The sequence below is a fragment of the Klebsiella sp. RC2 genome (assembly GCF_014192815.1).
Taxonomy (GTDB): domain Bacteria; phylum Pseudomonadota; class Gammaproteobacteria; order Enterobacterales; family Enterobacteriaceae; genus Klebsiella; species Klebsiella variicola.
Map to the genome: position 1 here is coordinate 1 of NZ_JACHYL010000001.1, position 57671 is coordinate 57671.

General features: G+C 58.2%; 56 protein-coding genes and 1 pseudogene (1 of these 57 running past the window's edge). 27 read left to right on the forward strand and 30 right to left on the reverse strand.

The features are described from left to right. Positions 1-882 (forward strand): AraC family transcriptional regulator (locus FHW76_RS00005; RefSeq protein WP_260182173.1); only part of this gene is annotated, 882 nt, incomplete at its 5' end. Positions 883-1296: 414 nt separating this feature from the next. Here the strand turns inward: FHW76_RS00005 and FHW76_RS00010 are convergent. The 6 genes from FHW76_RS00010 to FHW76_RS00035 form a co-directional block, all read right to left on the reverse strand. Then, complete coding sequence (locus FHW76_RS00010; RefSeq protein ID WP_117143168.1) at positions 1297-3696, reverse strand: adenosine deaminase; 2400 nt, start codon at positions 3694-3696, stop codon at positions 1297-1299. A gap of 32 nt (positions 3697-3728) precedes the next feature. Continuing rightward, positions 3729-6581 (reverse strand): archaeal ATPase, encoded by a 2853-nt coding sequence (locus FHW76_RS00015; protein ID WP_117143167.1) that lies wholly within the window; start codon positions 6579-6581, stop codon positions 3729-3731. A gap of 1001 nt (positions 6582-7582) precedes the next feature. After that, complete coding sequence (locus FHW76_RS00020; RefSeq protein WP_023340290.1) at positions 7583-8572, reverse strand: isopenicillin N synthase family oxygenase; 990 nt, start codon at positions 8570-8572, stop codon at positions 7583-7585. 20 nt (positions 8573-8592) lie between these two features. Beyond that, complete coding sequence (locus tag FHW76_RS00025; RefSeq protein ID WP_183476073.1) at positions 8593-10011, reverse strand: amidohydrolase family protein; 1419 nt, start codon at positions 10009-10011, stop codon at positions 8593-8595. An 11-nt stretch (positions 10012-10022) separates the two neighbouring features. Further along, positions 10023-11012, reverse strand: a complete 990-nt coding sequence (locus tag FHW76_RS00030; RefSeq protein ID WP_022065085.1) for an ABC transporter substrate-binding protein — start codon at positions 11010-11012, stop codon at positions 10023-10025. A gap of 296 nt (positions 11013-11308) precedes the next feature. After that, positions 11309-12208, reverse strand: a complete 900-nt coding sequence (locus tag FHW76_RS00035; protein WP_004202952.1) for a LysR family transcriptional regulator — start codon at positions 12206-12208, stop codon at positions 11309-11311. A 206-nt stretch (positions 12209-12414) separates the two neighbouring features. Here FHW76_RS00035 and FHW76_RS00040 point away from each other — a divergent pair, with 206 nt between their 5' ends. From FHW76_RS00040 to FHW76_RS00090, 11 genes are all read left to right on the forward strand, one after another. After that, entirely contained in the window at positions 12415-13383 is a 969-nt protein-coding gene (locus tag FHW76_RS00040) for a PDR/VanB family oxidoreductase (RefSeq protein WP_080923448.1), read from the forward strand. 11 nt (positions 13384-13394) lie between these two features. After that, positions 13395-14678, forward strand: coding sequence for an amidohydrolase family protein (locus tag FHW76_RS00045; protein ID WP_183476076.1), 1284 nt, complete (start codon positions 13395-13397; stop codon positions 14676-14678). Then, entirely contained in the window at positions 14668-15147 is a 480-nt protein-coding gene (locus tag FHW76_RS00050) for a RidA family protein (RefSeq protein WP_183476079.1), read from the forward strand. The genes FHW76_RS00045 and FHW76_RS00050 overlap by 11 nt, the downstream gene beginning before the upstream one ends. Then, complete coding sequence (locus FHW76_RS00055) at positions 15144-16025, forward strand: creatininase family protein (RefSeq protein WP_183476082.1); 882 nt, start codon at positions 15144-15146, stop codon at positions 16023-16025. Before FHW76_RS00050 ends, FHW76_RS00055 begins: the two co-directional genes overlap by 4 nt. Next, positions 16025-17008 carry an ABC transporter substrate-binding protein gene (locus FHW76_RS00060; RefSeq protein WP_016161232.1) on the forward strand — a complete coding sequence of 328 codons (984 nt, stop codon included), beginning with the start codon at positions 16025-16027 and terminating at the stop codon, positions 17006-17008. The genes FHW76_RS00055 and FHW76_RS00060 overlap by 1 nt, the downstream gene beginning before the upstream one ends. Continuing rightward, entirely contained in the window at positions 17005-17835 is an 831-nt protein-coding gene (locus tag FHW76_RS00065) for an ABC transporter ATP-binding protein (protein WP_004175785.1), read from the forward strand. The genes FHW76_RS00060 and FHW76_RS00065 overlap by 4 nt, the downstream gene beginning before the upstream one ends. A gap of 1 nt (position 17836) precedes the next feature. Then, complete coding sequence (locus FHW76_RS00070; RefSeq protein ID WP_049162721.1) at positions 17837-18652, forward strand: ABC transporter permease; 816 nt, start codon at positions 17837-17839, stop codon at positions 18650-18652. 26 nt (positions 18653-18678) lie between these two features. Next, positions 18679-20100, forward strand: coding sequence for an FAD-binding oxidoreductase (locus FHW76_RS00075; RefSeq protein ID WP_183476084.1), 1422 nt, complete (start codon positions 18679-18681; stop codon positions 20098-20100). Between the two features lie 384 nt (positions 20101-20484). Continuing rightward, positions 20485-20961 (forward strand): hypothetical protein, encoded by a 477-nt coding sequence (locus FHW76_RS00080; protein WP_008804564.1) that lies wholly within the window; start codon positions 20485-20487, stop codon positions 20959-20961. 1 nt (position 20962) lies between these two features. After that, positions 20963-21391: a hypothetical protein gene (locus tag FHW76_RS00085; protein ID WP_044650152.1), complete on the forward strand. Its 429-nt coding sequence runs from the start codon at positions 20963-20965 to the stop codon at positions 21389-21391. A gap of 33 nt (positions 21392-21424) precedes the next feature. Beyond that, on the forward strand, positions 21425-21727 hold the full coding sequence (locus FHW76_RS00090) for a hypothetical protein (protein WP_051975541.1): 303 nt from the start codon (positions 21425-21427) through the stop codon (positions 21725-21727). A gap of 90 nt (positions 21728-21817) precedes the next feature. Here the strand turns inward: FHW76_RS00090 and chrA are convergent, their stop codons facing one another. From chrA to FHW76_RS00110, 4 genes are all read right to left on the reverse strand, one after another. Further along, positions 21818-23185 carry a chromate efflux transporter gene (gene chrA, locus FHW76_RS00095; RefSeq protein ID WP_183476087.1) on the reverse strand — a complete coding sequence of 456 codons (1368 nt, stop codon included), beginning with the start codon at positions 23183-23185 and terminating at the stop codon, positions 21818-21820. Further along, positions 23154-24113 (reverse strand): chromate resistance protein ChrB domain-containing protein, encoded by a 960-nt coding sequence (locus tag FHW76_RS00100; RefSeq protein WP_183476298.1) that lies wholly within the window; start codon positions 24111-24113, stop codon positions 23154-23156. The genes chrA and FHW76_RS00100 overlap by 32 nt, the downstream gene beginning before the upstream one ends. A gap of 128 nt (positions 24114-24241) precedes the next feature. Further along, complete coding sequence (locus FHW76_RS00105) at positions 24242-25435, reverse strand: MFS transporter (protein ID WP_260182175.1); 1194 nt, start codon at positions 25433-25435, stop codon at positions 24242-24244. 186 nt (positions 25436-25621) lie between these two features. After that, positions 25622-25870, reverse strand: a complete 249-nt coding sequence (locus FHW76_RS00110) for a tautomerase family protein (RefSeq protein WP_004175772.1) — start codon at positions 25868-25870, stop codon at positions 25622-25624. Positions 25871-25930: 60 nt separating this feature from the next. Between FHW76_RS00110 and FHW76_RS00115 the strand changes: the two genes are divergently transcribed. Further along, entirely contained in the window at positions 25931-26392 is a 462-nt protein-coding gene (locus FHW76_RS00115) for a helix-turn-helix domain-containing protein (protein ID WP_009307678.1), read from the forward strand. Positions 26393-26569: 177 nt separating this feature from the next. Next, positions 26570-27787, forward strand: a complete 1218-nt coding sequence (locus FHW76_RS00120; RefSeq protein ID WP_183476090.1) for an MFS transporter — start codon at positions 26570-26572, stop codon at positions 27785-27787. 82 nt (positions 27788-27869) lie between these two features. On the opposite strand, the gene FHW76_RS00125 is transcribed toward FHW76_RS00120, so the two are convergent. Continuing rightward, positions 27870-28778, reverse strand: coding sequence for a DUF535 family protein (locus FHW76_RS00125; RefSeq protein WP_012967984.1), 909 nt, complete (start codon positions 28776-28778; stop codon positions 27870-27872). 290 nt (positions 28779-29068) lie between these two features. Here FHW76_RS00125 and FHW76_RS00130 point away from each other — a divergent pair, with 290 nt between their 5' ends. After that, positions 29069-29209: a hypothetical protein gene (locus FHW76_RS00130; protein WP_002908189.1), complete on the forward strand. Its 141-nt coding sequence runs from the start codon at positions 29069-29071 to the stop codon at positions 29207-29209. Between the two features lie 47 nt (positions 29210-29256). On the opposite strand, the gene FHW76_RS00135 is transcribed toward FHW76_RS00130, so the two are convergent. Beyond that, complete coding sequence (locus tag FHW76_RS00135; protein ID WP_012967981.1) at positions 29257-30147, reverse strand: LysR family transcriptional regulator; 891 nt, start codon at positions 30145-30147, stop codon at positions 29257-29259. Positions 30148-30287: 140 nt separating this feature from the next. On the opposite strand from FHW76_RS00135, the gene FHW76_RS00140 reads away from it, so the two are divergent. From FHW76_RS00140 to FHW76_RS00165, 6 genes are read left to right on the forward strand one after another with little or no spacing between them, the layout of a single operon-like run. Then, positions 30288-30995, forward strand: coding sequence for a CoA transferase subunit A (locus FHW76_RS00140; protein ID WP_022064991.1), 708 nt, complete (start codon positions 30288-30290; stop codon positions 30993-30995). A 1-nt stretch (position 30996) separates the two neighbouring features. After that, positions 30997-31653 (forward strand): CoA transferase subunit B, encoded by a 657-nt coding sequence (locus FHW76_RS00145; RefSeq protein ID WP_012541466.1) that lies wholly within the window; start codon positions 30997-30999, stop codon positions 31651-31653. Between the two features lie 9 nt (positions 31654-31662). Continuing rightward, entirely contained in the window at positions 31663-32844 is a 1182-nt protein-coding gene (locus FHW76_RS00150) for an acetyl-CoA C-acetyltransferase (RefSeq protein ID WP_012541465.1), read from the forward strand. An 11-nt stretch (positions 32845-32855) separates the two neighbouring features. Continuing rightward, on the forward strand, positions 32856-33779 hold the full coding sequence (locus FHW76_RS00155) for a 3-hydroxyacyl-CoA dehydrogenase family protein (protein WP_183476092.1): 924 nt from the start codon (positions 32856-32858) through the stop codon (positions 33777-33779). 44 nt (positions 33780-33823) lie between these two features. After that, positions 33824-35218, forward strand: a complete 1395-nt coding sequence (locus FHW76_RS00160; RefSeq protein ID WP_008804551.1) for a GntP family permease — start codon at positions 33824-33826, stop codon at positions 35216-35218. A gap of 23 nt (positions 35219-35241) precedes the next feature. Further along, complete coding sequence (locus tag FHW76_RS00165) at positions 35242-36012, forward strand: 3-hydroxybutyrate dehydrogenase (protein ID WP_008804550.1); 771 nt, start codon at positions 35242-35244, stop codon at positions 36010-36012. 19 nt (positions 36013-36031) lie between these two features. On the opposite strand, the gene FHW76_RS00170 is transcribed toward FHW76_RS00165, so the two are convergent. Next, the gene (locus tag FHW76_RS00170; protein ID WP_048330379.1) at positions 36032-36904 is read right to left on the reverse strand and encodes a LysR family transcriptional regulator; all 873 of its coding nucleotides are present in this window, start codon (positions 36902-36904) and stop codon (positions 36032-36034) included. Positions 36905-37010: 106 nt separating this feature from the next. Between FHW76_RS00170 and budA the strand changes: the two genes are divergently transcribed. The 3 genes from budA to FHW76_RS00185 are packed head-to-tail and all read left to right on the forward strand — an operon-like array spanning position 37011 to position 40273. After that, positions 37011-37790: an acetolactate decarboxylase gene (budA, locus tag FHW76_RS00175; RefSeq protein ID WP_008804548.1), complete on the forward strand. Its 780-nt coding sequence runs from the start codon at positions 37011-37013 to the stop codon at positions 37788-37790. A 9-nt stretch (positions 37791-37799) separates the two neighbouring features. Beyond that, complete coding sequence (gene alsS / locus FHW76_RS00180) at positions 37800-39479, forward strand: acetolactate synthase AlsS (RefSeq protein WP_183476095.1); 1680 nt, start codon at positions 37800-37802, stop codon at positions 39477-39479. Positions 39480-39502: 23 nt separating this feature from the next. Next, positions 39503-40273, forward strand: a complete 771-nt coding sequence (locus FHW76_RS00185) for a (S)-acetoin forming diacetyl reductase (RefSeq protein WP_008804546.1) — start codon at positions 39503-39505, stop codon at positions 40271-40273. Between the two features lie 96 nt (positions 40274-40369). Here the strand turns inward: FHW76_RS00185 and sfnG are convergent, their stop codons facing one another. The 5 genes and pseudogenes from sfnG to FHW76_RS00210 form a co-directional block, all read right to left on the reverse strand. Further along, positions 40370-41497, reverse strand: a complete 1128-nt coding sequence (sfnG, locus tag FHW76_RS00190) for a dimethylsulfone monooxygenase SfnG (protein ID WP_039103746.1) — start codon at positions 41495-41497, stop codon at positions 40370-40372. An 847-nt stretch (positions 41498-42344) separates the two neighbouring features. Continuing rightward, the gene (locus FHW76_RS00195; protein WP_048964313.1) at positions 42345-43382 is read right to left on the reverse strand and encodes a S66 peptidase family protein; all 1038 of its coding nucleotides are present in this window, start codon (positions 43380-43382) and stop codon (positions 42345-42347) included. Between the two features lie 178 nt (positions 43383-43560). Next, positions 43561-43923, reverse strand: a complete 363-nt coding sequence (locus tag FHW76_RS00200; protein ID WP_016161249.1) for a TonB family protein — start codon at positions 43921-43923, stop codon at positions 43561-43563. A gap of 228 nt (positions 43924-44151) precedes the next feature. Further along, positions 44152-44622: pseudogene (locus FHW76_RS00205) on the reverse strand (dihydrodipicolinate synthase family protein); the annotation flags it as partial. Between the two features lie 32 nt (positions 44623-44654). Beyond that, on the reverse strand, positions 44655-45350 hold the full coding sequence (locus FHW76_RS00210) for a B3/4 domain-containing protein (RefSeq protein ID WP_012967971.1): 696 nt from the start codon (positions 45348-45350) through the stop codon (positions 44655-44657). 43 nt (positions 45351-45393) lie between these two features. On the opposite strand from FHW76_RS00210, the gene FHW76_RS00215 reads away from it, so the two are divergent. From FHW76_RS00215 to FHW76_RS00225, 3 genes are all read left to right on the forward strand, one after another. Further along, positions 45394-45996 carry an XRE family transcriptional regulator gene (locus tag FHW76_RS00215; RefSeq protein WP_012967970.1) on the forward strand — a complete coding sequence of 201 codons (603 nt, stop codon included), beginning with the start codon at positions 45394-45396 and terminating at the stop codon, positions 45994-45996. Between the two features lie 62 nt (positions 45997-46058). Then, entirely contained in the window at positions 46059-46520 is a 462-nt protein-coding gene (locus FHW76_RS00220) for a GNAT family N-acetyltransferase (RefSeq protein WP_183476098.1), read from the forward strand. Positions 46521-46545: 25 nt separating this feature from the next. Continuing rightward, positions 46546-47064, forward strand: a complete 519-nt coding sequence (locus tag FHW76_RS00225) for a GNAT family N-acetyltransferase (RefSeq protein ID WP_016161252.1) — start codon at positions 46546-46548, stop codon at positions 47062-47064. Positions 47065-47329: 265 nt separating this feature from the next. On the opposite strand, the gene ccmI is transcribed toward FHW76_RS00225, so the two are convergent. From ccmI to FHW76_RS00285, 12 genes are all read right to left on the reverse strand, one after another. Then, positions 47330-48172 (reverse strand): c-type cytochrome biogenesis protein CcmI, encoded by an 843-nt coding sequence (gene ccmI, locus FHW76_RS00230; protein ID WP_183476113.1) that lies wholly within the window; start codon positions 48170-48172, stop codon positions 47330-47332. Then, positions 48169-48615, reverse strand: coding sequence for a cytochrome c-type biogenesis protein (locus tag FHW76_RS00235; RefSeq protein WP_014599186.1), 447 nt, complete (start codon positions 48613-48615; stop codon positions 48169-48171). Before FHW76_RS00235 ends, ccmI begins: the two co-directional genes overlap by 4 nt. Before the next feature lie 11 nt (positions 48616-48626). Further along, a complete protein-coding gene (locus tag FHW76_RS00240; RefSeq protein ID WP_008804532.1) occupies positions 48627-49181 on the reverse strand; it encodes a DsbE family thiol:disulfide interchange protein in 555 nt (184 codons plus the stop codon). Further along, positions 49178-51130, reverse strand: a complete 1953-nt coding sequence (locus FHW76_RS00245; protein WP_183476115.1) for a heme lyase CcmF/NrfE family subunit — start codon at positions 51128-51130, stop codon at positions 49178-49180. The genes FHW76_RS00240 and FHW76_RS00245 overlap by 4 nt, the downstream gene beginning before the upstream one ends. Further along, entirely contained in the window at positions 51127-51585 is a 459-nt protein-coding gene (gene ccmE / locus FHW76_RS00250) for a cytochrome c maturation protein CcmE (RefSeq protein ID WP_117130671.1), read from the reverse strand. Before ccmE ends, FHW76_RS00245 begins: the two co-directional genes overlap by 4 nt. Next, on the reverse strand, positions 51569-51799 hold the full coding sequence (gene ccmD / locus FHW76_RS00255) for a heme exporter protein CcmD (protein ID WP_002908220.1): 231 nt from the start codon (positions 51797-51799) through the stop codon (positions 51569-51571). The genes ccmE and ccmD overlap by 17 nt, the downstream gene beginning before the upstream one ends. Then, positions 51796-52533, reverse strand: coding sequence for a heme ABC transporter permease (locus FHW76_RS00260; RefSeq protein WP_008804529.1), 738 nt, complete (start codon positions 52531-52533; stop codon positions 51796-51798). The genes ccmD and FHW76_RS00260 overlap by 4 nt, the downstream gene beginning before the upstream one ends. A 49-nt stretch (positions 52534-52582) precedes the next feature. Beyond that, positions 52583-53242: a heme exporter protein CcmB gene (gene ccmB, locus FHW76_RS00265; protein WP_012967964.1), complete on the reverse strand. Its 660-nt coding sequence runs from the start codon at positions 53240-53242 to the stop codon at positions 52583-52585. Then, the gene (gene ccmA / locus FHW76_RS00270; RefSeq protein WP_048963677.1) at positions 53239-53862 is read right to left on the reverse strand and encodes a cytochrome c biogenesis heme-transporting ATPase CcmA; all 624 of its coding nucleotides are present in this window, start codon (positions 53860-53862) and stop codon (positions 53239-53241) included. The genes ccmB and ccmA overlap by 4 nt, the downstream gene beginning before the upstream one ends. An 83-nt stretch (positions 53863-53945) precedes the next feature. Beyond that, positions 53946-55286 carry a cytochrome c gene (locus FHW76_RS00275; protein WP_183476117.1) on the reverse strand — a complete coding sequence of 447 codons (1341 nt, stop codon included), beginning with the start codon at positions 55284-55286 and terminating at the stop codon, positions 53946-53948. Positions 55287-55296: 10 nt separating this feature from the next. Further along, entirely contained in the window at positions 55297-57081 is a 1785-nt protein-coding gene (locus FHW76_RS00280; RefSeq protein ID WP_002908285.1) for a GMC family oxidoreductase, read from the reverse strand. Between the two features lie 2 nt (positions 57082-57083). After that, positions 57084-57671: the 3' portion of a gluconate 2-dehydrogenase subunit 3 family protein gene (locus tag FHW76_RS00285; RefSeq protein ID WP_072277546.1), read on the reverse strand. 168 nt of this gene lie beyond the right edge of the window; 588 of the gene's 756 nt are visible here — the last part of the coding sequence; its start codon lies beyond the right edge, outside the window — the gene reads right to left on this strand; its stop codon occupies positions 57084-57086.

Genomic DNA, 57671 nt, shown 5'->3' on the forward strand with positions numbered 1-57671 from the left:
CTTTATTCACGCCTTTTACCGCATGCCCCGTGGGGGATAAGCTTTGTAAGAAGTGCTTCAATTCGCTTTGGATTCATGGTTTCTGGACATGGAATTCTTATAGTGGAAGGCGTTGAAAACCCCATTGAACTGCGGCAAGGAGATGGGTTCCTGGTGAAGCCTGAGACCCTTTTTTCTCTGGTAGATAACCCTTCTACTCCAACACAATGGTGCGAAGATATCTTTGCTGAATGTTCAGGTAATAGTCTCAGTTTTGGAGGTGATGGCGAAGTGGCCAATATTCTCTGTGGCTATTTCTCCTTCGATACTACGGGAGCAGAACCGTTGCTTTCACTGCTGCCCTCAGTCGTGGTCATCCCCTCTGACGCTGCCCGTTCACCACTTTTGGAAGCGACGTTAAAACTACTGGCTATCGAAAGTACCGAACAGCACATGGGGTCGCGTATAGTCGTGAGCCGGCTTGCAGACGTATTTTTTGTACAGGCTATCAGAGCACATTATTTACGCGAGCAAACACATAAAAGCTGGATAGCCGCCCTTGCCGATCCCCGTCTTAGCCGTGTGGTGAAACAAATACACAGAGATATCGGGAGACCATGGAGCCTCAAACTGCTCGCTGCGGAAGCAGGGATGTCGCGCTCCGCGTTTGCAGTTCATTTTAAGGACATAACAGGAATCACTCCCGGGGATTATCTCACTCACTGGAGAATGTACCGTGCTCGTTGTTTACTGAGACATCCACAATTGACCCTGGCTAAGATTGCAGAGATGGTGGGCTACGATTCAGGAATTACTCTGGGCCGCGCATTCAAGCGTTTCACAGGAGTGACAGCGGGGGAATATCGTAAACGGTCCGGGCAGGGACCTGACAGTCAGCTTTGAGCTGTGAGTTCAATGCAGCGAGCGGCAATGCAGTCCGATTGGCTTGTTTTGTTATGTGCCGAACTCATTGTGCGCTCTGAGTATCCGGTGTGCCCGTCTAATTGTTCGTTAGCTATTGTAACTCATTAAGATATATAGAATTGATAAATAGCCTAATTTAGGGGCCTTGGCGGCGTGGCACCGTTGGCCCAAGGCCATTTGCGGGTGATATCAATAGCTTCTTTGATACAGATTGCAATGAAAGGCCACATGCATAGACGACAAAACTCTCTCCCAGACTAACAAGCAAAATGATCTTCGGAAGTTAAATGTCGACCGAGAAACATATTTCCCAGCTCCGCGACAATATCTTATAGAGGGGTACCAATGAGCCCTGCGGATCTTGAACAATTACAGAATCTCGATGTATACATGCTAGCTGACATCATGAAAGCGATAAATCCGCCCATTCTCGTTCACCTCTGCCACCTTTCTCAAAGCCTCCGCTGGCGACAAACCAAACTTTCGGGTTAACACAACGAACAAATGATAGAACTCGGATTTCAAATCCGCTGCAAAGATCCCCGGATCATCAGATCCCAAACAAATAGACATAGGGACGTCACCTTCAACCGCCTCACCCGGCAAGCCTATCCAGCGAAAGATATGATGTTCGCTGACATCTCGATACTGACTAATGCGAGTATTGCTGGTCGGAGGGCATTCTATCGCAATGTTTCGGTCTGCTATTTTTGCCATTACAGCTTGTTGTAATGCAATAACTGCTTCATCCGGCAAATATTCTAGGGCAACTTCAACATATTCAGCACGCTGCTTTTGCGCATTGTCAGATGTAAGCCATTGCTTATACAACTTCAGCGGCCTTTTCATACCTGCCGTTTTAGCCAACTCTCTGGCGCGCTCGTACTCTTCCAACCATAGGGATCTGGGTTTTAATGGCCCATCCAGTTCACCCAGTAGGCCTTCCGATTCAGCCAACATCCCCCGCAACTCAAACACCTGATCAAGGGTGGTAATCGAGATTTCTTCTTCCAGCGAAAATACCTCATGGGCCAAATGAACCGCTTCAATCGCTGCATCACTAGCGTAACGCAGCAGTTCCGGATGACTTCGAAGTTCCCGCCAGATAAATATCAAATCGAGCAGTCGCGTTTCTTTGGTCATGGACAAAGACAATGGCAAAGAGCGTTTCCAGATGCCAGGTGTGATGCCAATCGCCGTGCAGTGACCAAGACGGTCGCCATTCCGCAACGGCAAAAACCTCAAAGCATCATCAATTGATCGAATACCACTGATCAGATGCGGAAAGTCCTCGCCAACATGATAGGTAAAATGAGCAACACCCGATTTAGCCAGCACTCTGAACAAAGGTCCAAACAACTCTGGTGGAGCATGCATCTCATTAGCAGCAGCATCCACTCCTCGAATCCAGCGTGTTAAGCGCGGCTCATGCTTCAGCATATCCATCAAGATAGAGGCCTGATTCTTCAGGTCCTTGAATAGTAATGCATAAGGATAAACCTCTCCCTTTTTGGGCTTTCTTTTGATAAAGTGCGGCACTAGCGCCAGCTCTGCACACTTGCCATTAGTTTCAACCCGTTCGAGATTATCGAGTACTTGCGACACAGTCAGCGGCTTATCATGCACCCATTCAAGAGGCATATGAGCACTCAGGTATTCCCAATACCCTCTTAACACACTGAAGATCAATTTTTGCATTTTGCTGGGGTCGCTCTTCGGAGCAAAACGTCCTTCCAGATAACGCACCTGAGAATACACACCGGCACCATGCGCATGTTTGAAACGAGACAAATAAGATTTCTCGGTTTCTTCTCTCAGCTCTGTCATGGTGTATTTCTGGAACTGATCAAAACCGAAAAAATCGTCTCGCTGAACCAGTAAGGTCAGGTACTGATTTTGAATCAGAAGGTAAATCCAAAGCAGTCGTTCCAATCCTTCGGGCGCACCATACCGCCATTTTTCCAACAACGCGGTTAGCCAGCAAAATTCAGACTCCTGACTGTATTTGTCGTCAGTTGGCCAAACCGTCGCAAACCCATACTCCTGGTCATAATGCAGAATTGTGCTATCCGCTAACTGCTGCGGATTCTGCATTGATGCTATCCACTCTGGTAACTCAACGCCCTGAGCGACCCGACAAAGAATTTCGCGAATATTGCTAGCGATTTGCAAACGATCCTTGAAGATTTCAGGCGTCAGAGAGGGGTCAATCTGGGCGCAGAGTTGTTTCATCTCTTGAGATGCCCAGCCCTTATCAAAATCTCTGATGCTAACTTCTGGGTGCTTGAGTGCATCCAGCCAACACTCTTCCGCACTGGTACTGCCATTCAGATGTTGGTGAGTTTCGTGTAGGCGTTCACGGGTAATGTAGTCCTCAACCGTCGGGTGATATGGGTATAAAGGCCAGCGAAAACTATATTCCTGGCTGGCAGGCCCAGAGTTAAAGACCTGATGACACGCCATAATTGGCAGGCACGACACTCGGCTCATCAGCGTTTGCCATTCCGAGAACAAAGCAAGATCGGTTCTAGGGCCGTCTTTCTCGTTTTTAACAAATTTTTCAGCGATTAGGCGCAAGGCCGCTACTGGACCAAGTTTCATATTTCGCTGTTTGAGTCGCTGTTCCAGGGATGACCAAGCCGACTTGGCTACATGATCAGGCAAACTACGCATTTGTTCGTATTGAGTAAGGAACACGGATGACTCCACCCTATCATCAAGTGATACCTCATTTAACGAGACGGTGCTCAGCCGATCCAACAGCAATGCCGAGTTAAGAAGAAACCTTTCCATACCCAATCCTTATACGAAGGCCATTATTATTTTTATACGTTGTCATTTATTGAAGGCAACTTAGTTTTCCTGGCTGGTGTAGCTTTATCGTATGATGCTCCAACGATTGTGGAAGAATTCAGCGATGTTATAGTGTTTTGAGACGCCAGCTGTTTAATGTTTCTTTTTCGATTATCATTTTCAGATAAATAATCCCATTCTTCTTTGGAAAGTAATTTATCGCCAACAATCTCACCAATCAGTTTAAGGAAACTTACTTCCTTGCTCAGTGCTTTGGCTGAACAATTAACCCCCCCTACAGGAAAAATGAACGGATGTAGAATTGGACAACTGATTAATAAGAAAAACAATGGATGGGTATCTTTCCATTTTTTCTTATCCACTTTCAATTTTCCATTCATTACATTTATCTTTTTCTCAAACTCATCAACTGAAGTGACTGGATTTAGTCTTAACCCTTCACCGATATATTTCCCATTACTAACTGAATGATAAAAACTCTCTTCAACCAATACCGCATGAAGAAAAGCCAAAACATTAAAACGCATAATTTTCGCAGCATTTGATTGACTGGCCATTAGTCCATGCTCTGCATCTTTATAGAGCCTAGTTTTATGCTGATCAGCCACATTATTAAGGTTGAAATACAACCGAGTCCATACTTTACCAATCAAAAGTGCCGACGGACGAATTTCATTCTCAATTTCATTTACTTTATTAAGCCATTGCTCAACTTTTGTAATGGCATCAGAAAATTCCGATATGCCATCCTGCTGATTGTCATCCTGTTGTCTGTCATCAGTTGCGTCATCATCCATGGGATCTAGGTCAACATCCAAAACAGCAGCATCTTTATCCGCCCTTTTACTTGAGCCTTTCATTTCTGCACGAGCAGCAGCCTCGCTCCATGGGGGAACAATACATGTTGTCTGAGCTACAACTTTATTAAAAGCATTAGTAATGGCAGGTCTTTCACGACGACATGCAGAGATATCTGCAATGGCACCAATCAGATTAAAAACACTACTGAAATCCATAAGGTTATTTGAAGCTACCGTACTCAAGGAAGCCGCCATTGCGGCTTTTGCCAAACCATACTCAGTATCAATGTTAAATTTTTTGTAACCCTCGGGCATCTTTTGGCGTGATTTACGATTTAACTGCACCATGCCAAGAAAAACGCCAACCTTTTCATCATTAGGGTTGTTTGCAACCACCGCACAACATCGATTAGCCCAATGTGAGGCGCTTTCAATTCTACCAACAGACATATAAGCTACATATTCACTAACAATCTGGTCGAATTTTTCTCTATCATTTTCAGCCTGTGCTAACTCGGTCACAAATTGATTGAATATGCTGATGGAACCACAACCAACTAAAAGCATCTGTAAAAATTTAGACAGACTACCCTGACAGTTTTCACTTACCTGAGAGGCTAAGTAAATAGAGCAATTTCTTAATGCTTCACTTTCAGACTGAGGCCGCAAATAAAATCCGGTGTTAAAATCACGATCCTGCTTTACATAGGTAAATATATCCTTACAGAGCGAATCCATACCAAATCGATGTTGTTCATAATTTAACCCAGCTCGATAAATGCTGCTTAGCATCGAACCATATAAGGCATTTCTAAGTAAATTCGGAACTGATAACTCATCAGATCTTTCATTGCTGCCTTGTTTACCATCATGTTTTACCGATGTAGCATGATATTTTTTGGTGTAGAAATCCTGAAGCACCTGCATCAACAACCGCACTGGCTGCTTCAGCAATTCATTCACATACATGTCTGCATCAGAGCCCTCTCTCAAATTAAGGCCTTCCCTAACAGCATCGCCAATCGCTTGCCGGACATCTATGGCAGCAATATCCTGCATGTCAAGCTTAGTTTTAACCTTGATATTCTCTTTACCGCCTTTTCCCTTTTCGCCGACCAGTTGCAACATAGTTTTCAGTTGAATACGCTTTTGTACCGGAAAAATTTTTAATAAATATTGCTGTTCAAGGTGTTCAACCATATAGCCCCGCTCGGCTAAGCGGGCGCTCTCTTTTTCCTGATCGAGCAAAGTTTTGCTGTAATTTTCGTATTGCTTACCGCGAATCAATTGCGAATATAGCCGCAAGTCACCTGTCGCCACCACCAACAATTTCTGGCTATTAAAGAATTTACGAATAGATTCAAGTACATCCCACCCCGCTTCAAACTGAGTATCAATATCATCAAACGAGATCAAAATGGCTTTGCAGCCGAGAATTTCACATGCACGTTCAACCAGCTTCTCAAAGATTTCTGACAAATCCTGGCCACCAATGGAGTAATCAAGCTGGGCATCCAGCTTCAAAGCATCACTGAAATATTCCGGCTTATATTCCTTGTCTGTGAGCAGATGTAAACCACGCTGGAGCTGCGCAAGGTGATTCTGCCATTGTTCTTTTTGTTTTTTATGGTCATTCGACGACCAGCATCCTTTTAGCTTGTCGGACACCATTTTATTCAGACGGGCAGTCACAGTGACCAAAATGGGTTCATGACGCGGCAACTTGGTAGGGTCGATGGTCGGCAAACACTTGATGCTGACATTGACATCACCTTTGTCACTGTTCAGAGATTTGACCACGCTATTGATAAAAGTGGTTTTACCCGCACCGCGAGTACCATCCACAAAAAATACATTACGACCGGACTCATCAATAAACCGTGTTAGCCCAGCAGACTTATCGGAGTCAGGAGAGGTAACCGAGTTCCGAATACTCTCGACCAACTGATCACGCAGAGATTTCTGAATGAGATCATCTTCTTTGGTACTGCCCGGAAGATTGGGCGCAAACAAGTTGATGATGATTTTTCCCTCGGTCGTTTCAGTCTGTACGCTGTCTGTCATGTTCGTATCGATCCATTTTTTGATTTTTTGCCAGCCTGAGCATTAGACTGGTGCTTTAAATTTACACTGCGTTGATTTATGCAATGCTCATTGACCTTAGCTTCAATCAGTTCGTTGGGACGCGCTTCGCCACGATCCATCTTACAAAACCACCTGCAGCGAAGGTAAAACTGACCACCGCATTCATTACCCCCAACCACGCGACTGAACGGTTCATTTTGTCGGGCAGACATTACTGTACGGAGTGTGGGACCGAGGGTAAAGCATGACATGCTCATATTGTGTCGGCACACCTCCACTAGTTCTAACTGATAATATACTAGCGTTAACTTATTGATAAATATTAACTAAAATCAATTAATACTCCTGTTACTAACAGCGTGCTGGTAAATTATTACTTTTTTCTAGCCATTTGTTTTTAGGTTGTTCTACCCTAAGTACCTAAATTGTCTGGACTTACCTTCTTCAGCAACAAATGAGTGTTGCCTGTTTATTTGCTCAACGCGAACCTGTTTTATGGCGAAAATAAACAACTATTAGTATTTATCCACATGAACAACCAATGTCTGCTCCTGGCACAGAGCAGACGTTAAAACCTACAGCATCGGGAAGCTTCAGAATGCCGCGTCAGCGGCATGGAGGTGCCAGATGAGGTTACATGTGTCTGTGGAGTCACATGGCGCCGAAAGCCCGGTGTAGCCGGTTACCGAGCTATAAATTCGGTCCCCCTGCCCTGGTTAGCCTTAACCCACTAACAGCAATAAAGAAGTTAAGGTAATCCCTTTAACCCCGGTGAGCTGGCTTTACGGCGTTTACGACGTAAAGGACGTGATTTTCAGGGCCTTAACCAAGGTAGCTTGCTGCTGACGCTTAGGGGGATGTTCTTCAGATATTTCAGTGACACCAGGCAACTTAACACGGTAGCTGAAAAGCTCAGCGCCGGATATCCTGCCGCCCGGCCAGCGAAAGCCGGCGGCAGGTATACCATTCAAGAGCGCATCTTACCCTTTGGCGAAATTCGCCTGGATCCGCTGCTGCAGATAATCCTCGGCGCTGATGGGCGGGTACTTTCTCTGCGGCCCGAGGATCTCGACATCTTTATTGGCCTGGCAGAAAAACGCCAGGCTGTAGCGCGGCCCCTGATATTCGTGGGGCAGCGGATTTTTCACCCGGTGGAAGTTAGACGGCAGCTGGTCGTCGCTCCAGCGCATCAGCATATCGCCGATATTGCAGGTGATCACCTCCTCCCGCGGTTCAATGCTGGTCCACTGCTGGCTTTCGCGGTCTTTACCGGGACAAACCTGCAGGCCACCCTGGCCGGGGCGCTGGAACAGCAGCGTCAGACAGTCAAAATCGGTGTGCGCGCCGGCCCGCCACATCCCCTGCTGCGACTGCTCGGTCGCATAGTAATGCAGCATGCGCAAGGTGCTCTGGTAGGTGTCTCGCTGCGGATCGTGCGCGGTGGTGAAAAACGATTCCGGAAAACCGAGCTTCAAAGCAAAGCAGGAGAGGATCTTCATCCCCAGCTGCCAGCACTGCGATTCAAACCCGAGCATCGTCTGCTTGAATGCTGGCAACTCCCGATCGCTGGGCCAGCGCCCGGCCATCAGCGGCCGGGTGATCTGATACGACTCTTTTTGATCCGGCGTGCGGGTCGATGGCCGAACCTGCGCTTTGCTTTCCCAGCCGGCGTTGCCGGCCAGCGGATACTGGCGCTTCACCTCGTCGGGCAGGTCGAAAAACGCCTCGGTCATGCTGAACGCCTGGCGGATATCCGCCAGCGGAATACCGTGGTGGCTGACCTGGAAGAAGCCGATCTCCACCGCCGCCTCCCACAGTTGTTCGGCAATGTCATTTTTTCTTTCGGCAAAGTTCGACAGGTCGATACAGCGCACTTCGCGGGCGAAGGTCTCTTCGCCCTGGGCGCCCATCAGCGCCTCTTTTTCCAGTTCCTGTAAGGCGTAGCGTTGATTCTGAGTGGTTGCGTTCATCGTCATTATCCTGTTATCAGTTAAACAGCGGCGCGCTGCTGGAGGGTACGGACGGCCGCCAGCGCGTCGTGGCGCATCGCGTCAAGGTCGAGACCGGGAATGGCGTCGTCTTCCGCGATGGGGCGGCCATTGAGCAGCAGCGCCTTCAGCGCGGCGCGCCCACCGCAGGCCACCGGCCCAATGGCCATATCATGCAGGCCGAAGTAGCGCGGATCGTCCAGCCGGTAAATGGCGAGGTCCGCCTGCATGCCGATCTGCAGGGTGCCGGTCTGCGCTAAGCCAAGGATCTGCGCGCCGCCGGCGCTGCCCCAGCGCACCACATCCTCCACCGTGGCCGCATCGGCTCCCCCCTCGAAGGTGCCCCCGGCGTAGCGCGGCTGCGCCAGCATCCCCTTGCGCGCGCGTTGCAGCAGCCATGCGGCATGGGCTTCGCTTTGCATATCCGCCGCTTCATTCGAGGCAGCGCCGTCCACCCCCAGCGAGACCGGGACCCCGGCCTGCTCCAGCGCCAGCAGATCGGCGATGCCGCTGCCCAGCCGGCCGTTGCTTTGCGGGCAGTGGGCGATGCCGGTTCCGGTGCGGCCCAGCAGGGCAATCTCCTCCGGCAGCAGCTTCACCAGATGGGCAAACCACACGTCATTTCCCAGCCAGTCGTGTTCCGCGCAGAACTGAACCGGCGTCATGGCGAATTTCTGCCGCGCGGCGTCGAGATAATCGACGGTTTCCGATAAATGGCTGTGCAACCGGATCCCCAGCTGGCGGGCCAGCTTCGCCATCTCCCGCAGCTGGGCGCCCGGCGCGGAGTGCAAGACGGTAGTGGGCGCCATCACCACCCGGCGCAGAGAATCGGGCCGGGGGTCGTGATAGCGGCTGACCAGCCGTTCGATATCCGCCATATAGCCGTCGAAGGTTTCCGGACGCAGCGCCACAGGCAGATCCTGTTCCACCGCCCGACCCTGGGTCGCCCCACCCCGGCACAGAACGATGCGCATCCCCAGCGCTTCCCCTTCGCTGAAGACAATCTCCGAGGTATCGAAAGGCATATCCGGCCAGTACAGGTAGTTGTGATCCGCCACGCTGGCGCAGCCCGAGCGCAGAAGCTCCACCAGGCCGATGCGCACCGCCAGACGAAAGGTATGTTCATCGAAAGCCGCGCGAAAGCGGTACGGCGTGGCGCTCAGCCAGGCCGTCAGGCTCTGGTTCAGCCCCTGCGGCTCGCCCTTCAGCAGCGACTGAAAAAGATGGTGGTGCGTGTTCACCCATGCCGGATAGATCACACAGTCGCGGGCATCGATCTGTCGCTCTTCCGGCAGCGGCGTCAGGCTGCCGATGGCGGCAATCTTGCCGTCGCGGATGCGAATATCCGGCCCGGCCAGCCGCGCCGCCTCTCCGGGCAGACCGCTGAGGATGGCATGGGCATTTTTAATCATTAATGACATGGCGTCGCTCCTCAGGGTTTAACCTGCATGGCCTGAACAAATTCGGTGGTGTAGGCCTGTTTCCAGTCGGTGGCCGCCGCCAGCAGACCGGTACTGACCATAAAGTCGCGGGTCTTCTGCCAGCGCGCGTCGGTCATCGTCCCCCAGCCCTGGCTGGCGGCATCCCCGCCGTCGATCAGGTGATGCTCACGGATCTGGGTCACGCCCCAGGCGAGCAGATCGTCGGTCATTTTCGGATTGTCCTGCTTAATCAGCGCATTTCCCGGCGCCGGATCCTTGAGATAGCTCACCCAACCCTCCATTGAGGCGCGGACGAACTTCGCCATCGCCGCTTTCCGCTCGGCGATGGTGTCCGGGCGGGCGATAAGGATGCCGCCATACGGGGGATAGCCGTGCTCGGAAAAGAGGAAGAAGTTCGCCTTCACCCCGGCCTTCTGCACCTGGAACACCTCGGAGCTGACATAGGCCTGCTGGGCGACAGCGTCATCGACGACAAAGGGTTGAATATTGAAGGTATAGGGGCGAACCTGAGCGTCGCTCAGCTGGTATTGCGCCTTCAGCCACGGCCACCACGTCGCCTGACCGGAGCTGGAGACCAGAAGCGTTTTGTCTTTCAGCCCCTGCAGGGAGGTGACATCGGCGTGGGTCAGCAGCCCCTGGGGATCGTACTGAAAGGGCGCGGCAATGGCCTTTGCCTGGAAGCCGCGCTGAATGCCTTCCAGCAGTTGCAGATCGTAGCCGATGATCACATCGGCCCGCTTCGACAACAGCAACTGCATGCCGTTGACCTGGGGTCCGCCGGAGCGGATCTCGACGTCGAGACCATATTTTTTGTACAGCCCAGTGGCCTGGGCCTGATAATAACCCCCCTGCTCAGCCTGAGCGTACCAGGAGGTCAGCAGAACGATTTTCTCCTCGGCCTGAACGGCCAGCGAGACACCGCCGAGAGCCATCAGGCCCAGCCAGCGAAAGCCCCGGGGAAGGCGTGCACGACTTTTCATTATCCCTCTCCTCTTCATGCCGGGAGAGGGGCGAGCAAACCACGGCTCAGCCTCCCATCCCGGTCAACATTGAACCGCGACATGGTGACTGAGCAATGTCCCGTATGGATAACCCGTACTGACCGCTTCTACTCACACTCAGCTATACAAAAACAATGCCAGATTTGATTGTCCCGCGAGCAGCCGCGATAAATCGCCTGCGCCGCCGCCCACGGGCATGCAACCTTTGATTCATGCACACCAAAAACGCACCATTATGGTGCACTAATGAATGATTTTAGTGCCTGCCCGGTCGCTCACAGCTGACTGAAGAGCATCTCCAGCTGGTTCAACATCATCGAGGCGGCGAGGGAAAGCTGGCGGGCGGGCGAGACGCACAGCGCCAGCGTGAAAGGCTTAAGCTGCGGATCGGTTAGCGGTACAAACGCCAGCTGGCCTGACTCGATCTCATCGAGAATATCCAGCCGGCACAGGATGCCGATGCCCATCTGCTCTTTGATCAGGGTGCGGATCATGTGAATGTTATTCGACACCGCCACCTCCTTCACCTCGTTGCCGCTGATATTCACCAGCGCCTCCACCGGCTCGCTGATCATCAACGGGGCGGACGGCAGGATAAACGGGTAGTCGATGCACTGACTAAAGCGCACCGCGCTGCGGCTGGCCAGCGGATGGCCGGTCGGCACCACGATACCCATATTCATCTCGGCAAACGCCCGCACCTGCAGTTCGCGGGAGGTCTGGGGATTGAGCATGATGCCGAAATCCGCCTCGCCAGAGATCAGCGCCTGCTGAATGTGGATATTGTTGATGGTGGTCAATGTAAAAGAGATGTTGGGATAATGTTTATGCACCTCTTTGAGCATCGTCGAAAAAAAATGCCGGTTAATGGCATCGATGGTAGCGATACGCACATGCCCCCGCCGCAACCCGCGCAGGTCATCCAGCTGTTCGCAGACCCGGGTAAAGTCCTTTTTCCAGTTATTGGCCGCGTGCAGAAGCAGCTCCCCGGCGGCGGTCAGCCGCAGCCCGGTGGGGTGGCGCTCAAAGAGCGGCATCGCCAGCTCCTGTTCCACGCGCAAAATCTGACGGTCGATGGAAGACGCCGACACATGCAGCGCCTCTGACGCTTTACGAAACGATCCCTGACGGGCCACTTCGGTGAAATAGAGCAGAAATCGGGAGAAGGCAAACATGGTTTGGGTGCTCTCTTTTTTGCAACGGGTTGTGCGAATCAAAGCTCTGGACGCAACAGTTTTATCACAATACCGTAGCATTCATAGCGGAGAAACGATCGTTTCAGCCATTTTTTGCACGCCGGACAGTTTACCGCGAAGGGGAGTTATCTCTTCGCCGACCCTGGCCGCCCTGCAGACAGCGGAATGAGGGAGAGTAAACGGTAATGCACAGCCACGATCTTATTTCGGTCTCGGTCGGGGAAATACGCCCCAATGGAGAGGGAAATCTATCATTAATATTGCAGGCGGCGGCCGGGGAAATATTACCGGCCTACTCCGCCGGGGCGCATATCGATATTATTATTCCCGGCGTTGGCCCCCGGCAGTATTCCCTGTGCGGCACGCCTGACCGCAGTAATACTTATGAAATTTGCGTCAGACTGACGGACGCGTCCACCGGCGGCTCACGCTATTTGCATCAGCAGCTCAAACCCGGCGATCGGCTTGCCATTTCGCCTCCGCGTAACCATTTTCCCCTGCCGGAGGCCGGGCGCTACCTGCTGTTTGCCGGCGGTATCGGCATCACGCCGTTGCTGGCGATGGCTGAAGCGATTGCCGCCAGAAAGGGAGCGCTGGAGCTGCATTATTATGTCGCCAGCTCGCGCCAGACGGCCTTCTCCCCGCGCCTGACCCAGCTGGCTGCGGGCGGCACGGTGGCGATCCACTGTAGCGAGGAAGGCGCGTCGTTTCGCCAGCGGATCCCCGCCTGCTTAACCACGCCCGATCCTGATACCGCAGTGGTAGCCTGCGGCCCGGAGGGTTTTATTCAGCGACTGCAGTCGGTCATGGAGGAATATCGCTGGTCGCCGTCGCAATTCGTCTTCGAGCGTTTTACTCCCGCGGCGGAAAATAATACTGCGGCGAAAAATGCGTTTTATATTGAGCTGGCCTCCAGCGGGCAGCGCCTGCAGGTCGCCGCGGATCAAACCATTGCTCAGGTATTACAGCACGCCGGCGTGGAAGTGATGCTCTCCTGCGAACAGGGAATGTGCGGGTCGTGTATTACCGGGGTCCTCAACGGGATCCCCGAACACCGGGACAGCGTGCTGACGGCGGAAGAGAAAGCGGGCAACGACCAGATCACGCTCTGCTGTTCGCGGGCGAAATCGCCGGTTCTGGTTTTGGATCTGTGAGGAGACTGACGATGACGTTCCCCTCCTCTTCCGCGCCGCTCGCCGGTATCAGCCGCGCCCGACTCCCGGCCTGGGCGCTGCCCGACGGCTGGCCGACGCGGGCCAACGGTGAACCGCTGCTGGCGGACCTGGCCTTTCGCGATGGACGGATCGCCGCCGTGACGCCGTCCGTCGAGCCGGCTCCCGGCCTGTGGGACCTGGCGGGGGCGTTGACGCTCCCCGGCCTGGTAGAACCCCATGCCCATCTGGACAAAACCTTTACCATTGAACGCTGCCGTCCGGCGCAGGCCGGGCTGCTGGCGGCGATCCACGCCATGCACGAGGATCGCCAGCACTGGACCAGGGCGGATATTCAACGTCGGGCGTCCGCCGCGCTGGCCCGGGCGGCAGCAAATGGTGTGACCCATTTGCGTAGCCATATCGACTGGTTTACCGCCGACGCACCGGACGCCTGGCAGGAGATCGCCCGCCTCGATACCGTCGGCATCACCCTGGAGCGGGTGGCGCTGGTCCCGCTGACCCTGTTTCGCGATCCGGCGGACGCCGGGGCCATTGCCCGAACGGTCGCCACCAGCGGGGAGGGCTGCCTGCTGGGCGGCTTCATCCACTCCTCCAACTGGGACGCCGCCGCCATGGCAAACCTGCTGGATAGCGCGGCCCGCTGGGATCTGGATCTGGATTTGCATATTGATGAGGAGCTCAGCGAAGTGTCTCAGGGGCTCACCTGGCTGGCGGACCATCTCTCCCGCCACCCTTTTCCCGGGCATATCTGCTGCAGCCACGGCTGCGCGCTGGCCGCCGGCAGCGACGAACAGGCGGCGCCGATCCTGCGCCAGCTGGCGGCGCACGGCGTCACCCTTATCGCTCTGCCGATGACCAACCTGCTGCTGCAGGATGCGACATTCGGTCGCACGCCGCGCCAGCGGGGGATCACCCTGCTGCACGAGGCGCAGGCCGCCGGCGTGGCCACCCTGCTCGGCTGCGACAACGTGCAGGACGCTTTTTGTCCGGCGGGAAGCTACGACCCGCTGGACACCCTGGCCTGCGGCCTGTTCAGCGCTCAGCTCAGCGACCTGTTCGACCGGCAGTCGCGGCTGATCTGCGATCGCGCGGCGCTAACCGGTTCGCCGGCAGACGCGGCGCCCTTTGCCATCGGCGCGGCGGCCAGCGTGGTGATTTTCCCGGGTAGCGACCGTTTTACCTGGCCTTTAAACAGCGCCGCCCGTCTGGTGGTTAACCACGGCAGGTTAACCCACCGGCGCGTGTGGCAAGAGGAGATGGCACATGAGTCTTGAAGCAGGCGCGGGGGCGCCGCTGGCGCGGTATGCCGCCTGGCGCAGAGCCGGCGATTTTATCTTTCTCTCCGGCATTATTCCGGTCAATCCCCTGACCGGCACCATCGTCAACGGCTTTCAGGATGTGCCTGAGCCGGTGCGGGAGCTGCTGGGGGCGACCGGCGAATTTTCAACCGATGCGAAACAGGGCCCGATCCTCGCCCAGAGCTGGTACGTCCTGGAAAGCATCCGCCACACCGTGGCGTCCGCAGGAGGGCAGATGAGCGACGTTATCAAGCTGGTGCAGTACTTTCGCAACCTTGACCATTTTCCCTATTACAGCCGGGTCAGAAAGCTGTTTTATCCCGACCAGCCGCCCGTTTCCACCGTGGTCCAGGTCAGCGAAATGCTGCCCGACGCCACGGTATTGATTGAAGTTGAAGCGACCGTCTGGTTTCCCCAGCCAATTCACTCCGAGGCACCGCGATGATTAACGGTTACATTCCTGCAGCGCGCTTTCTCCCTTTCCTGAGCTGGACGGACGTGGCCGCCCTGCCGGATAAAAGCAATACGGTTATCGTCCTCCCCACCGGGGCGATCGAACAGCACGGCCCGCATCTGCCCTGCTCGGTGGACAGCGTGATATCTTCCGGCGTGGCGGGCCATGCCCTCGCCCGGCTGCCGGCGGCGATCCCGGCCTACGCCATCCCGCCGATCGTCTACGGTAAGTCCGAGGAGCATCTGCATTTTCCCGGCACCCTGACCCTCAGCGGCGATACGCTGCTGCATACCCTGCTGGAGATCGCCGAATCCCTCTATCGGGCCGGTTTTCGCAAGCTGCTGATGATCAACGGCCACGGCGGCCAGCCGCAGATCCTGCAAATCGCCTGCCGGGAAATGCGCCTGCGCCACGGGGATTTCATCGCCATCCCGCACGATGTGTTCAACGTGCCCAACTGCGAAAAACAGTTTCTCAGTCCGCATGAACAGCGGATGGCGATGCACGCCGGACATAGCGAAACGGCGCTGATGCTGGCGCTGGCCCCGGAGTACGTTCATATGGAGCGGGCGGTCGCCAACTTCCCGCCGGAATTCCCCTGCCCGACCCTGTCGAAAGGCCGCCCGGCGGCGGCGTGGGCGTCGTATGACTTTGGCCCCAGCGGGGTGATTGGCGACCCGACCCCGGCGACGCGGGAGCAAGGCGAAGGGCTTCTCTACTCCCTCGCCGCCAGCTGGGCGCAAGCGATCATCGAGATCCACCGCATGGCCTGGGTCGAACGTCACGAACCGACCTGGGGCAAACAGCACTGGCACGGCTTTGTGCAGTCCCTACCCCCCTCTTTCGCTGCTGAATCCAAGGAGCCATGATGAATACCAGACCGACGCTCGTTTTTACCCTGCTGACCGTGGCCGCCCTCGCGACCTCAGCCTCCTGCTTCGCGGCGGAGAAGTTTACGTTTCTCACCAACTGGTATGCCCAGGCCGAGCACGGCGGGTTTTACCAGGCCCAGGCCACCGGGCTGTATCAGCACGCCGGTCTCGATGTCGAGATTAAAATGGGCGGCCCGCAGATCAACGTCATGCAGTTGATGGCTGCCGGTCAGGCCGATTGTACCCTTGGCGACAACGGTCAGGCGCTGGAGACCTGGCAGGCCGGGGTGCATGCGGTGACCGTCGCTACCGTGTTCCAGCACTCGCCGACGGTGTTTATCACTCATAACAAAGTGGAGAACCCGGCGGAGCTTAAAGACAAAACCTTCCTGCTCGCTACCGAGGCCTATACCTCTTTCTGGCCGTGGGCGAAGAGCGAGCTGGGTCTGGCTGGCAGCAAAGTGCGCCCCTATACCTTTAACGTTCAGCCGTTCCTCGCCGATAAAAACCTGGTGCAGCAGGGCTACGTGACCTCCGAGCCGTTCTCCGTCGCCAAAGGCGGGCAGCCGTTCTATGTCTATCCGCTCAGCGACTGGGGATATCCGCCCTACGGCAACTCGATTATCTGTATGGCCGACACCATCCGCAAACGTCCGGCGGCGGTGGCAGCCTTCGTCAAAGCCTCCATGGAGGGCTGGAAAAGCTACCTGCAGGATCCCACCCCCGGCAACAGTCTGATCGCTAAAGCAAATCCGCAAATGAGCGCCGAGCAGATCGCCTTTGGTATTGCCCAGATGAAGCAGTACCAGCTGGTGACCGGCGGCGATGCCAAGACCGGCGGCATCGGCATCATCACCGAGCCGCGGCTGAAGAAAACCTGGGACATGCTGGTGAAAAACAAGCTGATCGACGCCAGCAAGGTGCCGTTTGAGCAGACTTACACCCTGGAGATGGTCAAAGACGCCGGAGTGATGCCATGAATACCGCCCCGAAACTGACCGTGATGAGCGACACCCGCTTTACGCCCGCCTCTGCCACCCCGGCCATCGAGGTGCTGTCGGCGGAGAAGATCTACAGCAACGGTACCCGGGCGCTGCTGCCCGTTAACCTGACCATCAATCAGGGGGAGTTTATTACCCTGCTCGGCCCGTCCGGCTGCGGGAAGAGTACGCTGCTGAAGATGGTCGCCGGCCTGGTGGAGCCCAGCGACGGCAAGCTGATGCTGTGGCGGCGCGATAGCCGGGAGAAAGCCCAGCATCCGCTCTCGTTCGTCTTCCAGGAAGCCACCCTGATGCCGTGGAGCAGCGTTCGCAATAACGTCAGGCTGCCGCTGGATCTGGCCGGCGTGCCGCGCGCGGAAGGTAATACCCGGGTGAGTGAAGTCCTTGAACTGGTGGGGCTGGGCAAATTCGCCGACGTCCTGCCGCGCGAACTCTCCGGCGGCATGCAAATGCGCGTCTCCATCGCCCGCGGCCTGGTCACCCGGCCAAAGCTGCTGCTGATGGATGAGCCCTTCGGCGCGCTCGATGAAATTACGCGTAACAAACTCGACAGCGACCTGTTGCGTCTCTGGCAGGAGCAGAACCTGACGGTGGTGTTCGTCACCCACTCGATCCACGAAGCGGTGTTTCTCTCACAGCGGGTGATCATGATGGCGGCCCGTCCCGGACGGGTGGTCGAAGATATCGCCATCCGGGAGCCGTTCCCGCGCAGCGAGGCGTTCCGCGTCAGTCCGGCCTTTTCCCTGTATGCCCGTCAGCTGCAGGACAGTCTGTTGCAGGCCAGCCAGTCCGGTATGGAGTCATAATATGAAAAACACAACCTCAACGCCGTGGGTCCAGCATCCGCGTTTTCTCAAAATTCTCTATCCGACCCTCGTCGCGGTGGCGGTGGTGCTCCTGTGGCAGGGCGCGGTGAGCTATTTTCGCATCCCGGCCTTTCTGGTGCCGTCGCCGCTGGTGATGCTGGAAAGCCTGTGGACGCATCTCACGCCGCTGCTGCTGGCGCTGCTGTTCACCCTCAAGATCACCCTGATCTCGTTTCTGCTGTCGATTCTCATTGGCGCCGCGGTGGCGTTTATCCTGGTGCAGAACCGCTTTGTGGAAACCGCCCTGTTTCCCTACATCGTGTTTTTGCAGGTGACGCCGATTGTCGCCATCGCCCCACTGATCATCATCTGGGTGAAGGATGCCACGCTCTCGCTGGTGGTATGCGCCACCCTGATGGCGGTGTTTCCCATCATCTCCAATACCACTCAGGGACTGCGCAGCGTCTCCCCCGGCCTGCTGAGCTATTTTCGCCTCAATCACGCCAGCCGCTGGCAAACGCTGGTGCGGCTGCGTATCCCCTCGGCGCTGCCCTATTTCTTCGGCGCGCTGCGTATTTCCAGTGGGCTGTCGCTGATTGGCGCGGTGGTGGCGGAGTTTGTCGCCGGGACCGGCGGGACCAATACCGGTCTGGCCTATCAGATCCTGCAGGCTGGCTACCAGCTGGATATCCCGCTGATGTTTGCCGCGCTGCTGCTGATCTCTCTCGCCGGGATCGCGCTGTTTGGCGTGATGTCCTGGGTTTCGCGCCGGGCGCTCAGCGCCTGGCATGAAAGCGAAGCCGTGCAATCTCATTAATATTTTGCTGACGAACAGGAAGAAAAATGATGACTGATGAGCAGCGTCAACACGCGGTCGCGGCGATCCAGCAGGCACTCCCGACGCTGGAGTGGACCTTACAGCCGGCGAAGATCAAACGGCTTTCCCGCGATTTTCACTGGTTCAGTCCGGTACTCACTGAGCAACTGGCGGGGAAACAGGCGGACGCGGTGGTTCGCCCACGCGACGAAGAGGAGCTGCGCCAGCTGGTCGCCGCCTGCGCGCAGCACCAGCTGCCGCTGACGCTGCGCGGCAGCGCCACCGGCAACTATGGCCAACTGGTCCCCCTCGAAGGCGGGCTGCTGGTCGATATGACCGGACTCAACCAGATCGTCGCCCTCGGCAACGGCACGGTGCGCGCCCAGGCCGGCATTCGTCTGGCAGACATCGAAACCGCCGCCCGCCCAACGGGATGGGAGCTGCGCTGCATGCCGTCGACCTACCGACTGGCGAGCCTGGGCGGCCTCTACGGCGGCGGGTTCGGCGGCATAGGCTCCATCAACTATGGGCCGCTGGCGGCGCCCGGCAATGTGCTCAGCGTCAAAGTGATGACCGTCGAGCCGGTCCCCCGCGTGCTGACCGTCCCGGCTCCCGAAGCGCTGCTGCTGCATCACGCCTACGGCACCAACGGCATCATTCTGGAGGTTGAGCTGGCGCTGGCGCCCGTGCACCAGTGGATTGAACGCCTGGACGTGTTTGACGATTTCGCCGATGCGCTGAACTATGCCAACGCCTGCGTCCGTTCGCCGGGGCTGGTAAAACGTCAGGTCGCGCTGCTGGCCACGCCGATCGCCGACTACTTTAGCCACCTCAAGGATCGTTACCGCACCGGGCAGCATGCGGTTATCAGCCTGATCGCCGAGGAGAGCGAAGGACTCTGCGCCAGCCTGTTAAAGCGCCATCGCGGGAGCAACGCCATCCGTCAGGCCAGCGACGAGGCCCGGACGCAAAACGCCTCGTTAATGGAATACTGCTGGAACCACACCACCCTGCATGCGCTCAAGGTGGACAATACGCTGACTTATCTGCAGACGGCGTTTGATCCGCTGCGCTATCCGCAGCAAATTTTACAGATGGAGCAGCACTTCGCCGGGGAGGTGATTTCCCATATTGAATTCCTGCGCGATATCGAAGGCAACCTCACCGCCAGCGGTCTGCAGCTGGTGCGCTATACCACGCCCGCGCGGCTCAACACCATCATGCAGATATTTCGCGACAACGACGTCAAGATTAACAACCCCCACGTGCTGCAGGTTGAGGACGGCAAACAGGGCGTGATTCGCCCCGACGTCGTGGCGGTGAAACAGTCTCTCGACCCGGCGGGATTGCTTAACCCCGGCAAGCTGCGCGGCTGGGCGCTGCGCGACCAGCTGGAACTGGACAGCAACCCGCTGGCGCGAGCCACCCGCGAAAGCCCCACGACCTGAGCGTCCCATTCCGGGGCGCGCTAACCGGTCGCTGGCCCGCTTCTCTTCCTCCTGCCCGCGCGGCGAGTTTTTTTACGCCACTCATTCATATGAATGAGTGGCGTCTCTGTTTCCTCCGTTATACTCATCAAAAAAGCGACGATAAATTTATTATCACGGGTTAATTCCGCGGTTCAGTTTTCGTGTCGAATTAAATAGTTATTCCGAACACGCTCTGGCGGATTATTTATTACGCGCTGTCATTTTATTACAACTTGCCGATTACCGGCCTGAACGACAAAAATGACCGTAAAATGAGTCGACATAAACTTGCCCCTATGAATTAAGCACATGATAAAAACGTCGTAAATTATTTTTATTCAACACAGCAATAGTGAGGATAATATGAGCGATGCCATTTCTTCGCAACTTGAAAACATCATTACGATGCTGATCGCCATCAGTATCGCCTCGGAAAGACTGGTAGAGATAATCAAAGGGTATTTTCCCTGGCTTAATCTGGAAAATCAGGATCCGGTCATCGAAGGACGACGCAAATCAGCCCTACAGATATTAGCGGTGGTTGCCGGTATTCTGACGGCGTTTTTGACCCAACCTTTCGTCGCCGGCAGTTTCTCGGCCATTAAACATCCGGACCTGATGACATTATGTATTGGCCTGATGGCAAGCGGCGGATCGGCGTTCTGGAACGTCATTCTTAATTATCTGTTGCAAGTGAAAAACCTGAAAAAGCAACAAGTCAGCAGCGTGAAAGCGGATCCAGTAGCCGATCCTGCCCCCCCTTCTCCGGTTTATCATGACGTGGTTCCTGGCGCAGAGCCGGTCAGCTCAAACCCCTGTTTCAATCCGGAGGGTAAATAACATGGTATGGCGTGTCGCAAAGAGTCTGCTGATACTCAGAGATCAGATTAATCAATATGCTCCGCATCGCAACAAGGACAGCGATGGCACCATTGGTGATGAACATCATGCCCACACCAACTCGGATCATAATCCGCAGGTGATAGATGGAAATATTGGTGTGGTAACGGCTATCGATATTACCCACGATCCTCTACATAAATGTGATGCTCAGGCGATTGTCGATGCGTTGGTCGCCAGCAAAGACAAACGAATTAAATATATTATCTGGAACAAACGGATCATTAGCGCTTCTGTCCAGCCTTGGGTATGGCGGGATTACCATGGGCCCAGCCCGCACGATAAACATTTCCACTTATCCGTGGTGCCGGTGAAAGCGCTGTACGATTACACCTTACCGTGGCTGTTATTTAATCCACATAAAAAATGATCCAGTTTTTTTTCCGATTACCGTGAGGCGAATATGACTCAACAAATCGACATTGAGAAAATAAAAGCGGCACTCAACGCCATTGAAGAACTCGAACAGATTGCCCGTTCAACGCAGCCGGCCGATATTAAAAATTTTTGTGTGGAATATAACAAAACATGGAAAAAGAAAGTGGATACCCTGCTGGCACTGATTATTGATGAACCCATCAGTTCGCTGTTAGTTAAACTGGTGCCTTACTTACCCACACTGCTGGTGATTATTAACATGCTAAAGGCGGGCGTTGAGCAATATTGTCAACTGCATCTCGCGGAGGAGCCTCCCGTAGATAAATAATTGCCACCCATCCGGCCAGGGCCTGCTCAGGCACTGGCCTCCCTCCCCAATCCCCCATCTGTCCACGTTTCTCTCAGCCCAACGCCGACCTTATCCTGCGCCGGACAGTCCCGCCATATGGACGATAAGCCCCACCGCGGCGGCGGCGGCCAGTACCCAGGTCAGCTTCCACTTATAACGAAACAGCAGCCCGGCGGCGCCCAGGGCAATGGCCGCAGACCACGGGTCGAAACCGGATGGTCCCCAGACGCTATGCCAGATAAAAAACAGCGCCAGATTCAGGATAACGCCCACCACCGCGGCGGTGATGGCGGTCAACGGCGCGGTAAATCCCACCTTATTATGGGTCGTTTCAATAAACGGCCCGCCGGCGAGAATAAAGATAAACGAGGGTAAAAAAGTAAACCATGTCACCAGGCACGCCGCCGCGATGCCCCCCAGCAGCACATCATCGACGCCCAACACCGCTTTGGTGTAGCCGCCGACAAACCCGACAAAGGTCACCACCATGATCAACGGTCCGGGGGTCGATTCCCCAAGAGCGAGGCCGTCCATCATCTGCCCTGCCGTCAGCCAGCCATAGTGGGTCACCGCCCCCAGGTAAACATAAGGTAGGACGGCATATGCCCCGCCAAAGGTCATCAGCGCGGCTTTGGTAAAGAACCAGCTCATCTGGGTCAGCGGATGCGCCCAGCCCAGCATTAGCGTCAGAGCGGCCATCGGCACCAGCCACAGCAGCATCCCGGCGATCAGCACCCGTGAGGTGCGCCGCCAGCTGAAAATGGCATGGGCCGGGATCGGCGTCGTGTCATCAATGATGGCGGCTCCGCCAGGGTGACTCTGCGCACGGTGGGCGTCCGCTTTGCCGAATGTCGTCGGCGCCAGCCGTCCGCCGATAAAACCCACCAGTGCCGCGGCGAGGACGATCAGCGGAAAAGGAACGTTCAGCGCAAAAATAGCGACAAAGGCAGCGGCAGCGATAGCCCAGTAGGCACCATTTTTCAGCGCCCGCGAGCCGATGCGGTGCGCCGCCTGCAATACTATCGCCGCTACGGCGGGTTTGATGCCATAAAAGATCCCCGCCACCACGGCGACATCCCCCCAGACGAGGTAGATCCACGCCAGGGCGATGAGTAACACCAGCGAGGGCAAAATAAACAGCACCCCGGCGATGACGCCTCCCCAGGTTTTATGCATCAGCCAGCCGATATAGGTCGCCAGCTGCTGGGCCTCCGGGCCGGGCAGGACCATACAAAAATTGAGCGCATGCAGGAATCGCCCTTCCGATATCCAGCGTCGGTTATCCACCAGCTCCTGGTGCATCATGGCGATCTGCCCGGCAGGCCCGCCGAAGCTGATGAAGCCAAGCTTGAGCCAAAAGCGAAATGCCTGCCAGAAGGAGACGGAAGCGACGACGGAAGGACTGTCACTCTGCGGAAGAACGACCGTTTTGCTCATGATTGCCAGACCTCATTTCACAGGACCTCAGTAAGCCGTCGAACAGCGAGCAAGCTGCCGCCAGCAGTTGGTCATCGTCCGTAATGGTTTCCCGCAGCCCTGCAAGAATGCTTTCTACCCCCGCCGCCTCCGGGGTCGGTACCCCACCGACGTCCAGGAAGTGGATCAACCGTCCCAGACTGTCGGGGATCACCGCGTCCAGCGCAAAACGCCGGACCAGTACTTCGAAGGTCACCAGCGTGCCGACATGGCTGAATGGCGCGCCGTCAAAATCAAAACCGACCGCTGTCGCCGGACAGTCCTCAGGCGCGGCCAGCCACAGGAATAGCGCCTCGTCGTCAATAAAGCGCCTTATAAGCCAGGCGCTGGCCAGACGATCGACCCACGGGCGTCGGCGGGTGGCCCACAGCCGGCCGCGAAAGGCGCCTCTGTCCAGCAGGCTCAGTTCGCCCGCCACCGACTGCGGCTCGTTCGGCGATAGCCGCTGATTAATGACCTGCTCGATAGTGGCCAGTCGCTCAGCGGCTTGCTCCCGGGCGGCCCCCGGAAAGAAATCAATGGCCTCGATCCGCCGGTAGTCACGCTGAATTTTACGCAGTTGTTTGAGCTGAGCCGCCAGTTCGTCGTTGGATAACGTCCCCTGCAGCGCCTGCAGATCCTGCAACAGCGCGTCGTACTGTTCACGACGATCGAATAGCGGCCTGAGCGCCTCTTCTTCCGCCGCCTCAATCGTGAAAACATACCCGGTCCCCCCTTCCGCGCGGATCGCCTGGCAGGTGCTGAGGAAAATGTCATAGCCCTGGCGCACGTCGGGCAGCAGATAGACCCCATCGCGCAGGACCGCTGCCCCGCTCTGCTTCAGGGTTCGCCAGACACGCATGCGCAGCGTGGCTTGAGACGTTGTCAGGTTAAGGATCAAGAGATGCATTGTCATGTTGTAGAGATTACTACAGCATGTAGCGTCTGTGACGTTTTTACGCGCAAGGAGTCAGATGAATTTCAGCAATGCATAGCTGAAAAAAGCAAAAGACGGCCTGCGCAGCGGCAGGCCAGGCGCTAAGCGCGGGGTGGGGATAAGGGGCGCAGCAGCAGGGTCAACAACGCCACCGCAACCGGGACCAGGGAGCCCCACAGCACGGCGTTCCAGCCGAAGGCGTTGAGCAGAATCCCGGACGAAAACGACCCCACGATCATCACGCCGAAGACCAGAAAATCGTTGAGCGACTGAACCTGGGTCTTCTCTTCCGGGCGGTGGAAATCGATGATTTTCGCCGAGGCGCCGGTGAAGCCAAAGTTCCAGCCGATGCCGAGCAAAATCAGCGACAGCCAGTAATGATACACGCCGAGACCGCTCAGGCCGACCGCCACCGACGCGGCGGTGATCAGCAATCCCGCCGCCGCCATTCGCACTGCGCCGAAGCGCTGGATCAGCCGGCCGGTGAAAAATCCCGGGCCGTACATCGCCATCACATGCCACTGGATCCCAAGGTTGGCGGCCTGCTGGGAAAGACCGTGCATATGCATGGAGAGCGGCGCGGCGGTCATCAGAAAATTCATCACCATATAGGCCACCGCGCCGCTGAATACCGTGGTGGCAAAACCCGGCTGGCGGACAATCTCGCGCAGCGGCCGCCCTCCGCGCACGCTGGCCGCGGTGGGCTCCGCCGGCGTCACCCCTCTCAACAAAAAGGCGGCCAGCACTGCAACCAGCGCCTGAGCGAGGAAGGTGACGGCGAAGATATGTGCCGGCCAGAGGTGCATGGTGCCGGTGACCAGCATCGGGCCAATGATCCCGGCGGCCACACCGCCGCCCATCACCAGCGACAGCGCACGGGCGCGACGCGCCGGGGCGACGCCGTCGGTGGCGGCAAAACGAAAACTGAGCGCCACGGCGGCATAGGCGCCGCCAAGCATCGCGGCGAGACAAAACAGCAGAAAAGAATTCAGCACTACCGCCAGGGCGGCCGCCAGTCCGGTCACCATCCCGGCGCCGGTGCCGAGCCTGAACGCCGCTTTGCGGCCCCGCGTTCGCGCCAGCGCGCCGAAAGGCAGAATGGAGGCCGCCATCCCCAGCACAAACAGGGTAATCGGCAGCGTGGCCAGCGACGGGCTGGGGGCAATCGCGTTACCCACTATCGCGCCGGTAGCGTAGAAGACCACCGAGTTGGCGCCGGCCAGCGCCTGAGCGGCAGCCAGGCGAAGGATATTTTTGTTCTGCACCGCCAGCGGCAGCATGTGTTCTGTAGACATCCGTTGTTTTCACCGGTTTGAGAGTGGCGCCAGGCTGGCCGTCTGGCATCGCGCCCTGTTTGTTGGGTTCCCTGACCGTTACCTTAGCCGCAAAATACGCTTTTGCACCATAGCGAATCGCAATATTACCCGGCGATCTGGCCCCTCTTCTGCGTCAGATCGCCGGGCCGGGCTTCGCCGCCCGTTTTATTCCGGGGATCCGTCGCGCCGCGCGGCGGCAAATTTCGCCGCGATCATTGCGGCCGTCGGCTGGACGCCGCCCAGACTCCACTGCTCCGGGTCATGTTCGTCAATGCGGATCCAGACGGACTGACGGAACTGCGGATCGCCCTGCCCCTCAATCTCCACCAGCAGATCGGTCATCCGTCGCAGCAGCTCACTTTTCTGTTCCGCGGTCATGATCCCTTTAATGGTTTGCACGTTAACAAATGGCACGCTATTCTCCTTAGCATCTAGGTCTAAAATTCAAACTCAGAGTAGAAGGTCAATCTCGCGATGTCAAAAAATAAATCACTGCCCTACCTCGACCCGGCGCTGTGCGGCCTGGCGGAAGGGGCGAAAATCCTCGGCGACCGCTGGGTGCTGTTGATCCTCCGCGAGGCGTTTTACGGCGTGACGCGCTTTGAAACGATGCTGTCGCACACCCATATTACCCGCCAGACGCTCACCACCCGGTTAAAAACCATGACCGAAACGGGATTGCTCAGCAAAGTGCCCTACCGGGAAGCCGGCTCCCGCGAACGGTATGAATATGTTCTGACTGATAAAAGCCGTAGCCTGGCGCTGGTGCTGTTCGCCCTGATGGAATGGGGCCATCAGCACGTGCTGCACAGTGCGCCGCATATAGCATTGGTGGACAGCGCCAGCGGCGAGGCTGTCCATCCGGGGTTTATTACTGCCAGCGGCACCGTGGCGAGCCCCGCCGCCCTGCAGATCGTCAAGGCAGACGAACGCTAATAGCGCCGCTACAGAACTTTCGTACGCCTCTGGCGAAAGCCGCCGCAAGCGGGTATGTTGCATAGCCACGGTACCCGACGAGCGCGGGACATTTTTGTTTCATCGAACGGTGCGATAAAGGATGAAGGTATCCGGTGACCATTCCGACGCGCAGATCGCGCATGCTAAAGGTAGAAAATGTCGCTTCGTTCTCTGCGGGCTTTATGTCTGACCAGCTTTTTTATTGCCGACGTGCGCGACGGCCTCGGCCCGTTTCTGGGGATCTTTCTCACCCAGCGTCACTGGCAGGCGGAGGACATTGGCCTGCTGATGTCCGTCGGCGGTATCGCCGGCCTGCTGGCGACCCTGCCCGCCGGCTTCATCACCGACAGCACGCGGCATAAGCGCTTGCTGCTGGCCGGGGTCTGCCTGGCGATCACCTTCACTACCCTGTTGCTCTGGTTTAGTCAGAAGACCAGCGTGGTCGCCCTCTCGCAAGTCGCCAGCGGCATCTGCGCGGCCTTTGTCGGACCGCTGATCGCCGGGATTACCCTCGGTCTTGCCAGACAGCGCGGCTTTAGCGCCCAGATGGGGAAAAACGAAGCCTTCAACCACGCGGGGAATTTCTTCACCGCGCTAATGGCCGGGGCTATCGCCTGGTACTGGGGCATCGGCGGCATTTTCATTCTGATGGCCTGTACCACGCTGCTTACCCTGGTCGCCCTGCTGGCGATCCGCGGCGGCGATATCGACGATGACGCCGCCCGCGGCATCGAAGCGGCATCCACGCCCTCCCTGCCGGGGTTTGCCATCCTGTTCCGCCATACGCCGCTGCTGATCGCCGGCGTAACCCTGATGCTGTTCCATCTCGCCAATGCCGCACTGTTGCCGATGCTGAGCATGCGGATCGCCGCCGCGCCGGGACACCTCAATCCCGGACTGTTTGCCGCCGCCACGGTGATTATTTCGCAGGTGGTGATGATCCCGGTGGCCATCCGGGTCGCCGGCAGCATCGACAAATACGGTTACTGGCGATGCATCCTGCTGGCGCTGCTGATCATGCCCATCCGGGCGGCGCTGGCGGCGTCCAGCGACGCCCCGGCGATGATGGTCCCGGTGCAAATTCTTGATGGCCTGGCGGCAGGGATTTTGGGGGTGGCGGTGCCCAGCTTTATCGTCTCGCTGCTGCGCGGCAGCGGGCACGTTAACGCTGGACAGAGCGTGGTGATGCTGATGCAGGGCGCCGGGGCGGCAATGAGTCCGGCGTTAACCGGGTCTATCGCCGGGCACTACTCCTTCGCCACCGCCTTCGGCGTGCTGAGCGTTATCGCGATTGTCGCCCTGATGGTATGGTGGCGCAGCGCTCCGCTGCTCACCGTCTCCGCGTCACCGCCAATCGGCGAGAGCGGGCAGTAACCTACGGCACAGCGACCTGGGGAGAGAGGAAATCGCCAGCCGGGTAGCAGCCCCCTGCAGCCCGGCTGGCGTATGAGAGGCGTTAATTCACCCGTGCTTGCAACGTAATGTGCTGCAGGGCGTTCGCCATATCTATCTGAATCAACTCCTTGACACCTTCGCGCTTAATAAACTGGCTCCGGTGCTTACTTTTCACCTCTTCAATACTTTTTTTGATCTCTTGCGCCGGCAATTTATACCAGCCGCGAGCCTGTTTCTCACCGCCCATTTCCAGCCACAGCGATGAATAACTGGCTTTCACCAAATCGCTTTTCACGTGGAAATCGGAATCGATCGCGTAGACGGTGGTGATGCTGAAATAACGCAGGAAACCATACAGCACGCTCATGATGATATTTTTCGGCCGCGCGCCATGCAGCTCTTTAGTCAGCACCTTCACTTCGTCATTGGTGATATCTTTCCCGCCCTGGATGCCGCCAATATAGGCGCGGCCATCGTCGGTACAGGAAAAACAGACGCTATAGACGCGCCGGTCGCCGAGAAACAGCTGCAGCATCAGCTCGCCCTCCTCCTGAAACGGCGACGCCAACAGTTTAACGTCAAGATTATCGCCATTTTTCAAAGGAATAGAGAACATCGCGCGACCAAAATCCGCCACATTGTACAGCTGCGGCAGGACATCAGGGTGAAACGTTTTCTCAATAAAATTCAGTGAACCGTGGGCAATATCCAGCTTGCGTCGTTTTGACAGCCGTTTATTGAGATACGCTTTAAACGGTTTATCCTCAAAAGGCACCAGCCCTTTGGTCACGGCGGTCAACCGCGCACACTGATATTTTGCACAAAGTTCTTGATATTCTCTGTATTTACCTCCTGCGAGCGAGAGCTCTCTGCATTTTCGTAAAACTTTTTTATAGTTTATTTTGACCTGACCGATCACTTTATTATGTTTACGCCATTCTTTGATGGCGCCTGCAACAGTATGTTCCATTGATTAAGATCCATAGATTCATCCATAATCGCGGCCATATTAACATAAAAGCTTTTCGTCAACGCTTAATTACTCCTTCGTTGTCCTTTCATTTAATATATACACAGGAAATCATTCTGTATGGTGATTAATAAAGCCAACTCCCGCCTGTCAACGGTTATTTATGGTAGGGAAAGCCTGCCGCCCCGCGACTTAACGCTCTGTGCGTTCGGCGCGGAGAGCGGCTACATCCGCTGGCGGTTTTGCCCTATACTTGACGCTGATTAAAAACCAGCAACGATAGGTAACTTATGGAAATTGATCTCGACAACCTGGTCTTCAGCGGCCTGGATGAAGCAGAAGAACGCAACGCGGAGCGTCTGGAAGAAGCGGACAAAAAAGCGCAGGCGATCGTTGCCGATGACGATTGCGGCGACGCCTGCAAAATCTGATTGTCAAACCGGCCAGCAGGCCGGTTTTTTTTGCCCCTCCCGCCTGCTCAGGCCGGCAAGAAGCCTTTCAGCGTATCCAGCAGCGCCTGCGCCGCCTTCGACAGCGGCATATGCCCGGCATGGATCGCGCCGACGCACTTCTCAATCGGCGGATCGCTGAGCGGGATGCAGACGGCCCCCAGGGAGGTCATCTGCGTTTTACACAACGCCGGCACCGCGCTGCCCCCCAGGCCGCTGGCCACCATTCTCCCCACCGTCACCAGCTGGTGACTCTCCAGCGCTACGTCCAGCTGGCGACCGCTGCGCGCCAGCGCCTCCTCGAGCATCAGGCGTACCGCCGAGGGACGCTGCAGGGTAATAAAATCGAGGGTCAACAGCTCCTGCCAGGTGAGCTGCTTTTTCTTCGCCAGCGGGGATTGCCGGGGAACGATCGCCACGAAGCGGTCCACCGCCAGCGGGGTAAACAGCAGGTTGTGGGTGGGCGATGGCTCGAAGGCAATACCCATCTCCACTCGCCCCTCGCGCACCATCTCGATCACCTGCTCATTAATCACATCATGCACCGTGACGTTCACGCCGGCATAGCGGTCGCGAAAGGCCTTCAGCGCCTCCGGCAGGACGTTGGCGGCAAACGACGGCATCGCGGCCACCGAAATTTTACCCCGTTGCAGGGTAAAGCTCTGACGCATGGCCTCCTCGACGTTATCCCAGTCGGCCAGCAGCTGACGGGCCATCGGCAGAAAGAGTTCCCCCTCCTGGGTAAGGGTCACTTTGCGGGTGCTGCGCTGCAGCAGCGCGCCGCCCAGCGCCTCCTCCAACCCTTTGATGGTCAAACTGAGGGCTGGCTGCGACAAATTGAGCCTTTCGCTGGCGTGGGCGAAATTCAGAGTGTGAGCTACCGCTAAAAACGCGCGTAACTGTTTGACACTCATTCTCATTTTTCTTCCTGTTAACTAATTGAAAAAAATTAGTTAACAGGAAATTAATTAAAATTCCAAATGAGTGGGTCACAAATTCAAAATTATCAAATCAGTCTCCAGCGCCAATGATAAGGCTATCGCAAGGCAGGAGAGACAAGATGGCAGGACTGGATAAACGCGTCGCCAGCTATGAAGCGGCGCTGGAAGGGTTAACGGACGGCATGACGCTGCTCGCCGGCGGCTTCGGCCTGTGCGGCATTCCCGAGAACTTGATCGCCGAGGTGCAGCGTCGCCAGGTGCAGGGGCTGACGGTGGTCTCCAATAACTGCGGCGTCGATGGCTTCGGTCTCGGTATGCTGCTGGCGTCGCGCCAGATCAGCAAGGTGGTGGCCTCTTACGTCGGGGAGAACGCGCTGTTTGAACAGCTGGTGCTGAGCGGCGAGCTGGCGGTTGAGCTCACTCCTCAGGGAACGCTGGCCGAAAAAATTCGCGCCGGCGGCGCCGGGATCCCCGGTTTTTACACCGCCACCGGCTATGGCACCCCGGTCGCCGAAGGCAAAGAGGTGCGCCAGTTCGCCGGCAGGCACTACATCCTTGAAGAGGCGATCCGCGGCGATTTCGCGCTGGTCAAAGGCTGGAAAGCCGACTGGTACGGCAATGTGGTATATCGCCATACCGCGCAGAATTTCAACCCGCTGATGGCCACCGCCGGGCGTATTACGGTGGTGGAGGTGGAAGAGATTGTACCGCCGGGCGAACTGCCGCCCTCCGCCATCCACACCCCGGGGATCTATGTCGACCGGCTGATCGTCGGGCAATTCGAAAAACGTATTGAACAGCGCACCCTGCGCGCCGGAGGGAAGTGAGATGCTGACCCGTGAACAAATGGCGATGCGCGTCGCCCAGGAGCTACGCGACGGCGACTACGTCAACCTCGGGATCGGTATCCCGACGCTGGTGGCCAATTACATTCCCGCCGGTATTGAGGTGATGCTCCAGTCGGAGAACGGCCTGCTGGGGATGGGCGAATTTCCAGACGAAGCCACGATCGACGCCGACATGATTAACGCCGGCAAGCAGACCGTCACCGCGCAAACCGGGGCGGCCATCTTCGACTCCGCTCAGTCGTTCGCCATGATCCGCGGCGGCCACGTTGACCTGACCGTTCTTGGCGCCTTTGAGGTCGACGTCGCGGGCAACATCGCCTCATGGATGATCCCTGGAAAAATGGTCAAGGGGATGGGCGGCGCCATGGACCTGGTAGCCGGCGCGCAGAACATCATCGTGGTGATGACCCACGCCTCAAAAAACGGCGAATCCAAACTGCTGCCGCAGTGCACCCTGCCGCTCACCGGCGTGGGCTGTATTCGCCGGGTGCTCACCGATCTGGCCCTGCTGGACATTGTCGACGGCGCGTTTGTCCTGCGCGAAGTGGCCCCGGGAGTGAGCCCCGACGAGGTGATGCGTAAAACGGCGGGACGACTGATCGTGGCCGACGATGTGCGCGAAATGCGCTTCAGCTAAGGAGAGACCATGACCGATATTGCCATTGTTGCTGCAGTACGCACCCCGGTCGGCAGCTTTCGCGGCGCCTTCGCCCCTCTTTCCGCCGTCGACCTCGGCGCCGCGGTGGTACGCAGCCTGCTTGAACGCGGCCAGTTGCCCGCCGCGGCGGTGGACGAACTGATTTTCGGCCAGGTGCTCACCGCCGGCTGCGGGCAGAACCCGGCGCGCCAGACCGCGCTGCGGGCCGGCCTGCCGGTGGACACCCCGGCGGTGACCGTCAATCTGGTGTGCGGCTCCGGGCTGAAAGCGGTTCAGCAGGCGATGCAGGCGATCCGCTGCGGCGACGCCGAGATCGTCATCGCCGGCGGCCAGGAGAGCATGAGCAATGCCCCCTATCTGATGCACGGCGCCCGCGACGGCCTGCGTTTCGGCCACGCCAGCCTGCAGGACAGCATGATTCTGGACGGCCTGTGGGACGCCTTTAACGACTACCACATGGGCATTACCGCCGAGAATCTGGCTGATGCCTTCGACATCAGCCGTGAGCGCCAGGATGCCTTTGCCGCCGGGTCCCAGCGCAAAGCGGCGGCCGCCATCGCCGCCGGACGCTTTCGCGAGGAGATCGTCCCGGTCAGCGTCCCGCAGGGCAAAAAGCCGCCGCGTGTCGTGACTGACGACGAGCAACCGCGCCCGGAGACCAGCGAGCAGCAGCTGGCCCAGCTGCGCCCGGCGTTTCGTCCCGCTGACGGCAGCGTCACTGCCGGAAACGCCTCGTCGCTGAACGACGGCGCCGCGGCGGTCCTGCTGATGCGCGTCGATAAAGCGCACGAGCTCGGGCTACCGGTGCTGGCGCGCATTGTCAGCTCAGCGGTCGCCGGGGTCGACCCATCGGTGATGGGCATCGGCCCGGTGAGCGCCTGCCGTAAAGCGCTGCAGCGCGCCGGCTGGACGCTGGACGAGGTGGATCTTATCGAAGCTAACGAGGCTTTTGCCGTCCAGGCGCTGGCCGTCGGTCAGCTGCTTGAGTGGGATAGCGAGAAGGTCAACGTCAACGGCGGCGCCATCGCCCTTGGCCATCCCATCGGCGCCTCCGGCTGCCGGATCCTCGTCAGCCTGGTGCATGAGATGCAGCGCCGGGGCGCCAGCAAAGGGTTGGCAACCCTGTGCGTCGGCGGCGGCCAGGGCATCGCCATGACTCTACAACGTTAACAGGAGCCACTATGTTTACACCACGCCTGGCGGTACTCGGCGCGGGACTGATGGGCGTCGGCATCGCCTGCCATTTCGCCCGTCACGGTCACGTCGTCCGCCTGTATGACACCGACCCGCAGCGTCTCGCCGAGGTTCCGGCGGTGGCCAGCGCCATCCTGCGCGAGCTGGAGGCGAGCGGCCAGCAAGATCCCGCCGACCGCGACGCCGTGCTGGCCCGTCTGACCCCCACCCCGGCGCTGAATACCCTGGCCGACACCACGCTGCTGATAGAAGCGATCCCCGAGCGGCTACCACTGAAGCACGCCCTGTATGCCGAACTGGAAACGCTGATCGCCGACGAGGCGATTATCGCCAGCAACACCAGCGGCCTGCCGCCGGACTCGCTGGCTCAGGGCATGCGCCACCCTGAACGGCTGCTGATCGCCCACTTCTGGCATCCGCCGCACCTGATCCCGCTGGTGGAAGTGGTGCCCGGGAGCGCCACACTGCCCCATCTGGCGCGCCAGGTGAGCGACTTTTGCGCCGCCTGCGCGCTGGAAGCGGTGGTGCTCAATCGCGCCGCGCCGGGCTTTGTCGGCAACCGGCTGCAGTTCGCCCTGCTGCGCGAAGCGCTGCATATCATCCACAGCGGCATTGCCTCTGCCGAGGTAGTGGACCAGGTGATGCGCGCCTCGCTGGGCCGCCGCTATGCGATGGTCGGCCCGCTGGAGGCAGCGGACATGACCGGGCTGGCGACGGTCCAGGATATCTGCCAGCACCTGCTGCCGGAGCTGGCCAGCGGGAGCGAGATGATGTCGCTGGTGGCGGAGAAGGTGGCGCGAGGCGACACCGGCGCCCGCAGTGGACAAGGCTTTTACCGCTGGGATGAGGCGCGGCAACAGCGCATCCAGTCGCGCCGGGAACATCAGCTTCGCTACGCCCTGAAGCCCTAGTATCGCGTTCTGTACCCCTACAATAACAATGAGAGTGAGACGTCGTGATGAGTGTGATAATTGCCCTGGCCGCACTGGCGTTACTGATGCTGGCGGCCTACCGTGGATACAGCGTGATCCTCTTTGCGCCGATCGCCGCCCTCGGCGCGGTGCTGGTCACCGACCCGGGCGCGGTCGGCCCGGCCTTTACCGGCCTGTTTATGGAAAAAATGGTCGGCTTTGTGAAGCTCTATTTCCCGGTGTTTCTGCTGGGCGCCGTGTTCGGCAAGCTGATTGAGCTGTCGGGATTCTCGCGGTCGATTGTCGCCGCCGCCATCCGCATCCTCGGACGCCGCCACGCGATCCCGGTGATCGTGCTGGTGTGCGCCCTGCTGACCTACGGCGGGGTGTCGCTGTTTGTGGTGGCTTTTGCCGTCTACCCCTTCGCCGCCGAACTGTTTCGCCAGAGCGGGATCCCCAAACGGCTGATTCCGGCCACCGTCGCCCTCGGGGCATTCTCGTTTACCATGGACGCCCTGCCCGGCACGCCGCAGATCCAGAATATTATCCCCACCAGTTTCTTCGGCACCAACGCCTGGGCGGCCCCCTGGCTGGGGCTTATCGGCTCGCTGTTCATTATCATCTTCGGTTTGCTGTGGCTGGAGCGTCAGCGCCGCAAAGCGCAGGCCCGCGGCGAAGGCTATGGGACCGACCTGCAAAATGAGCCGGAGACCCCGGATGACATCGATCTGCCGCATCCGCTGATCGCTATCGCCCCGTTGCTGTTAGTGGGGGTGCTGAATCTGCTGTTTACCCACTGGATCCCGCAGTGGTACGGCGCCAGCCATGAGCTCACCCTGCCGGGTCTGGCGAAGCCTGTCGTCACCGAAGTAGGGAAAATCACCGCTATCTGGGCGGTGCAGGCGGCGCTGCTCTCCGGCATTGTGCTGGTGCTGGTCTGCGGCTATCGCAATATACGCGGCCGGTTGGCGGAGGGGAGCCGAACGGCGGTGGGCGGGGCTATTCTCGCGGCGATGAACACCGCCTCTGAGTACGGATTCGGCGCAGTTATCGCCGCCCTGCCGGGTTTCCTGGTGCTGTCGAAAGCCCTCGCGGCCATTCCCAATCCGCTGTTAAACGAGGCGATCAGCGTCACGGTGCTGGCCGGGATCACCGGCTCGGCCTCCGGGGGGATGAGCATCGCGCTGGCGGCGATGTCCGAGACCTTTGTCGCCGCCGCCCACGCCGCCAATATTCCGCTCGAGGTCCTGCACCGTGTCGCCGCCATGGCCAGCGGCGGCATGGACACCCTGCCGCATAACGGGGCGGTGATCACTCTGCTGGCGATCACCGGCCTGAGCCATCGCCAGGCCTACGGCGGTATTTTCGCCATCACGGTGATCAAAAGCCTCGCGGTACTGTTTGTCATTGCCACGTTCTATGTGACCGGCATTGTCTGATACCCGATTGAAGGAGTAATAAAATGAATTTGCATGGTAAAACAGCGCTGGTCACCGGCTCCACCAGCGGGATCGGTTTAGGGATCGCCAAAGTGCTGGCTCAGGCGGGCGCGCAGGTGATCCTCAATGGCTTCGGCGACAGCAGCCACGCCCGGGCTGAAGTCGCCGCGCTGGGTAAGATCCCCGGCTATCACGACGCCGACCTGCGCGACGTCGGGCAGATCGAGGCGATGATGCACTATGCCGAAAGCACCTTCGGTGGCGTCGATATCGTGATCAATAACGCCGGCATCCAGCACGTCGCCCCGGTGGAGCAGTTCCCGGTGGACAAATGGAACGACATCATCGCGATCAATCTCTCCAGCGTCTTCCACACCACCCGCCTGGCGCTGCCGGGCATGCGCCAGCGCAACTGGGGGCGCATCATCAACATTGCCTCAGTGCATGGCCTGGTGGCGTCGAAAGAGAAATCGGCCTACGTCGCTGCCAAGCACGCGGTGGTCGGGCTGACCAAAACCGTGGCCCTGGAAACCGCGCGCAGCGGCATCACCTGCAACGCCATCTGCCCGGGCTGGGTGCTAACCCCGCTGGTGCAACAGCAGATCGATAAGCGCATCGCCGAGGGGGTCGACCCGGAGCAGGCCAGCGCCCAACTGCTGGCGGAAAAACAGCCCTCCGGGGAGTTTGTCACCCCGCAGCAACTGGGCGAAATGGCGCTGTTTCTGTGCAGCGACGCCGCTGCCCAGGTGCGCGGCGCCGCATGGAATATGGATGGCGGCTGGGTGGCGCAGTAAGCCGCTGGCGCCGCGAAGATCAGAACATCGCCAGAAAGCGTTTCACTGTGCGTGAGCGCTCGAAGCGCCGCCAGGCGATGGCGATATCGGTCTTCAGCGGCGCCCCGTTGAGCGGGTGATAGCTGACGTTCGGCTGCTGAATGCAGGTCATCGACTGCGGGACCAGCGCGAAGCCGAACCCGGCATTGACCATGCTTAGCGACGACGAAATCTGCGACGACTGCCAGGCACGCTCCATGTCGATCCCGGCGCGCAGGCAGCTGTTGTACACCAGCTCATACAGCCCGGGGGCCACCTCCCGCGGGAAGAGGATCGGCGCCACGTCGCACAGCTGCTCCAGGGCCAGGGTCGGCTGCGTCGCCAGCGGGTTATCGCGCGGCAGCGCGATGACCATCGGCTCCTCATCAATAATCCGCAGATTAAAGGCTTTACTGCTCTCGCACGGCAGACGGACGAAGGCGATATCCAGCTCGGCCTCGCTCAGGGCGGTCATCAGATTGGCCATATTGTCTTCCATCTGGTGCAGGGTCACCCCGGGGTGGTCGAGCTGAAAGCGGTGCAGCAACGTGAAGATTTGCGGATGGAAAGCATCAGAACTGGTAATGCCTAGCGACAGGCTGCCGTTCATCCCGCGCGCAATGCCCTTGGCCTTCTCCAGCGCCGCATCGCTCATGGCGAGGATCTGGCGGGCATCCTCATAGAACGACTCTCCCGCTTCCGTCAGCTCCACCCCGCGGGTTAAACGCCGAAACAGCGGGGTCCCCACCTCTCGCTCAAGTCTCTGAATTTGCTGACTTAACGGAGGCTGTGAAATACCCAGTTCCTTGGCGGCCTGGGTGAAGTGCCGCGTCCTGGCGACGGCGACAAAATAACGAAGATAACGAAGTTCCATATCGAAAACGTCTCAAACCAGCATGGTTTCTATATTGGAACTGTGAGCTGAATCGGGTCAACATTTATTTAACCTTTCTTATATTTGTTGAACGAGGAAGTGGTATATGAATCACTCTGCTGAATGCACCTGCGAAGAGAGTCTGTGCGAAACCCTACGGGCGTTTTCCGCGCAGCATCCCGAGAGCGTGCTCTATCAGACATCGCTAATGAGCGCCCTGCTGAGCGGGGTTTACGAAGGCAGCACCACCATCGCGGACCTGCTGAAACACGGCGATTTCGGCCTCGGCACCTTTAATGAGCTGGACGGGGAGCTGATCGCCTTCAGCAGTCAGGTCTATCAGCTGCGCGCCGACGGCAGCGCGCGCAAAGCCCAGCCGGAGCAGAAAACGCCGTTCGCGGTGATGACCTGGTTCCAGCCGCAGTACCGGAAAACCTTTGACCATCCGGTGAGCCGCCAGCAACTGCACGACGTTATTGACCAGCAAATTCCCTCTGACAACCTGTTCTGCGCCCTGCGCATCGACGGCCATTTCCGCCATGCCCATACCCGCACCGTGCCGCGCCAGACGCCGCCGTACCGGGCGATGACCGACGTCCTCGACGATCAGCCGGTGTTCCGCTTTAACCAGCGCGAAGGGGTGCTGGTCGGCTTCCGTACCCCGCAGCATATGCAGGGGATCAATGTCGCCGGGTATCACGAGCACTTTATTACCGATGACCGCAAAGGCGGCGGTCACCTGCTGGATTACCAGCTCGATCACGGGGTGCTGACCTTCGGCGAAATTCACAAGCTGATGATCGACCTGCCCGCCGACAGCGCGTTCCTGCAGGCCAATCTGCATCCCGATAATCTCGATGCCGCCATCCGTTCCGTAGAAAGTTAAGGGGTTCACATGGACAAACAGTATCCGGTACGCCAGTGGGCGCACGGCGCCGATCTCGTCGTCAGCCAGCTGGAAGCGCAAGGCGTACGTCAGATCTTCGGTATCCCCGGCGCCAAAATCGACAAGGTGTTCGACTCACTGCTGGATTCCTCGATTCGCATTATTCCGGTACGCCACGAAGCCAACGCCGCGTTTATGGCCGCCGCGGTCGGACGCATTACCGGCAAAGCGGGCGTGGCGCTGGTCACCTCCGGTCCGGGTTGTTCCAACCTGATCACCGGCATGGCCACCGCGAACAGCGAAGGCGACCCGGTGGTGGCCCTGGGCGGCGCGGTGAAACGCGCCGATAAGGCGAAGCAGGTCCATCAGAGTATGGATACGGTGGCGATGTTCAGCCCGGTCACCAAATACGCCGTCGAGGTGACGGCGCCGGATGCGCTGGCGGAAGTGGTCTCCAACGCCTTCCGTGCCGCCGAGCAGGGCCGCCCGGGCAGCGCGTTCGTCAGCCTGCCGCAGGATGTGGTCGATGGCCCGGTCAGCGGTAAAGTACTGCCGGCCAGCCGGGCTCCGCAGATGGGCGCCGCGCCGGATGACGCCATCGACCAGGTGGCGAAGCTTATCGCTCAGGCGAAGAACCCGATCTTCCTGCTCGGCCTGATGGCCAGCCAGCCGGAAAACAGCGCGGCGCTGCGCCGTTTGCTGGAGGCCAGCCATATTCCGGTCACCAGCACCTATCAGGCCGCCGGGGCGGTGAATCAGGATAACTTCTCTCGCTTCGCCGGTCGGGTCGGGCTGTTTAACAACCAGGCCGGGGACCGTCTGCTGCAGCTCGCCGACCTGGTGATCTGCATCGGCTACAGCCCGGTGGAATATGAACCGGCGATGTGGAACAGCGGCAACGCGACGCTGGTGCATATCGACGTGCTGCCCGCTTATGAAGAGCGCAACTACACCCCGGATGTCGAGCTGGTGGGCGATATCGCCGGCACCCTCAACAAGCTGGCGCAAAATATCGATCACCGGCTGGTGCTCTCCCCGCAGGCGGCGGAGATCCTCCGCGACCGCCAGCACCAGCGCGAGCTGCTGGACCGCCGCGGCGCGCAGCTGAATCAGTTTGCCCTGCATCCGCTGCGCATCGTTCGCGCCATGCAGGATATCGTCAACAGCGACGTCACGCTGACCGTGGACATGGGCAGCTTCCATATCTGGATCGCCCGCTACCTGTACAGCTTCCGCGCCCGCCAGGTGATGATCTCCAACGGCCAGCAGACCATGGGCGTCGCCCTGCCCTGGGCCATCGGCGCCTGGCTGGTCAATCCTGAGCGCAAAGTGGTCTCCGTCTCCGGCGACGGCGGCTTCCTGCAGTCGAGCATGGAGCTGGAGACCGCCGTCCGCCTGAAAGCCAACGTGCTGCATCTCATCTGGGTCGATAACGGCTACAACATGGTGGCTATTCAGGAAGAGAAAAAATATCAGCGCCTGTCCGGCGTCGAGTTCGGGCCGATGGATTTTAAAGCCTATGCCGAATCCTTCGGCGCCAAAGGGTTCGCCGTGGAAAGCGCCGAGGCGCTGGAACCGATGCTGCGCGCGGCGATGGACGTCGACGGCCCGGCGGTGGTGGCCATCCCGGTGGATTATCGCGATAACCCGCTGCTGATGGGTCAGCTGCATCTGAGTCAGATTCTGTAAGTCATCACAATAAGGAAAGGAAAATGAAAAAAGTCGCACTTGTTACCGGCGCCGGCCAGGGGATTGGTAAAGCTATCGCCCTTCGTCTGGTGAAGGATGGATTTGCCGTGGCCATTGCCGATTATAACGATGCCACCGCCAAAGCGGTCGCCTCGGAAATCAACCAGGCCGGCGGACACGCCGTGGCGGTGAAAGTGGATGTTTCTGACCGCGACCAGGTATTTGCCGCCGTTGAACAGGCGCGCAAAACGCTGGGCGGCTTCGACGTCATCGTCAATAACGCCGGCGTGGCGCCGTCCACGCCGATCGAGTCCATCACCCCGGAGATTGTCGACAAAGTCTACAACATCAACGTCAAAGGGGTGATCTGGGGTATTCAGGCGGCGGTCGAGGCCTTTAAGAAAGAGGGTCACGGCGGGAAAATCATCAACGCCTGTTCCCAGGCCGGCCACGTCGGCAACCCGGAACTGGCGGTGTATAGCTCCAGTAAATTCGCGGTACGCGGCTTAACCCAGACCGCCGCTCGCGACCTCGCGCCGCTGGGCATCACGGTCAACGGCTACTGCCCGGGGATTGTCAAAACGCCAATGTGGGCCGAAATTGACCGCCAGGTGTCCGAAGCCGCCGGTAAACCGCTGGGCTACGGTACCGCCGAGTTCGCCAAACGCATCACTCTCGGTCGTCTGTCCGAGCCGGAAGATGTCGCCGCCTGCGTCTCCTATCTTGCCAGCCCGGATTCTGATTACATGACCGGTCAGTCATTGCTGATCGACGGCGGGATGGTATTTAACTAATAAAAAAATAAGCTCTGACATGGCTTGCCCCTGCTTTCGCGCAGGGGCTTTTTTTTGGTTTGAGTGTAAGTGTAAGCATCCCGGGGAAACGAAGCATCAATACTTGAGGGCTTCTGGCACGACGTGGGCTATGGCAGGCTGAGATTGCTTTTCCAGCTCACGCACCCGAGGGATCACTTCCCTTCCGAAGAACTCGACTTCCTCCTGGAAATGCAGGAATGCCAGCAGCAGCAGATTGACGCCTGACTGTTTGAGCGCAATGATGCGCTCTGCAATCTGCTGCGGCGTGCCAATCAGGTTGGTTTTAAAGCCGTCGTTGTATTGCACCAAATCTTCAAAGCTGGATTTGGCCCAGTTGCCCTCGCCCTCCGGCGATGCGCTGCCGGCGTTTTTCACTTCGTGCTGGAACCCTTTCACCGCGTCCGGATTGGCGTTATCAATAATTTCCCGCAGCATCGCCTGCGCCTCTTTTTCGCTTTCACGCGCAATAACGAAGCCGTTAACCCCGATCTTCACCTGATGCTGGTTTTGTGCCGCCTTACGCCGGATGTCATCCACCTGTGCTTTGATGCCTTCAGGCGTGTTGCCGTTGGTGAAATACCAGTCGGAAACGCGCGCGGCCATGTCCCGCGCGGCACGCGAACTACCACCCTGGAAAATTTCCGGCAGCGGCGCCAGCGGCTTGGGCTTGAGGGAATAATCACGAAAGCGATAGAAATCGCCGGCAAAGGTAAAGCTGTCTTCGCGCCAGATGCCCTGCAGGCAACGGATAAACTCTTCTGAACGCAGGTAACGCTCTTCATGGTCCAGCCAGGGTTCGCCGATAGCTTTAAACTCACCACGGAACCAGCCGCTGACGATATTGACCGCGATGCGCGGGCCGTACAGATGACTGATAGTGGCGATTTGTTTTGCCGCCAGAGTGGGGTTCCAGGGGCCGGGAAGCAAGGCGGCGATCACTTTCAGATTGTCAGTTGATGCGAGTAGCGCCTGCGAAAAAGAGACCGACTCATGTTGGTTGTCGGCACCATAGCCGGCCGTAAAACGGATCTGCGTAAGCGCATAGTCAAAACCGGCACGTTCAGCAATTTGCGCCAGCTTACGGTTGTAGTCGATATCCCAACTGGTACGCTGCGGGATATTACTGATCACTAACCCGCCCGACACGTTCGGCACCCAATAGGCGAACTGCAGCGGATGATTACCTGGCTCTGAAATGGACATAGGGCACTCCCGTCATTGATGAATTTATCTGTCCGCCTTACAACACGTTGCAGGCGAGTTGCTGTAGCCGCGAATTACCATCTTTCTATATAACGTTTTTTGATTTTAAAAAATAAAAAGACAGCATTTGGTTATAAAGGTGTTTGCAGAATGCATGCCAAAACAGGAGGCGGAATAATTTCTTTAAAATCAGATGATTATAAAAAGGAAAGGAACTTATCTGCTGCATTTGCAACATGCCTGGTTACGCACATGTTGCAAATGCAACTTATACAACTTGCCGGAAGATAAATTTATCCTGACATTAATTTGGATAACAGCAGGTCTGATTACGGATGCTGTCGTTTCTGACAAGCATGAAATAAGCAACTACGACGGCAGTTTCATTAACCCCGCAGTGGTTTCGTCGGCTGAGACCAGCTAAAGTCGAAAGGTCAAAAATACAGCCTTAACGTACAATATTTTTTGATATCCAAACTGCCCCCTTAACGGTACTGTAAGGATCCCGCTTAACCGAACCATTCACATTTAGAGAACTCCCGGCATACTGAATATATCCCTTAAGGACAATCGTTCCCCCCTTGTCGTCTCCTTCAGGTACTGCCAGGGAGATATGCAAGAAATTAGATAAAAGGGGTGAGTCTGCTAAATCACTAACGTTCATACAATGTCCGCTCCCGGCACTCAGGCATTGCTTAATGCACGACGTAAACGATCGCCATGTTAAACGGCTATTTCTGACAAAGCGCGGCCCCTCTGAAGCGCCGTGAGGTCCGCTCTGAACGAAGAGCGGATCTTCAGTGCAAAAGAACAGCAAGGCCCGCCTTTGTGATTAATACTGCCTTATCTACAACTGCTGAGTTACCCAGCTACCATTTTCAGCGAAAAATACCGTCGCATCGGCTCCATTTACCAGGGATATTTGAGGAGGCATGTGACCAATATCAACATCATAGAGTACGGGCACGGCAATATTCTCAAAAGCGGCTTTAAGGGCATCCAGATAATTATGTTTAGTCGGGTCGCTTACGTCGGGTGCAGCACTTCTGCCGATAAGAACACCATTTAAGTTATCAAACCAACCCTGTAATCGTAAGCTAAATAATGCGCGTGTTAATTCACAGGGAGCCATTTCCACATTTTCAAAATAGAGGATTATTCCTTGAGGGCTATTGCTCGCCTTGAAGAAGGGCACATTCCCGAATGGTGTACCTGCTAACCTGGATATTATTTCGAGGCAGCCGCCGATCAGTTTCCCGCTAAATGTCAGAGAAGATGTAACACCATCAAGGCGTTTCCACTGTGTTTTTTGGGTCAGATTGAAACCTCCGTCTGACGCTGTTCCCCATTGATTTTCATCAGCTTGAAATGCTGTTGAAGAGTACTGTTTGATTACAGTTCCCCGATTCGATTCCAGAATTTCCCATACGGCCTGAGTGGTGGCATCTAACTTTTGAGCGCCAAGATCCATGAGGTTCGGCCCATGTAAAGTAGCCCAGCCCGATATCGTCGTCAGTGGGAAATGAAGTGTACTAAGATCTGAAAAGCCCACAAACCATTTTGGTTTAGACCGGGACAACAGATCAAAATCAATCAAATCAAGTAATTCCATCGCCAGATCACCGCCCCAAGGTGGCATAACAGCTTTTATATCTGGGTCAGTAAGATAAGACATTAATTCTTCAACGCGAGAAAATTTAGTGGCGCTTTTATTTTTGTGCTGCGAGCGTAAGCAGCGTCCTTCGCGGACCTGGTAACCTCTTTTCTTTAGGTTTTTTATGGCGAGTTCCAGTCTGGGATGCAGATGTTCAGGTACGCCAGAAGAGGGAGCGGTTACACCAATAACATCTCCTGGAGCCAGCCTGGGTGGAAAGAGGACACTCATGGATAAATCCTTTTCAGAACATATAGAATTCCATAATCCATAATTAAAGCCAGGATGTAAAATTAACAGGCGAACACTCCGCTTGTTTTTTCTATGAGCCTTTAAAAGGTCTGCTCATGGCACCCAAGGGACTTTACCGGCGTAGATGATGCGTCAGGCGACTAATCCTCAAAAGTGCTTACTGCTTATTCGCGGGACCGCCGTCTGATTTGGGTTGGATCATGACGACTACTCTTTTAGCTATTCCCGGTTTCCCCTTTTCAAAGCGCCATTTACTCATCATTTTCTCGATGATTTTATGTTCAAACTCCGGAGTCGTTGTCGATTCCAGTATCTTTACATTCTGAACTCTGCCATCTGAATCAACATCATACTGAATCCGCAGAGCATTCGGCAGGAGGTTTCCGTTCTTATCATGAGTGGTAATTGCTGCATTTGCAGAGGAAATGCTGCCTGAAGGTGTGCTGGCGCTGGCCGGTATACCGGCGCAGAGTGCCAGGAACAATGGCAGAATCAGGGTGAATAGTCTGATAGCTTGCATAAATCGTCCGAATTCCAAAATTAACCATGAATCTTCACGTTACCAACGGCGCGAGTGACAGGCTACCAGATGAAATGATCAGTGAATACCGCGTCTTCAGCGGCAATCCCTTTGACCTCCTTACCAGGCGCTTCGTACCACATCCATTCCCGGGGTCGTTTCGCTATCAGGACTAGTGGGAGCTGAGCGAGTGTATCAATGATTCCTTTTGCCAGCTGTCAGCTCGTCAGGGAACATGACCGAGCTAACACCCTTAAGTGATGAGAGACGACCATGGAGTTCGTCCATAAAGGTAAAATGCGTCGTGCCCGGATTTTCAGAGATACACACTGGTACAGACAGGTGCCTGGTAACGGCCTCGAAGCGTGAGAAGACTTCTTCGTCACGGAGTGACTGGTAGCTGACCGCCGGGAGTAACAGGACATTCGCGCCAGCTGCCTGGGCATCATCAGCCAGATGCAGAATGGCGTCGATACGGACCGATCCCACACAGACCATAACCGGGATGTCCCCGGCATGCTGTTTTGCCAGAGTAGCTACGCGCTTGCGCTGCTCCCGGGTCAGATAGGCGTAGCGTGCGGTTGACCCCAGGATGCCCATAGAATCAACCCGAGCATCTGTACGGCGGGAAAGCATATGGCTGAACCCCTTTTCATCCACGCCGCTGGCGGTTATTGGGGTTAATGTAAACGCCGATAACCGCTAAACATACCTGTTTCTCCTGAAGGATATTACTGCTGTTGTTCTTCGATGAGAGCAACGTCAAACCACAGGCCGGGCATCATTTTTTCCAGGCCGTCGGTCAGCATCTTCCCGGCTTCGTGCAGTTTCTCCAGCGGCATCTGCGGCAGGCTTTCCAGAATGAACCACATTTGCTGAGCGTCCACGCCCAGACGGGTTCTGATCCCCTGTCGCCAGTTCCAGCGGCGGCAGGTCACGCCGGTGTCATCACACCAGATAACCTCTCCTTGTGAAGGATATTCAACGGCCGTTTCACCCTCTTTGACGGTATCAAAAGGCTCTGTTCCGTTTGCCACAGCCAGACGTGGTGAACCCTGATAGGCAGAGATATTCTCCCCACCAACCGGTACGGCGTAGCGGAGACTCACGGCGTTATAAAGATCAACGATGGGATCGAGCGCGGGCATCGTTCCGTCACGTAATACGCGCTTACGTAACGCATCAGCTGAGCAAGGGGTGCGTTTAGGTTTAGCACCAAACTTTTGAAAAACGTCGGCCCAGGCTGCCAGATGAGATCCCGCCCATTCCGGTTCGCCGGCCAGAACGGCTTCACAGGCTTCCCGCAGCGCGATTTCTCCAGCGTCGGGATGAAGCACTGGCGCAGCTTTTACGCAGATACTGAGTGCCCGAAAACCTGGGGCAATACGATAAATTTCAGGGGCAATTGACGGAGAGACGGTTAACACGTGATAATCCTTTAATGACTAATTTATTCCATGATAATGACCGATGACCAAAAAAGTCAATTTAATGACCGATGCAAATGCTATCGTCAACACGGTGAATGAAGCCGTATCTCAGCGAATTAAACAGTATCGTAAGCAAAAGAAAATCTCCCTCGATGAACTCTCCCGTCGAGCCGGCGTCAGCAAGGGAGCGCTGGTTGAGATAGAAGGATGCCGGGCCAATCCCAGCATTGCTCTGTTATGCCGCCTGGCTACCGCGATGGGGGTTTCGGTGGCTGATTTTGTGGATGTCAGTTCCAAACCGACTGTGCATCTCATTGCTGAAGATGAGATCCCAGAATTGTGGGAAGGTGAAAAAGGCGGGAGAGCAAGACTGCTCGCAGGGTCGGGTGGGCCTGATATGACCGAGCTCTGGATGTGGGAAATGCAGCCGGGGGAAAAGTTTGCTTCACCGGGCCACGCGGAAGGAACGCTTGAACTGTTTTATGTTCAGTCGGGCACGCTCACATTGGGGGTAAAGGACCATTTGTATCGGGTAAAAACCGGCTGTTCGGCAACGGCCAGAACGGACGTTCCTCATTTCTACGAAAACCAGGGGGAGAGCCCGCTGGTATTTATCATGACAGTACATGAGAAAGCATCCTGAGTGGTTGCCCGGTATGCCTGTAGGGCTTGTCTCATCAAAGCAAGTTTGCAAGGAGTCGTTTAGTGGATAATCAGCATCTGCGTTTTACCCAAGGCCAGTTTACTGTCACAACCGATCCCGCCTTTTTTCAGCTGGAAGCCATTCACGATTACCTCTCGCAATCGTCCTGGGCGCCTGGCATTGATGCTGAAACGGTCAGCATATCAATCCAGAACAGCCTTTGTTTTGCGCTTCTGGATGGAACAAGACAAATCGGCTTCGCCCGTCTGGTCACCGACTATGCCACTTTTGGTTATTTGTGCGACGTCTACGTGCTGAACGAGTATCAGAAAAGTGGTCTTGGTCGTTGGCTGATTGAATGCTGTCACGCCCATCCCGTGATGTCACGCCTGCGACGGATAATGCTGGTAACCTCTAGCGCGCCCTGGCTCTACCAGAAGCTGGGGTATAACCCATTGAACCAACCTGATTTTGTCTGGCAAATCAATCGACCCGATATTTATCGTCAACCCGGGCAAAAGTAAGACTATTTTTTGAGAGTAATGATAAATGTTAATCCGTAGGGCCCGTCCCTCTGATGCAGAAGAGCTTGCCATTTTAGCCGAACGCACCTTTAGAAAAACGTTTGAAGCGGGTAATACTCAGAAGGATATGGAGCTTCACTGCCAGGCAAGTTATTCAACAGATATTCAGTTGCAAGAAATCCTCAGAGAAGACTGGATTACATTAGTCTGCGAATACGAAAGCAAACTGATAGGATATGCCCAACTGAGGTGGGAAGCATTTCCTCCCTGTGTAAATAGCATTCACGCCGGGGAAATCCTGTGTCTGTATATCGATGAACCTTATCATGGCAAAGGTTTTGCACAAGCGCTGATACACAAGTGCTTTGCTGAATTTGCGGCACAGGGATCGGATATTGTCTGGTTAGGTGTCTGGGAACATAACCCAAGGGCAATCTCTTTTTACCGTAAGCTTGGGTTTACCGAGGTGGGTGAACATATCTTCCAGGTTGGGACAGATCCCCAGAGAGATATCATTATGAAACGCTCAACGGGTGTTAGCTGAACAAACATTACGACGTCCGCTCTGGCACACAGCAGGCGTGATCGACACCAGGAGATGTCACGCGCTAGCGGCTAAGCGTAGCGCCGGCTCGGAAAATCCCGGATGGCGGCGCGTGGCGCCTTATCCGGGCTACGCGGTTGTGCCACTCTTGTGCCGTTATTTTGCCGGGTGGCGGCTGCGCCTGACCCGGCCTACAAAAACAGGGCCGCCCGTACTCTTCTGGTGGCATGCCCCAGGCCCGCGCCTGCGCAGCGCCGCCGGGCTGTTACTGCGCCTGCTGCTGCGCTTGCGCCAGCTGGCGGACGATCGCCTCGCGCCGCGCATCCCCTTCCGGCAGCCGGGCCAGCAACGCCTGCAGGGCTGCCACGGCTTCGGGGTAATCTTCATTACGCACCGCGCTCAGGGCCAGCATCTCCAGCACCGGCAGGCTGGTCGGCTGCCGCTGATGCAGGTCACGCAGCAGCAGCTCGCCCATCCGAACCTGACCGCTATCCCCCGCCCGCACCAGCGCGCTGGCGTAATCGAAAGCCGCCGCCGGGTCATCCGCCGCCAGATCATGCGCCCGGCCAAAGGCGCCGATCGCCGTCTCGCCATCGTTCAACAACAGGCCCAGCCGCCCAAGCAGCTGCCATCCGGGGAGATCGTTCGGGGTATCCTGCAGATGGCTGCGCAGCCCGAGCCGCAGCTCCGCCAGCTCATCCATACGCAGCGGCGCCGCCGTCGGGTCCTTAACCTGCTGCAACAGCGCAGGATAATGCCGTTCAGCCTGCTGCCAGAGCAGCACCTGGCCAATATCGCTGGTTTTCAGATACAGGCCCAGACTCAGAACCACCAGCAGCAGCGCGCCCGGAAGCAGCGCCCAGCGGCTTAGCGGCCGTTCGCCAGGCTGTGCCTGGGGCGGAATATCCGTCAGCAGCGTGCGCTGCAGCTCGACGACCAGCGCCGGGTTGTCCTCGCCGCGCTCCTGCGCCAGCTCCTGCAGACGCGACTGGTACAGGACGCGGTTGAGGGCATCGCGGTCCACCGCCCCTTTGCCCGGCCACGGGTAATAAAGCAGCCCCAGCGCGCCAGCCAGCAGCAGCGCGACGATAACCACCAACAGGCTCATCGTTCTTTTCCTTCTTTCAATAATGCCGCCAGACGCTGGCGCTCTTCGGCGCTGAGCGCCGCGTCAGGAATGTCGCGACGACGCGCGCGGGCGATAATCACCCCCGCGCCCGCCAGCACGAACAGCCCCGGCCCCAGCCACAGCAGCACCGTGCCCGCGGTCAGGGGCGGCTCGTAGCTGACAAAATGACCGTAGCGAGCCACCATATAGTCAACGATCTGCCCTTTCGTTTTCCCCTGCTGCATCAGCTCGTACACCTTCTGCCGCATATCAGCGGCAATCATCGCGTTTGAGTCGGCGATGCTGTTGTTCTGGCATTTCGGGCAGCGCAGCTGGGAGGTGATCTCGCGGAAGGCCTGCTCCTGGGCCTCATCCTTAAACTGCCAGGTGTCGATGGCGGCCCACGCCTGGCCGGTCAGCATCAGCGCCAGCAGGATGACCATTGCACATCTCATCAGCCCGCCCTCCGGTTGTATTGATCCCACAGCGGCTGGAGCTCCTCGCGCCACACCCGTTCGTTCAGGTCGCCGGCGTGCCGCCAGCGGATGATGCCCTGACCGTCGATGAGAAACGTCTCCGGCGCGCCATAGACCCCGAGATCCAGGCCAAGCATGCCGTTGCCATCGTACAGGCTCAGCATGTACGGGTTCCCCAGGCGCTGCAGCCAGCTCATCGCCTTCTGCCGATCGTCTTTGTAGTTCATCCCCACCACCCGCACGCCCTGCTGCGCCAGGCCGTTGAGAAACTGATGCTCGGCGCGACAGGTTGGACACCAGGTGGCCCAGACGTTAAGCAGCAGCGGCTTGCCGTCAATCAGCGTGCGCCGGTCCAGCGTCTGGCCGGGGGTATTCAGCGCTTCAAGGCGAAATTCCGGCAGCGGTTTGCCAATCAGCGCCGACTCGAGGGTCGTCGGGTCATCGCCATCGGCGTTGCGCATCAGTTGCCAGAACAGCGCGGCGGCCAGCGCCAGAAACAGCACCAGCGGGATAAACAGTAGCTTCCGGTTCATGAGGCCTCCTGCAGCTTCTTACGCATCCGGTAGCGCGGGTCGAGCATGCAGCACAGACCGCCGAGGGCCATCAGTACCCCGCCGTACCAGATCCAGCGAACGAACGGTTTATAGTACAGACGCACCGCCCAGCTGCCGTCGCTCAGCTCTTCCCCCAGCGCGGCGTACAGATCGCGGGTCAGCCCGCCGCTGATCGCCGCCTCGGTCATCATCATCCGGCTGGCGGTGTAAAAGCGCTTCTCGGCATACAGCGTCGCTTCCGGGCGGCCGTTGCGGGTCACGGCAATAATGCCTTCGCCGCCGGTCCAGTTGGGGCCGACGATATTGCGCACGCCGTTAAACACAAAGTGATAGTGATGGATATCGATACTGTCGCCGGGGCGCATCCGTACATCGCGCTCCACGCTGTAGTTCTGGCTGAAGGTGATGCCGATAACGGTCACCGCCACGCCGACGTGACCGAGCACCATCCCCCACTGGCTGCGGGTCAGGGTGCGCAGGCCGCGCCAGAAACCGTGGCGATGGGTGGCCCGTTCGTGAACCTCCATCAGGGCGAAGATCAGCACCCACAGGGCCATCATCAGGCCGATGACCGCCATGGCGGTGATACGGTCCTGCAGCAGCCACGGCAGCGCCAGAGAAAGTGACAACGTCACCACCAGGGCAATAATCAGGCGTTTAATCTGCCTGGCGACGTCATCGCGCCGCCAGCGGATCAGCGGTCCCAGCCCCAGCAGCAGCGCAAAAGGCGCCATCAGGGCGGTGAACATGGTATTGAAGAACGGCTCGCCAATGGAGATGCTGCCGAGGCCCAGCTCTTTATGCACCAGCGGCAGCAGCGTTCCGAGGAGCACCACCAGCATCGCGGCCATCAGCAAGATATTGTTGCCAAGCAGGAACGACTCGCGCGACCACAGCGTATGTTCCACCCGCGCCCGCACCCGGCCGCCCTTCAGGGCGTACAGCAGCAGCGACCCGCCGATAGCGACGATCAGCAGTACCAGAATAAACAGCCCGCGCGACGGATCCGAGGCGAAGGCATGCACCGAAACCAGCACCCCGGAGCGCACCAGGAAGGTGCCCAGCAGGCACAGAGAGAAGGCGGCGATGGCCAGCAGTACCGTCCAGGCGCGGAAGCTGCCGCGCTTCTCGGTCACCGCCAGGGAGTGCAGCAGCGCGGTCCCCACCAGCCACGGCATAAACGAGGCGTTTTCCACCGGATCCCAGAACCACCAGCCGCCCCAGCCCAGTTCGTAGTAGGCCCACGCCGAGCCCAGCACGATGCCGAGGGTGAGGAACATCCATGCCGCCTGGGTCCAGGGACGCGACCAGCGCGCCCAGGCAGTATCCAGCCGCCCCGCCAGCAGCGAGGCGATGGCGAAGGCGAAAGCCACCGAGAAGCCGACGTAACCCATATAGAGGATCGGCGGATGGAAAATCATGCCGATATCCTGCAGCAGCGGATTGAGGTCGCGGCCATCAATGGGGTACTGCGGCAGGCCGCGGCTGAACGGGTTGGAGGTAAAGAGGATAAACAGCAGGAACCCAAAGGCGATCATCCCCATCACCGCCAGCACCCGGGCGACGGCGTCGAGCGGCATTCGGCGGCTGAAGATGGCGACGGCGAAGGTCCAGACGCTGAGCAGCAGGACCCACAGCAGCAACGAGCCCTCGTGCGCCCCCCAGGTCGCCGCCACCCGATACCACACCGGCAGCGCGCTGTTGGAGTTTTCCGCCACGTAGCGGACGGTAAAGTCATTGACCACAAAGGCGTGCACCAGCAGCAGGAAGGCGACGCCGATACAGGCGAACAGCCCGCAGGCCAGCGGCCGGGCCAGGGCCATCAGCCGTCGGTCCTGCCGCGCCGCGCCCCACAGGGGATAGACGCTCAGGATCAGCGCCAGTCCCGCCGCCAGACACAATAAAAAGTTGCCCAGCTCCGGCATCATGGCTGCACCCCCGTTTTCTCCGGCGTCATGGCGTTTTTCACCTCCGGCGGCGTGTAATTTTCATCATGTTTGGCCAGCACCTGCTGGGCGGTAATATGCCGCTCGCCGTCCAGTACGCCCTGGGCCACCACGCCCTGCCCTTCACGAAACAGGTCCGGCAGAATGCCCTTATAGCTGACGTCCACGACCCCGCGGGCGTCATACAGCTTAAAGCGCACGTCGAGGGTTTGCGGGTCGCGCTGCAGGGAGCCCGGCTGAACGTAGCCCCCCACCCGCAGCCGCTGCCCGGTATGCGGCAGCGCCCGGGTTTCCGTTTTGCCGTAGATAATTTCCCCCGGGGTGTAGAACAGATCGATATTGCTGCTCAGGGCGTACAGCGTCAGGCTGACGGTCAGCCCGAGGCCGGCGAGCACCGCCAGCACGATATACAGCCGGGTTTTACGACGCGCTTGCATCCGCGGCCTCCTTGTCGTGTTCGCGGGCGGCAGCGATCCGCCGCTCGCGCGCCTGCTGGCGTCGTACCTCATGGAACAGCGCCCGCCGCGCCCACAGGGTATGCACCGTCAGCAGGCCAAAGGCGGCGACCGCCACGGCCACCGCCAGCCAGACGTACACCGCATAGCCGCCCATATTCAGGAAGGCGGCGAAAGACGAAAAGGCGGGGCTCATCGGGCAGCTCCTTTATTCACCAGCGCCACCACCCACGGTCGACGGCGCTCCAGCTGCAGGATCAGGTTACGCAGGCGCATCAGGGTCAGCGTGACCGACAGCATGAGGAAGGCAAAGATGCAGATCCGCAGCGGCAGACGCATGCTTGGGTCGATGGTTTGCTGCAGGTTGGTCGAGCCCTGGTGCAGGGTGTTCCACCAGTAGACCGAGTAATGAATGATGGGCAGATTGACCACCCCGACCAGGACGAGGATCCCGGCCGCGCGCCCGGCCAGCCGCCGGTCGTCAAAGGCGTGCCACAGGGCGATGACTCCGGCGTAAAGAAACAGCAGCACCAGCTCTGAGGTCAGGCGGGCGTCCCAGATCCACCAGGTTCCCCACATCGGCTTACCCCATGCCGCGCCGCTGACCAGTGCCACCAGGGTGCAGACCGCCCCCACCGGCGCCAGGGCGGCGATCGCCAGGTCGGCCATTTTGATCTGCCAGACCACCCCGACGAAGGCCGCGACGGCCATCGCCAGGTACAGCCCCATCGACCACATCGCCGCCGGGACGTGAAGGTACATGATCCGATAGCTTTCCCCCTGCTGATAGTCCGCGGGGGCGAAGCCAAAGCCCCACCCCAGGCCGATGACCAGCAACAGCGCGCTCAACGCCGCCAGCCAAGGGATCCAGCATCCGCACAGACGGTACAGCCGCTCGGGGATCGCCAGTTGATGTAACGCTTTCCACATAGATGCTTACTCACACGGTTATGATGGCTGCGCCCGCAGGCGCAGCGAATTATTGCACGGTCAGCCGCAGCGCGGCGGCGGTGGCGAACGGGCACAGGGTGGCGCTGGCGGTTAAGAACGCCGCCAGCATCGCCAGATAGCCGCTGACCGGGAGCCCAGCGGCCGCCGCCTGGCAGGCCGCGGTGGCGAAAATCAGCAGCGGCACCGCCAGCGGCAGCACCAGCAGGCTCAGCAGGACGCCGCCGCGCTTCAGACCGACCGTCAGGCCAACCCCCACCGCGCCGAGAAAACTGAGCGTCGGGGTGCCGAGCAGCAAGGTCAGCGCCAGCACGCCGGCATCGTGCAGACTCATCCCCAGCAGCAGCGCCGCCAGCGGCGAGACGATCAGCAGCGGCAGGCCGCTCATCATCCAGTGGGCAACCACCTTCACCAGCACAACCGCCACCAGCGGCGTCGGCAGGAGCATCAGTTGCTCCAGGGAACCGTCCTGCCAGTCGTCGCGAAACAACCGATCCATCACCAGCAGCGCCGCCAGCAGCGCGGCGACCCACACCACGCCCGGCGCAATCTGCGCCAGCAGCTGTGGCGCGGCGCCGACGCCGAACGGAAACAGGGTGATGACGATCAGAAAGAACCAGAGCGGATTGAGGATCTCCGCCCCGCTGCGCCACGCCAGGCGCAGTTCCCGGGCCAACAGCGCTCGCATCATTGCCCGCCTCCCGCGTCGCCGCCGAGGCGCAGGGTGCGCAACGGGCAGCGCAGCGGCCGCAGAGGCTGGTGGGTAGTGAGGATCGCGCTTCCCCCCTGCCGGGCGTGCTGCTCCAGGCGGCAGGTCAGGGTTTCCATCGCTGTGGCGTCGAGGGCGGTGAACGGCTCATCGAGGATCCACAGCTGCGCGTCGGTTAACCACAGGCGGGTCAGCGCCACCCGGCGCTGCTGCCCGGCGGAGAGCTGGCTCAAGGGGAGATCTTCATAGCCCGCCAGGCCGACGGCGGCGAGGGCGCGTTCCCGCTGCTGAAGGCGGCTGGCCGGAAAGAAGAAACGCAGGTTTTCATCGGCGGTCAGCGCCGCGTTGACGCCGGGCTTATGGCCCAGCCACAGCAGCTGACGATGAAATGACTCCCGGACCTTCGCCAGCGGCTGGCCCTGCCAGCTCACCCCGCCGCTTTCCGGGCGCGCCAGGCCGCAGAGGATCCGCAGCAGCGAGGTTTTCCCCGCGCCGTTATCACCGGCGACCTGCAGCAGCTCACCGGCAGCAAGGGACAGCGTCAGCTCCGCAAACAGCGGTCGATCGTCAACGATGCAGGTCAGTCGCTCTGCATGCAGCATGAAGGCAAACTCCTTGATTCAGACAGTATTTTACGTCCTGGCTAAGTATGGGTTGCGCCGCGCGGGCGACGCAACCCTGACGGTTACTGTCCGGCCCCCGGTAGCTTCGAGATATCAGCGTTGCCTAACGCCTTCTCATCGTGCGCCGCGGTCTCCTTACGCACCTTCGCCACATCGCTGGAGCTGACCGCCGGAGCGTTGTTGCCCCAGCTGGTGCGGATGAAGTTGACCACATCCGCTACCTGCTGGTCGTCCAGACGCCAGCCGAACGACGGCATGGTCAGGTTGGAGACCGCATCTTTCACCGCCGGCGTGGTGCTCCCGGTCAGAACGATATGGATAAGCGAAGTGGCATCTTCGGTCTGCACCACCGGATTGCCCTTCAGCGACGGGAAGGCGCGTTTATAGCCTGCGCCGTCGGTGCGGTGGCAGGCGGCGCAGTTATCGACGTACAGCGCGGCGCCGGTTTTGCTGTCGTTACCCTTCCACAGATCTTTCGCCACGCTGTCTTCCACCGGGGCTGGGGTCTGTTTGCCGCCGCGCGGCGGGAGCGACTTCAGATAGCGGGCGATGGCGGTGATGTCGTCATCAGAGAGATACTGCAGACTGTGCTCCACCACATCGCTCATGCCGCCGAAGACCACCGATTTATCGTTACGTCCGGTTTTCAGGAACTCGGCCAGCTCGGCTTCGCTCCAGGTCCCCAGACCGTCGCGGTTTTCGCCGCGCAGGCTGGAGGCAACCCAGCCGTCAATCGGCGCATTGCTGCCCGCCAGGTAATCATCGCCTTCGCTTTCGCTGAGCGCTTTTTCCTGCATCGTCAGACTGCGCGGGGTATGGCAGGCGCCGCAGTGGCCCAGGCCTTCCACCAGATAGCGGCCGCGCTCCAACACCGGGTCAACCTGCGGGTTGGCGACAAAGTCGCTCGGCGTCGGGGCGAAGATGCCGCGCCAGAACGCCAGCGGCCAGCGCATCGACAGCGGCCACGGGATGTCGGTGTCCTTGTTGGCGGCATTCACCGGTTCCACGCCATGCATGAAGTAGGCGTACATGGCGCGCATGTCCGCTTCACTGATCCGCGCGAACGAGGGATACGGCATCGCCGGATAGAGCGTGGAACCGTCTTTCCGCACGCCCTTGCGCACCGCGTCGTCGAACTCTTCGAAGGTGTACCCGCCGATGCCGTGTTCTTTATCCGGCGTGATATTGGTGGAGTAGATGGTGCCGATCGGCGTCTCCATCGGCAGACCGCCGGCGAAAGGTTTCCCCGCTTTGCCGTTGGTGTGGCAGGCGACACAGTCCCCCGCCCGCGCCAGATACTCCCCCTGCTTAATCAGATTGCTGTCCGCAGGCGCCTCTTCGGCAAAAGCCGCGCAGCTCAATGCCCCAAGCACCAGGGCCGATAACCATTGCATTTTCATCATCTGCCTTCCTTTATGCCTGCACCAGGGGTCCCGGATTTTTCAGATACTGCTCGCGGATCGCCTTCGCTGACCAGTAGGCCAGCGCGGCCACCGTGCCGGTTGGGTTGTAGCCCAGCCCCTGCGGGAACGCGGAGGCGCCGATGACGAAGACATTATGCACGTCCCAGCTTTGCAGATAACGGTTAACGGCGCTGGTTTTCGGATCTTCCCCCATCACCGCCCCGCCGTTCATATGGGTGGTCTGGTAGGTGGTGGTATCAAAATGGCTGTTGGCGTTTTTCGGGCTGCCGAGGATATATTTCGGCTTCATCGCTTTGGCGATCGGCGCCATCTTATCGAACATAAACTGCGCCATCTTGATGTCGTTTTCCTGCCAGTCGAAGGTCATGCGCAGCAGCGGCTGGCCGAAGACGTTTTTGTAGTTCGGATCAAGATCGAGGTAGTTCTGCCGATAGGACTGGTGCGCGCCGTGGGCATCCATCGACAGGTGATGGGTGTAGGTATCGGCAACCGCCGCTTTCCACTTGCTGCCCCACGCCGGGGTGCCCGGTGGTACCGGGAAACCGGAGATGGGCTTGGTCCCGGCCTGGTTGACCCAGAATGGCGAACCGCCCACAAAGCCCGCCGCGCCGTGGTCGAAGTTGTCGGCGTTGAAGTCGTCGACCCCGACGCCGTTGCCGCCCGCGCCGATAAACGGGTTGGTATAGGTGTCTTTGTCGAAAATGGCCTTGATGGTGGTCATGTTCTGGTAGGCGAAGTTACGCCCCACCACCCCTTCGCCGGTCTCCGGATTGTACGGTTTGCCGATCCCGGAGAGCAGCATCAGGTGCACGTTGTGGAACTGGAAGGCGCCGATAATCACCAGGTCCGCCGGCTGTTCCATTTCGCGCCCCTGGCCGTCGACGTAGGTCACGCCGGTGGCGCGGGATTTGTCGTCGGTCAGGTTGACCTTCAGCACGTTGGCGTTGGTCCGCAGCTCAAAGCGTTTTTCCTGGCGCAGCGCCGGCAGGATGTTCACGTTCGGCGAGGCTTTGGAGTACATGTAGCAGGCGTAGCCGCTGCAGAAACCGCAGAAGTTGCACGGGCCCATCTGCGCGCCGTAGGGGTTGGTATAGGAGTCGGAAGTGTTGGCCGACGGCAGGTTATAGGGGTGATACCCCACTTCCAGCGCCGCTTTTTCAAACAGCTGCGCCGACCAGGTGTTTTTCTGCGCCGGCAGCGGGAAGTCGTCTGAGCGGTCCGGGGCGAAGGCGTTGCCGCCGCGGCCTTTGCCGACGACCTTGCCTTTGATCGACCAGGCGGTCCCGGAGGTGCCGAACACTTTTTCCGCTTTATCGAAGAAGGGTTCCAGCTCGTCGTAGGTGACGCCAAAATCCTGGATGATCATATCCTGGGGAATGAAGTTTTTGCCGTAGCGTTCTTCATAGTGGCTGCGCATCCGCAGTTCGATGGGATCGACGCGGAAATGCACGCCGGACCAGTGCAGCCCGGCGCCGCCCACGCCGGTACCCGGCAGGAAGGCCGCCAGCTGGCGATACGGCACCGCCTGCTGGCTGGTGTTATGCCGGATGGTGACAGTGCTTTTCGACAGATCCTGGAATAGCTTGCGGCGGATGTTGTAGGTCAGCTCATCAATCACCTGCGGATAGGCGCCATCCGGCCAGGTGTCGCGCATCGGGCCGCGCTCCAGCGCGACGACGTTGAGCCCGGCTTCGGTCAGCTCTTTGGCCATGATTGCCCCAACCCAGCCGAAGCCGACGATCGCGACATCGGTTTTTTTCAATACGGTGGCCATGATTACGCCCTCTCCCCATTAATTGATACCGGCGGGAAGGGGTAGCGTTCGCCCCGTTCAACCCAGTCCATAAAGTCGGCGCGCGCGCCGGGAAAATTAATCAGCGTCCAGCCGACCATGCCTTTATTGCCGCCATGGATCGGGTCGCTGAAGAACCCTTCGCGGGTGTTCTGCAGCAGATAGGTGAAGAACAGCGAGGCCGGCAGCTGTTTGAACTCGGCTTTGCCGGATTCCCACAGGCCGAGCGCCTCGTCCTGCTGCTCACCGCTCAGTTCAGCGAAGGTTTTATGATATTTGTCCTGGCACCACGCCTCGGCATCAGCGATCCCGAGGTTATAGATCTGTTTAGGCACCAGCGGCAGCTGATAACCCATCTCTTTCGGCACGTCGGGGTTGAAGGGCCCCTGCATATACCAGATGGAGCCGGTGGCGTAGGGGGTATTGAGCTGGCGGTCGATAAACTCCGGGACGCCGGCCTCTTTGGCGCCGGGACCGAGTTCATCCGCCGGGATTAAGCGAGCGACGGCGGCGTTGATAAACGCCCACTCACGATCGTTGAAGAACTGCGGCTTCCAGTCGCTGGCCGCCGC

Coding starts and splice junctions, on each gene's coding strand:
- FHW76_RS00145 (WP_012541466.1), top strand. CDS start 30,997: ATGCTGACCCGTGAACAAATGGCGATGCGCGTCGCCCAGGAGCTACGC.
- FHW76_RS00120 (WP_183476090.1), top strand. CDS start 26,570: ATGTCGCTTCGTTCTCTGCGGGCTTTATGTCTGACCAGCTTTTTTATT.
- FHW76_RS00105 (WP_260182175.1), bottom strand. CDS start 25,435: ATGTCTACAGAACACATGCTGCCGCTGGCGGTGCAGAACAAAAATATC.
- FHW76_RS00080 (WP_008804564.1), top strand. CDS start 20,485: ATGAGCGATGCCATTTCTTCGCAACTTGAAAACATCATTACGATGCTG.
- FHW76_RS00050 (WP_183476079.1), top strand. CDS start 14,668: ATGAGTCTTGAAGCAGGCGCGGGGGCGCCGCTGGCGCGGTATGCCGCC.
- FHW76_RS00115 (WP_009307678.1), top strand. CDS start 25,931: ATGTCAAAAAATAAATCACTGCCCTACCTCGACCCGGCGCTGTGCGGC.
- chrA (WP_183476087.1), bottom strand. CDS start 23,185: ATGAGCAAAACGGTCGTTCTTCCGCAGAGTGACAGTCCTTCCGTCGTC.
- FHW76_RS00030 (WP_022065085.1), bottom strand. CDS start 11,012: ATGAAAAGTCGTGCACGCCTTCCCCGGGGCTTTCGCTGGCTGGGCCTG.
- FHW76_RS00020 (WP_023340290.1), bottom strand. CDS start 8,572: ATGAACGCAACCACTCAGAATCAACGCTACGCCTTACAGGAACTGGAA.
- FHW76_RS00200 (WP_016161249.1), bottom strand. CDS start 43,923: ATGCAAGCTATCAGACTATTCACCCTGATTCTGCCATTGTTCCTGGCA.
- FHW76_RS00275 (WP_183476117.1), bottom strand. CDS start 55,286: ATGATGAAAATGCAATGGTTATCGGCCCTGGTGCTTGGGGCATTGAGC.
- FHW76_RS00025 (WP_183476073.1), bottom strand. CDS start 10,011: ATGTCATTAATGATTAAAAATGCCCATGCCATCCTCAGCGGTCTGCCC.
- FHW76_RS00070 (WP_049162721.1), top strand. CDS start 17,837: ATGAAAAACACAACCTCAACGCCGTGGGTCCAGCATCCGCGTTTTCTC.
- FHW76_RS00140 (WP_022064991.1), top strand. CDS start 30,288: ATGGCAGGACTGGATAAACGCGTCGCCAGCTATGAAGCGGCGCTGGAA.
- ccmA (WP_048963677.1), bottom strand. CDS start 53,862: ATGCTGCATGCAGAGCGACTGACCTGCATCGTTGACGATCGACCGCTG.
- sfnG (WP_039103746.1), bottom strand. CDS start 41,497: ATGTCCATTTCAGAGCCAGGTAATCATCCGCTGCAGTTCGCCTATTGG.
- FHW76_RS00035 (WP_004202952.1), bottom strand. CDS start 12,208: ATGTTTGCCTTCTCCCGATTTCTGCTCTATTTCACCGAAGTGGCCCGT.
- FHW76_RS00155 (WP_183476092.1), top strand. CDS start 32,856: ATGTTTACACCACGCCTGGCGGTACTCGGCGCGGGACTGATGGGCGTC.
- FHW76_RS00075 (WP_183476084.1), top strand. CDS start 18,679: ATGATGACTGATGAGCAGCGTCAACACGCGGTCGCGGCGATCCAGCAG.
- FHW76_RS00100 (WP_183476298.1), bottom strand. CDS start 24,113: ATGCATCTCTTGATCCTTAACCTGACAACGTCTCAAGCCACGCTGCGC.
- FHW76_RS00090 (WP_051975541.1), top strand. CDS start 21,425: ATGACTCAACAAATCGACATTGAGAAAATAAAAGCGGCACTCAACGCC.
- FHW76_RS00150 (WP_012541465.1), top strand. CDS start 31,663: ATGACCGATATTGCCATTGTTGCTGCAGTACGCACCCCGGTCGGCAGC.
- FHW76_RS00170 (WP_048330379.1), bottom strand. CDS start 36,904: ATGGAACTTCGTTATCTTCGTTATTTTGTCGCCGTCGCCAGGACGCGG.
- FHW76_RS00055 (WP_183476082.1), top strand. CDS start 15,144: ATGATTAACGGTTACATTCCTGCAGCGCGCTTTCTCCCTTTCCTGAGC.
- alsS (WP_183476095.1), top strand. CDS start 37,800: ATGGACAAACAGTATCCGGTACGCCAGTGGGCGCACGGCGCCGATCTC.
- FHW76_RS00060 (WP_016161232.1), top strand. CDS start 16,025: ATGAATACCAGACCGACGCTCGTTTTTACCCTGCTGACCGTGGCCGCC.
- FHW76_RS00135 (WP_012967981.1), bottom strand. CDS start 30,147: ATGAGAATGAGTGTCAAACAGTTACGCGCGTTTTTAGCGGTAGCTCAC.
- FHW76_RS00125 (WP_012967984.1), bottom strand. CDS start 28,778: ATGGAACATACTGTTGCAGGCGCCATCAAAGAATGGCGTAAACATAAT.
- FHW76_RS00260 (WP_008804529.1), bottom strand. CDS start 52,533: ATGTGGAAAGCGTTACATCAACTGGCGATCCCCGAGCGGCTGTACCGT.
- FHW76_RS00130 (WP_002908189.1), top strand. CDS start 29,069: ATGGAAATTGATCTCGACAACCTGGTCTTCAGCGGCCTGGATGAAGCA.
- FHW76_RS00015 (WP_117143167.1), bottom strand. CDS start 6,581: ATGACAGACAGCGTACAGACTGAAACGACCGAGGGAAAAATCATCATC.
- FHW76_RS00195 (WP_048964313.1), bottom strand. CDS start 43,382: ATGAGTGTCCTCTTTCCACCCAGGCTGGCTCCAGGAGATGTTATTGGT.
- FHW76_RS00165 (WP_008804550.1), top strand. CDS start 35,242: ATGAATTTGCATGGTAAAACAGCGCTGGTCACCGGCTCCACCAGCGGG.
- ccmD (WP_002908220.1), bottom strand. CDS start 51,799: ATGAGCCCCGCCTTTTCGTCTTTCGCCGCCTTCCTGAATATGGGCGGC.
- ccmI (WP_183476113.1), bottom strand. CDS start 48,172: ATGAGCCTGTTGGTGGTTATCGTCGCGCTGCTGCTGGCTGGCGCGCTG.
- FHW76_RS00235 (WP_014599186.1), bottom strand. CDS start 48,615: ATGGTCATCCTGCTGGCGCTGATGCTGACCGGCCAGGCGTGGGCCGCC.
- FHW76_RS00280 (WP_002908285.1), bottom strand. CDS start 57,081: ATGGCCACCGTATTGAAAAAAACCGATGTCGCGATCGTCGGCTTCGGC.
- FHW76_RS00045 (WP_183476076.1), top strand. CDS start 13,395: ATGACGTTCCCCTCCTCTTCCGCGCCGCTCGCCGGTATCAGCCGCGCC.
- FHW76_RS00215 (WP_012967970.1), top strand. CDS start 45,394: ATGACCAAAAAAGTCAATTTAATGACCGATGCAAATGCTATCGTCAAC.
- FHW76_RS00085 (WP_044650152.1), top strand. CDS start 20,963: ATGGTATGGCGTGTCGCAAAGAGTCTGCTGATACTCAGAGATCAGATT.
- FHW76_RS00245 (WP_183476115.1), bottom strand. CDS start 51,130: ATGATGCCGGAGCTGGGCAACTTTTTATTGTGTCTGGCGGCGGGACTG.
- FHW76_RS00010 (WP_117143168.1), bottom strand. CDS start 3,696: ATGGAAAGGTTTCTTCTTAACTCGGCATTGCTGTTGGATCGGCTGAGC.
- FHW76_RS00065 (WP_004175785.1), top strand. CDS start 17,005: ATGAATACCGCCCCGAAACTGACCGTGATGAGCGACACCCGCTTTACG.
- FHW76_RS00185 (WP_008804546.1), top strand. CDS start 39,503: ATGAAAAAAGTCGCACTTGTTACCGGCGCCGGCCAGGGGATTGGTAAA.
- FHW76_RS00240 (WP_008804532.1), bottom strand. CDS start 49,181: ATGAACCGGAAGCTACTGTTTATCCCGCTGGTGCTGTTTCTGGCGCTG.
- FHW76_RS00225 (WP_016161252.1), top strand. CDS start 46,546: ATGTTAATCCGTAGGGCCCGTCCCTCTGATGCAGAAGAGCTTGCCATT.
- FHW76_RS00040 (WP_080923448.1), top strand. CDS start 12,415: ATGCACAGCCACGATCTTATTTCGGTCTCGGTCGGGGAAATACGCCCC.
- ccmB (WP_012967964.1), bottom strand. CDS start 53,242: ATGATGCGAGCGCTGTTGGCCCGGGAACTGCGCCTGGCGTGGCGCAGC.
- ccmE (WP_117130671.1), bottom strand. CDS start 51,585: ATGCAAGCGCGTCGTAAAACCCGGCTGTATATCGTGCTGGCGGTGCTC.
- budA (WP_008804548.1), top strand. CDS start 37,011: ATGAATCACTCTGCTGAATGCACCTGCGAAGAGAGTCTGTGCGAAACC.